The following is a 57,671-nucleotide window of genomic DNA, read 5'->3' on the forward strand; positions in this document are numbered from 1 at the left end:
ATAACCCAGCTTGAGCTTGGCATCCGGCACACGGTTGCTGTCGGGGAATCGCTCGACCACCTCGCCGTAGGCCTTGGCGGCCGCGGCGTAGTCCTGCTGGACGTAGTAGGTTTCGCCCTGCCAGAACAGCGCACTCGCCGCCCAGGTGCCTTTCGGGTTGGCGTCGATCACCTTCTGGAACGCATCGACAGCCTGCTCGTAATTGCCACTCTTGAGGACGTCGAAGGCCTCGTTGTAGAGGGCCTGCTGCTCGTCCTCGCTGGCCATGCCGCCCTGGTCACCGCCACTCGAATCGCCCCGATCGGAGGACGCATTCTCGGCGTTATCACCAGTCTCGGTGTCCACCGCGGCAACCGCCTCTTCAGGCACGTCCCGAGCGACCGGGTCCTCGGCACCCACGCCCGACGATGCGCCGGCCGAACCGGAGGCGCGTTGCGGCGACTGACGTGACTGGGCCACCTCGTCGAGGCGACGCTGCTGACGCTCCAGGGCGCGCTCCTGTTCCGAGAGCTGACCATTCATGCTCTGCACTTGACGCTCAAGGTCATGGACCCGCTGCAACAAGCGCTGGAGCAGGATGGCCTGCCCCGACTGGTTGCTCGGCTCCGCCCCCGAGTCCGCGACGGTGACATTGTTTGCCGGCATCGGCCTCGTGCGCGCGGTCGGGGCGCTGGGCGCGGCCTCGTTTTCCGTCTCGGCCGGTGGCTGCTCGTTAGAGTCGCCACCCCAATTCAGCCATCCCGGCGCCTGCTGCGCGGCCGCCGGCAGGGTGGTGCCGCCCAGCAGCAGGGCGGCCGCGAGAGAGCCCGCCAGCCGCGAGCGTCGATTCGAAGGCATTTCGTGCATGGTATTCGGCAATTTTCTGGTCATTTTCCTAGTCATTGAACGGCCCCCAGACCGGATCGCGCACCTTGCCCTGATCGTAACTCAGGGTTTGCGGCTCGCCACCAATGGCCGGTGAAATCTTGAGCACCGAGCCGCCGCCGGATTGCGCGGCATACACCACCATGGCCCCGTTGGGCGCATAACTGGGGCGCTCCTCGCCACCACCGCGGCTGAGCAGCTGCCGCTCACCGTCATCCAGCGATTGCTCGGCGACGTAGAAGCCCCCACCGTCACGCACCACCAGCGCCAGGCTTTCCCCATCCGGCGAGATGCGCGGTCCGGCGGCATAGGGGACATCGAAGGTCAGGCGGCGGGCCCGGTCGTCCGGACCGGACTTGCGGAACACCTGCGGCTGGCCGAACCGGTCCGAGGTGAACGCGAGGCTGCGGTTGTCCGGGAACCAGGTCGGCTCGGTCTCGATCGCCCCGGCGCGGGTCCACTGCGTGGTACGGCGGCTATCCACCTCGATGACGTAGATATCCGGGTTGCCGCCCTTGGAGAGGGTCACGGCGATCTTGTCACCGCGCGGCGACCAGGCGGGTGCCCCGTTGATGCCGCTGTAGTCGGTGAGCTGATAACGCTCGCCGGTGGACAGGTTCTGCACCCAGATGGCCGAGCGATTGCCCTCGAAGGAGACGTAGGCCAGCTTGCTGCCGTCCGGTGACCAGCTCGGCGACATGAGCGGGTACGGGGAATCAAGCACGGTGCGCGGGTTGGCACCATCGGAATCGGCGATCTGCAGGGTATAGGTGCGATTGTCGACCGAGCCGCGCTCGGTGACATAGGCAATCCGGGTAGAGAAGGCACCGCGGTCGCCGGTCAATTCCTCGTAGACGATGTCGCTGATGCGATGCGCCACCGACCGGTCCTCCGAGGCGCCGGCCGAGATCTGGCTGCCGGCAATCCGCTGGCCGGAGCTGACATCAATCAGGTAGAAACGGGTGCGCAGTCGGTCACCGTCGGTCTCGACCTGCCCCATAACGAGATAGCGCGCCTTGCCCGCACGCCAGTCACCGATACGCAACTGGTCCGGCGAGGCGGGGCGACCGGGCATGGCGTCCCGCGCGACGGGCGCAAACAGACCGGAGCGAGCGAGATCGTCACCGATGATGCGCGCGAGATCGTCTACGCCACCCGGCTGATCGAACGGCACCACCGCGATCGGCACACCACTCTCGGTGCCGCCGCTGATATCGATTTCCAACGCGGCCTGCGCCGGCATGACGAACGCGAGCATCCCGGCGAGGAATGTGGTCGCGAACCAACGATGCGAACGATGCAAAAGGGCCAGTACTGTCATGTGGGTCACCCCGGGTTGGCCGGTCATTCCGGCTTGAAGTTGAAACGGAGTTCTTCCTGGAAGATCGATTCGATTTCCGGCTTGGGCAAGGGCGAGGCGGCTTCGATGGCCTGCACCACGGAGCGTTCGAACAGGCGGTCCCCGTCGCAACGCTCGACGCTCACATTGCGCACGCGCCCGTCGGGATCCTGCTGGACGGTTACGGTGCAGGTCCAGCCGGGGCGAGCCCCGCGCGGGCGCTGCCAGTTGGCCCGCACCTTGGACTGGATGGCGGCCGCCCACCTGCTCAGGGCATCGCTCTCGGCGCGCGCCTGCTGCTCGGCGGCCAGTTGGTCGCGCAGGGCCTGTTCACGCGCCTCGCGTTCGGCCTGCTCGCGGGCGGCCTTTTCCGCCGCCTCCTGGCGAGCTTTTTCTTCAGCCTCGCGTCGCGCCTTTTCCTCGGCTTCCTGACGGGCCTTTTCCTCGGCCTCTCGACGCGCCTTTTCTTCGGCTTCCTGGCGGGCCTTCTCCTCGGCTTCACGACGCGCCTTTTCTTCCGCTTCCTTGCGGGCTTGCTCCTCTGCCTCCTGGCGCGCCTTTTCCTCCGCCTCGCGCCGGGCCTTTTCTTCGGCTTCCTTACGCGCCTGCTCCTCAGCCTCCTGGCGGGCCTTTTCGGCTGCCTCCTGACGTGCTTTCTCTTCGGCCTCGCGCTGCTTGGCCGCCTCCGCGGCCTCCTTGCGAGCCTCCTCGGCTTCCTTGCGCGCCTTCTCGCGCTCGGCCTCGACTTCCTGTTGCTCCTTTCGCAGCTCCTCGAGCCTCTCGGCCTCCTGGGCCGCCTCGCGCTCACGCGCTTCACGCAGCTCGGCAAGCTGCTGGGTGCGGGCCTCCTCGGCACGACGTGCGGCAGCCGCCTCTTCCGTAGCTCGTTCGGCCTCGGTCCGTTCACGTTCGCGGTTCTCGCGCTGCTCGCGCATACGTTCGGCCTGGCTTTCGATCGCCTCGGAGGAGACCGATTCGGCCTGGATATTCGGCATCGAGGGTTGCGCCGCCTCGCCGCTGGGCTTGATTGTTTCCGGCTGCCACAACTCGGAGAACACGATCGCCAGCAACAGCACCAGGTGCAGCAAGATGGCCAAGGTCACCGCAATCGGCATGCGCGCAAGCATCCGCCACATCGCTTACTGCTCCCCTTCGTTGCCGGCCCCGGCGTCAGACGGGGCGGAATCGGTCACCAGCCCCACCTTCGGCGCCCCGCCTTGCTGCGCGGCCACCATGGCGCGCATGACGTTCTCGTAGTTCGAGGCACGATCGCCTTTTACCAGGATAGGTGTTTCGGGATCGACCTGACGCGCGGCCGCCACCAGCTCGGTGACCGTTTCCAGACCAACCGGGGCGTCCGGGTTGTCGGCCTGGTTGACGAAATACTCGCCATCACGATTGACACTGATCACCAGCGGCGGCTCGTCGGTGTCCTCCAACGGACTGGCCGAGGCCTGCGGCGGCTCGATCTCGACGCCCTGTTGCAGCATCGGGGCGGTGACCATGAAGATCACCAGCAGCACCAGCATCACGTCGATGTAGGGGACGACGTTGATCTCGGCAACCATCCGCCGCGCCCGTCGCGTGCGACGCGCCATGGCTTACTTGCCCCCCAGCTGGCGCTGCAGCAACCCCAGGAATTCGTCGACAAAGTTCTCGTAGCGCCCGGCGAGCCAGTCGATTCGCTGGGTATAGCGGTTGTAGGCGATGACCGCCGGGATAGCGGCGAACAGGCCCATCGCGGTGGCGATCAGCGCCTCGGCGATCGGCGGGGCCACGGCCGCCAGCGTGGCGCTCTGCATGGTGCCGAGGTTCATGAAGGCGCTCATGATGCCCCAAACGGTGCCGAACAGACCGACGTACGGGCTGACCGACCCGACCGTAGCGAGAAACGGCACGCCCTCCTCGAGCTGGTCGATCTGACGGTTCTCGGCGACTCGCATGGCGCGCTCGACACCATCGATGATCTGCGTGTGCCCCCGGTCCTCGGCCTGCCGCAGGCGCTGGAACTCGCGGAATCCCGCCTCGAAGATCGCCTCATGACCCTCGCGCGGACGGGCCTCGCGGGAGATGCGGTCGTAGAACTCGTTGAGACTGCCGCCGGCCCAGAAGCTGCTTTCGAATGAACGCACGCCGCTGACCGCGCGCTTGTAGGCCCGCGCCTTGTGAAAGATCAAAGCCCAGGAGCCAACCGAGGCCAGCGCCAGGATGATCAGGACCAGTAGCACGGGCAGGCTCGCCCCGGTAATCAGCTCGACGACAGACGGATCGGCATTCACGCGAAAGACTCCAGGATCGACTCGGGTATGGGTTTGGGACGAAAGGTCCGCGCATCCACGCAGACAACGCGCACGGATACCCCACACAGGACCGTGGAATCGGCGGAATGTTCCACGCGCTGGGTGAAGTCAATGGCCGCCGCGCGCAGGCGCGCCACCTCACAGGTGACGTTCAGCGAGTCATTAAATCGCGCCGGTCGGCGATATTCAAGCGAGGCCCGGGCCACCACGAACACCACCTGGTGCTCATCACGCAGCTCGTCCTGCTCCCAGCCGCGCGAGCGCAACCACTCGGTGCGGGCGCGCTCGCAAAAGTTGAGATAACGGGCGTGGTAGACCACCCCACCGGCATCCGTGTCTTCGTAGTAGACGCGCACCGGCCAACGAAAAATATCGCGCGGCTTATCCATCGGAAGAGGCTCCCGCCAGCGGGTCGATCGACTCGTCCTGCCAGCGCTCGGGCGGACGGTAGCCGAAGTGCGCCCAGGTCTGCCGGGTGGCCATGCGCCCGCGCGGCGTGCGGATCAGGAACCCCTGCTGGATCAGGTAGGGCTCGAGCACGTCCTCGATGGTGTCACGCGACTCGCCGATCGCCGCAGCGAGGTTGTCTAGCCCGACCGGGCCGCCGTCGAATTTTTCGAGCAGGGTCTCGAGCAGACGGCGGTCCTGGTGATCGAAGCCGCGCTTGTCGACCTTGAGCATGTCGAGTGCCGCATTGGCAATGCCACGGTCGACCCGGCCACCGCCCTTGATGTCGGCGTAGTCGCGCACACGGCGCAGCAGGCGGTTGGCGATCCGCGGCGTGCCCCGCGAGCGGGCGGCGATCTCCCGCGCGCCCTCGCCATCCATCTCCAACTGGGTCAACCGCGCCGAGCGCTCGACGATGTGGACCAGGTGATCGACCTCGTAGAACTCCAGGCGCTGGATGATGCCGAAGCGGTCACGCAGCGGGTTGGTCAGCATGCCGGCCCGAGTGGTCGCCCCCACCAGGGTGAACGGCGGCAGGTCGAGCTTGATCGAGCGCGCCGCGGGCCCCTCGCCGATCATGATGTCGATCTGGTAGTCCTCCATCGCCGGGTAGAGGATCTCCTCGACCACCGAGGACAGGCGATGAATCTCGTCGATGAACAGCACGTCGCCCGGCTCGAGGTTGGTCAGCAGCGCGGCGAGATCACCCGGGCGTTCGAGCACCGGGCCGGAGGTCTGCTTGAGGCTCACGCCCATCTCGTTGGCGATGATGTGCGCGAGCGTGGTCTTGCCCAGCCCCGGCGGACCGAAGATCAGCACATGGTCGAGCGGCTCGCCGCGATTGCGCGCGGCGGGGACGAAGATCTCCATTTGCTCGACCACCGCCGGCTGACCGATGTAGTCGGCGAGCCGACGCGGGCGCAGCGCCCGCTCGAGGGCCTCCTCGTCGGGGCGGTGTTCGGAACTGACAAAGCGGGCGTCTTCCATGGGGGCACTCACGAGGCGGGCTTGACCGTCTGCCGCAGCGCCAGGCGGATCAGGGCTTCGGCGTTATCCGCGCCCTCCTTCTCGGCCCGGGCGATCATGCGGCCGGCCTCGGCCGGCTTGTAGCCGAGCGCCTCGAGCGCACTCAAGGCCTCGTCGCGCGGCGTGTCGACTGCCGGCTCGCCGCCGGCAACCGCCGGCGCCCCGCCACCCGGTTGCTTGTCGAGCCGGTCGCGCATCTCGATGATCAGTCGCTCGGCGGTCTTCTTGCCGATGCCCGGCACCTTGGTCAGCGCGGTGACGTCGTCGTTGAGCACGCAATCGCGGAACTGCGCCTCGGACATGCCCGAGAGCACCGCAACGGCCATGCGTGGGCCGATACCGGATACCTTGATCAGGGCGCGAAACAGGTCGCGCTCACGGATGGTGGCAAAGCCGTACAGCAGTTGCGCGTCCTCGCGCACCACCAGGTGGGTGTGCAGGATGACGTCGTCCTGCCCCTGGGTGGCAAAGAAGGTCGACATCGGTGCCTCGACCTCGTAGCCGATTCCCTGCACGTCCACCAGCAAAAACGGCGGCTTGCGGCTCAATACCCGCCCAGCAAGTCGTCCAATCATTTCTTTCCTCCGGCCTTGCCCGCCGTGCGGGCCATCAGGGTGGCGGCATCCATGTCGCGCCAGCCGCGTGAGTCGCTGCGGCGGCGATAGCGTCGTTGGGATGCCTCGCGCAGGATCTCGCGCGCCTCGCTGTTCGGTCCACTGCTGCCGACCGCCCCGAAGGCATTGCTGCGATAACAGTGGCACAACGCCACCGCCGCGGCGTCCGCGCCGTCGGTCGACGGCAATTCGGCCAACCCGACCAGCCGCTGGACCATGTGGGCCACCTGCTCTTTGTCCGCCTTGCCGCTGCCGACCACCGCCTGCTTGACGGTCGCCGGCATGTATTCCTCGACCGGCAGGCCATGACGCACCACGGCAGCCAGCGCCGCGCCGCGCGCCTGGGCGAGCTTGAGCGAGGAGGCATTGCCGCGATACATGAAGATCTGCTCGATGGCGCATTCGCTCGGCTGGTGGGTCTCGATCCATTCGGAGACCACATCGAAAACGCCGCCCATGCGGGCGGCAAAGTCACCGTGAGACTGCAGGGAATGGCTCGACAGCTCGAGGCAACGAGCTCGTCCGCCGGCGAACTCGATCACCGCCAGCCCGAGCACGCGCGAGCCGGGGTCGATGCCGAGCACCCGCCGCGTGGGGCGATTCCCTGCCGGCGACTCAGGCATAGGCCGCTTCCGGGATCTCACCGTTGTGATAGACCTCCTGCACGTCGTCGAGGTCTTCGAGCATGTCGATCAGCTTGACCACCTTCTCCGCGTTCTCGCCGTCGACCGGCGCGCTGGTCGAGGCCCGCATGGTGACCTCGCTCTCCTCCGGCGGCAGGCCGGCATCGATCATGGCCTGCTTGACGTCGCTGTAGGTCTCCGGCGTGGTGGTGACCTCGATCGACTTGTCGTCGAACACCTCGATGTCCTCGGCACCGGCCTCCATCGCGGCCTCCATGACCGGGTCCTCGTCGCTGCCCGGCGGGTAGTAGAGCACGCCGAGACGGGAGAACAGGAACGCGACCGAGCCGTCGGTGCCGAGATTGCCGCCGTTCTTGGAGAAGGCGTGACGCACGTCGGCCACCGTGCGGGTGTTGTTGTCCGTCATGCCCGTGACATACACCGCCACGCCACCCGGGCCGTAGCCCTCGAAGGTGACCTCGACGAAATCCTGCCCCTCGAGATCACCCGCGCCGCGCTTGGCGGCCCGCTCGATGGTGTCCTTGGGCATGTTCGCGCCCAGCGCCTTGTCCCAGGCCAGGCGCAAGCGCGGATTGGCCGCCGGGTCGGCATTGCCGCCGGCACGTGCGGCCACCGTGATCTCGCGGATGATCTTGGTCCAGAGCTTGCCGCGCTTCTTGTCCTGCGCGGCCTTGCGATGCTTGATGTTCGCCCACTTGCTGTGACCGGCCATTGCTCACCTTTTCGTTGCTCGCGCGCGACGCGCGCGATTGACTAAACCTAGCGAATCTCTCAATACACCGATAACGGTGGAAACGAGCCCAGAAACCAGCGGATGAACGAAACACTGACCCTGCTGGGCGCCGCAGACACCAGCACCCGACATCAGATCTCTGCCGGGCCTGCGCTGCCGCCTCACGCCACGCTTCCGCTATTCACTGTGTTCCGCTGGCATTGCTCGGCATGCACTGAGATTCCGCACCCTGTGGGTGACGTCGTAGCGGGAATTCTACCACCGCCAACAGTGATACCGGAGCCTCCACCCTACTCAGAGGAAACCGCGAGAATCGGAATCGTTTGGAACTCTCGCCACACCTAATGGCCACACTATGGACGGGCGCAACAATCACCCGTAAATCGGCAAAAATTCGGCCACTCTCCAATGATTAAAGGTGTCTTATGAAATTCGAAATGAAAACCATTGCGACACTCCTGAGCAGCACAGCGTTGGCGATGACAGTCGGCATGGGCTCGGTCCACGCCGAAGACACAAATCCAAAACATGGAGAACCGGGGGACGGCGCGACCGCGCCGGAACATCCGCAAGGTGAGGGGGTTGCCCCAAACACCGGCATGGGCGGGGCCCTTCGGGACGAGGAAGTGCAAGGTCACGACACGTCAGAGCCTGCCGGGGTTGGCGAACAACAATCTGATCAGCCTAAGGCCGGGGGCGGTGATGGCATGGACCATGATGGTGAGGACAAGGACGCCGGGGGCATGTGACCCCTCGCCGAGCTGAGTCAGACCGAGTGGTCTGACAGTCGCTCGAGAAAGCCCGGCCTCGTCGCCGGGCATTTTTTTGCATCACGCCTCGGCATCTGCTGATCGCCACCAGAACAACCACAACCCCAACGCCGCGACATACAAGAACGCCATCCCTGCTGCCAAGGCAACCAGCGAATCCGCCAGCCACGCCACCATCACCCCCGACACCAACCCGGCGAAGGCCATCTGCGTCGCCCCCTGCAGCGCCGAGGCCAGCCCACGCTGGGCCGGCCAGTAGTCGAGCGCGGTGATGTTGAGCGCCGGCATGGTGGTCGCCATGCCCATGACATAAAGCGTGATCGGCGTGACGGTCAGCCACACCCCGTGCGTGACGTCCGGCGGCTGCACCCAGGCCTGAATCAGGTTGTAGATCACCGCCAGCCCAGTCAGAAACAAGCCCAGCGCCATGGTGCCGGTCATGCTCAATCGCCCGGCGAGCCAGTTGGTCAGGCGACTGCCGAGGATCAGCCCGGCCACCAACGGCACGAAGAATTTCCAGAAATCAGTTTCATCCTGGCCGAGATGATCGATGAGGATCGCCGGCGCGGCGGCAACGTAGAGGAACATGCCGCCGAACAGCAGCGCGAACACCACGACCAGCTGCATGTAGCGCGGGTGGGAAAGCGCCCGCGCATAGCTCTTGAAGACGAACCGTGGGGCGAACGATTGACGGTCACGCTGCGCTACGGTCTCCGGCAACAACCACCAGATCGCGATCACCAGCAGCAGGGAGAAACTCAGCAGGAACCAGAACACCGAGCGCCAGCCGAACCATTCGTGCAGCCAGCCGCCGATGATCGGGGCTGCTGCCGGCGCCGCGGCAAATATCAGCATCACGTTCGCCATTACCCGCTGGGCATCGGCGCCGGCGAACAGGTCGCGCACCAGCGCCCGGCCGATCACCACGCCGGCACCGGCGGCCAGTCCCTGCCCCACCCGCGCTGCGATCAGCTGGCCGATACTCTGCGAGAGCGCGGCAAAGACGGTCATCAAGGCATAGGCCAGCAGGGCCAGCAGGATCACGCGCTTGCGGCCGAAGCTGTCGGAAGCCGGCCCGTAGAACAGCATCATCGAGCCAAAGGCGAGCAGGTACAGGGAAAGGGTCTGCTGGATCGCCGCCTGCCCCACACCGAACTCGTCGGCCATGGCGTGAAACGACGGCAGGTAGGCATCAACGGTGAATGGCGCGAGCATCAGCAGCCCGGCGATCACCAACACCAGGACGGCGGCGCGACGCCCCCGCGGGGAGTCATCCGCCTGGGCCGAGGTCTCGTCGGCCGGCGCGTTCACGCCGGTACGGGGTCGCGCACGCCGGAACGGTAGCGCAGGAAGCTCTTGAGTTGCTGGTGGCCGTGCTGGGTGAGGATCGACTCGGGGTGGAACTGGACGCCCTCGATGGCGTACTCGCGATGGCGGAACCCCATGACCTCGTCGACCGAACCGTCCTCGTGCTGCGTCCAGGCGGTGACCTCGAGCACCTCGGGGATGCTGTCGCGGGCGACCACCAGCGAGTGGTAGCGCGTCGCCTCGAAGGGGTTGGGCAGGCCGTCGAAGACGCCCTCGCCCGTGTGGTAGACCGGCGAGACCTTGCCGTGCATCACCTCGCGGGCCCGCACCACCTTACCGCCGAAGACCTGGCCGATCGCCTGGTGTCCCAGACAGACGCCCAGAATGGGCAGCTTGCCGGCGAAATGCCGAATCACCTCCAGCGAAATACCCGCCTGGTCCGGGTCACAGGGCCCCGGGGACACCACGATGTGGGTCGGCGCCCGGGCCTCGATCTCCTCGATGGTGACCTGGTCGTTGCGCGCCACCCAGACCTCTTCACCCAACTCGCCCAGGTACTGGACGAGGTTGTAGGTAAACGAGTCGTAGTTGTCGAGCATCAGCACCATTACGGTTGCCACTCCATAAATCCAAGAGGTCTGGCCACCCGGGATCGGTCACACCGGTGGGCGTTGAATGATCAGTATAGCCGACGCGAGGCCGGCATCGACGGGGCAACGCGCCCGCCAGTCGATCCCCTCACGTCAGTGATATTTCTCGACGGTGATGTGCCCCGGTTCCCGGCGGCGGTGACGACGCAGGCCGCGCGATTCGAGCACCTGCTGGACCGCTTCGATCATGTCCGAGTTGCCGCACAGCATGACGTGGGCATCCTCGGCGCGCAGATCCAGTCCGACATGGCGCTCGAGCGTGCCTGCGGCCAGCGCCGCGGGAATCCGTTCGCGCAGGGCGCCCGGTTGCACCTCGCGTGTGACCACCGGCACGAAGTCGAATTGATCGCCGTGACGCTCCTGTAGCCGGCGAATTGTCTCGCCGTAGGCCAGGTCCGTCGCGTGGCGCACCGAGTGGCACAGCACCACCCGCTCGGCACGTTCCCACGGGGTGTCGGTCTTGAGGATCGACAGGAAGGGGCCCAGCGCGGTGCCGGTAGCGAACAGCCACAGGTGGCGATGCGCAGGCGTGCGCTCCATGGTCATCGTGCCGGTGACCATGGAGCGCACGAACAGGGTGTCGCCGGCTTCCAACCGGGCCAGGCGCGGGGAAAGCGGCCCGTCGGGCACCACATTGAAATAGATCTCGTGCGGCGTCTCGCCCGGCGCGTTGACCAATGAGTAGGGTCGCGCGATACGCTCGCCGTCAATATCGAGCCCGACCCGGACGAACTGCCCCGCCTTGAACGCCGGCAGTGGCGCCTGGAAACGCAGGGAATACAGCCCGTCGTTCCAGCGGATTTTCTCCGCCACCGTCACCTGGATCCATTCGCCCATCGATTACCTCATCTCGATTCGTGCAGCGCTCCCATGCAATGGCGCCGCTGACTTCCTCAGCATGACACGATTGACAACCGCTTGGGGCAAACCCGCGCCGGGTCGAGCGATCAACCCGCCGCTCGCCGACGGGCATTGCGCCGCTGTCGGCGTTGGTAGAGCGTGATGATCAGCAGCGACGACAGGATCAGGCCGATACCGAGCTGCTTGACCGGCCCCGGCGTCTCGCCCAGCACCAGCCAGGCACTCAGCACACCGATGCCGGGCACCAGCAGCGCGCCGAAACCGGCGATCCAGGTCGGCAGATGGTGCAGGGAGTACACCCAGAGCAGCCAGCCGATCGCGCCCGCCAGCACCACGTTATAGAACAGGGCCCAGAGGAAATTCGGCGTCGGGTCGACGGCGAAGGGCTCGGCCCAGAGCGCGATCGCGAGCAGCAACAGCCCGCCGTAGAGCATCTGCCAGGCCGTCAGGCTGAGCAGGTCGGACTGGTAGCGGTGGTAGTAGCGCTTTTGCCAGATCGCGCCCAGCGCCCAGCCGAAGCCAGAGGCGAAGGCCAGCAGCACCGCGGCCAGCATCAGGCCCTCCTCCCATGGCGAGATCAGCAGCACCAGTCCCGGCAGGGCCAGACCGATGGCCAGCAACTGCACCCGCGTGATCCGTTCGTTGAGGGCGAAGTGCGCCATCAGGGTCAGCCACAGCGGCATCATGAAGACGATCACCGCGGTCTCGCCCGCACCACCACCGGACTGGAGCGCCCACATCATGAAACCCACAAAGCCGGCGGTCTGGAACAGGCCGATCGGCAGCGCGTAGAACAGGGGTGGCGGACGCAAGCGCTTGCCGGCGAGCGGCAGGATCGCGATCAGCAGCAGGGCCGGCAGCACGGTGCGCAGCGCGGCGAACCACGCCGCCGATACGTCCACCAGCACGGCCTTCATCACCACCCAGTTGTATCCCCAGAAAAAGCCCAGCAGGAGCAGGGCAAGCAGCGGCAGCAGCGCGATCGGCGCGTACTGGGGAATATCGCGGTCCTCGACGGGACCCGGGGTCGGCTCGGTCATGCACTCACCGGCGATTGCTCAAGGGGCGGCGATAGTAGCAGCCCCTCTCAGATGATGACCGATCCCGGCTCCCCGCATGCCTTCGAAGCATGATGGAACCCGAGCGCCTTGACTGCATCTCAACTAAGGTCGGGTTGGCCGTGCGAGGTTCATGGCCAACCGGCATTACCCGTCGGCTCCATGCCGACAACCGGCCGCAACGCTTGACGTGCCGTCTTGCCAGGCCGCGCAACCAAGGAGGTCGCATTATGTTGTCTTGGGCACTCGTTTTCCTCATCGTGGGCATCATCGCAGGTGTATTGGGCTTAAGCGGCATCGCGGGCGCCGCGACGCAGATTGCCTGGATCCTGTTCGTGGTTGGCCTGATCCTGGCCATCGTGTTCTTCCTGATGGGCCGGCGACCGCCCGTCTGACGCCCGGGTCGATGCACCACGAAAAAACCCCGGCCAAGCCGGGGTTTCGTTTATCCAGTCGCAAGGCAACCGCCGTCAGATCCGCCCGTAGACCTCGCCGCCCTTCTGGACGAACTCGATCGACTTCTCCTTCATGCCCTGCTTGAGGGCCTCCTCCTCATCGACTCCCAGCTGGTCGGCGTACTCGCGGACCTCCTGGGTGATCTTCATCGAGCAGAAGTGCGGGCCGCACATGGAGCAGAAGTGCGCCACCTGGTGCGCATCGGCCGGCAGGGTCGCGTCGTGGTACTCACGCGCCCGCTCCGGGTCGAGCGACAGGTGGTACTGGTCGAGCCAGCGGAACTCGAAGCGCGCCTTCGACAGCGCATTATCGCGAACCTGCGTGCCCGGGAAACCCTTGGCCAGATCCGAGGCATGGGCGGCGATCTTGTAGGTGATCACCCCTTCGCGCACGTCGTCCTTGTCCGGCAGGCCGAGGTGTTCCTTGGGCGTGACGTAGCAGAGCATCGCGGTGCCGTACCAGCCGATGTTGGCCGCACCGATGCCGCTGGTGATGTGGTCGTAGGCCGGGGCGATGTCGGTGACCAGCGGCCCGAGGGTGTAGAACGGAGCCTCGAAGCAGTCCTCGAGTTCCTTGTCCATGTTCTCCTTGACCATGTGCAGCGGCACGTGGCCCGGCCCCTCGATCATCACCTGCACGTCGTGCTTCCAGGCGATCTGGGTCAGCTCGCCCAGGGTCTTCAATTCGGCGAACTGCGCCTCGTCGTTGGCATCTGCCAGGCAACCCGGGCGCAGGCCGTCGCCCAGCGAGAAGGAGACGTCGTAGGCCTTCATGATCTCGCAGATCTCGTTGAAGTGCGTGTAGAGGAACGACTCCTCGTGGTGCGCCAGGCACCACTTGGCCATGATCGAGCCGCCGCGCGAGACGATGCCCGTGACGCGCTCGGCGGTCATCGGCACGTAGGCCAGGCGCACGCCGGCGTGGATGGTGAAGTAGTCGACGCCCTGCTCGGCCTGCTCGATCAGCGTGTCGCGGTAGATCTCCCAGGTCAGGTCCTCGGCCTTGCCGTCGACCTTCTCCAGCGCCTGGTAGAGCGGCACGGTGCCGATCGGCACCGGCGAGTTCCTGAGGATCCACTCGCGGGTCTCGTGGATGTGCTTGCCGGTCGACAGGTCCATGATGGTGTCGCCGCCCCAGCGGATGCCCCAGACCATCTTCTCGACCTCCTCGGCGATGCCGGAGGTGACCGCCGAGTTGCCGAGGTTGCCGTTGATCTTGGTGCGGAAATTCCGGCCGATGATCATCGGCTCGATTTCCGGATGGTTGATGTTCGCCGGGATGATGGCGCGACCGCGGGCGATCTCGTCGCGGACGAACTCGGGCGTGACCTCATCCGGGATCGACGCGCCGAAAGACTCGCCCTTGTGCTGGCGCAGCAGCGCCTTGTAGCGCGGATCGGCTCGCATCTCCTGGAGACGGTTGTTCTCGCGGATCGCGACGTATTCCATCTCCGGGGTGATGATGCCCTGACGGGCGTAGTGCATCTGGCTGACGTTGGCGCCGGCCTTGGCGCGGCGCGGCGGGCGGATGTGCGAGAAGCGCAGATTCTCGGTCTTCTCGTCGGTCAGGCGCTCCTGGCCGAAACGCGAGGTCGGGCCGTCGAGCTGCTCGGTGTCGCCGCGCTCCTCGATCCACTGCTGGCGCAGCGGCGCCAGGCCCTTGAGCAGATCGATCTCGACGTCCGGATCGGTGTACGGACCGGAGGTGTCGTAGACCGGGATCGGCGGGTTGGAGACGATACCGGAATCGTTCTGGGTCGCCGTCTGGCTGACCTCGCGGTATGGCACGCGGATATCGGGGCGCGAGCCGACCGAGTAGCGCTTATGACTGGCCGGGAACGGGGCGATGACCGTCTCGGAGAGTTTCGCCGTTTTCTGCAGGAAATCGCTGGGGATTGCGCTCATGGGTTGCCACCTGTGCATCGGTTGGGGCATGCACGACGAGCGCCGACTGGACACGAGGAGGGAATCTCGGTTGTGCCAGACAGACTTCCCTACGCCGATGCAAGCCGGATCAGGTTCCAAGGGTGTTTCTCAGCCGCCTGACCGACCATTCACGGCCGGGGCGGCACCCCTAGTCTGCGGATGGGTGGCCACCGAACATCGTCCGGGCAGCCACCGTTATGGTCGGGACGCTACCCCAGCGGCCAGCAAATAACAAGTTCCCGGCCGGCTTTCAGTGACTTAGCAGAACGGCTCGACAGCCCCATCAATCGCGGGAAGTTGCCGGGGCAGTGGAAAACCCGTAAATTACCGCGCACTCAATTTTCCCGAAAACCAGAGCCGAATTCATGCCCACCGACATCGAACTGGCCCGCTTCAACATGGTCGAGCAACAGATCCGCCCCTGGGACGTGCTCGACAAGCGCGTTCTGGAGGTGTTCTTCAACGTCCCGCGCGAGCGTTTCGTCCCGGATGCCGAGCGGGTTCACGCCTTTGCCGACGTGGCCGTGCCGATCGGCCACGGGCAGACCATGCTGGCGCCGGTGGTCGAGGGCCGGATCCTGCAGTACCTGCAGGTCCAGCCCGGTGAGCGCGTGCTCGAGATCGGCACCGGCACTGGCTTCTTCACGGCGTGCCTAGCCTCGCTGGGCAACAGCGTGCGCTCGGTGGACATCTTCCCGGACTTCACCGAGCGCGCCGGTGGCCTGCTCTCGGAGCTGGGTTTCGAGCGGGTCGTGCTCGAAACCGGCGATGCCCACGACGGTTGGGCCAACGATGAACGCTTCGACGTGATCGTCTTCACCGGCGCCCGCACCGAGATGCCGGAGGCGAGCCTGCGCCAGCTGAATATCGGCGGCCGGCTGCTCGCCATCACCGGCACGGGGCCGATCCAGACCGTCTCGATGGTGACCCGCGAATCCGAGACCCACTTCCGCACCGATTCCCTGTTCGAGACCCGCACGGGCTACCTGATCGGCGCCGAACCAAAACCGTCGTTCTCGCTTTAATTACCGACCGCAAGAGGCAAACGAGTGCTCTTGCCCAGCGCTTGATGCCCTCGACACGATTCGTGGTGAGCCCTGCGCTCACCCGCCACGACTCCGCCAGCCCCTGTGCCCGCTAGGGGGCTCCAACCGGGCCCTTTCTGCGCTAAGCTCTTCTCTTTGAACACGCACCCGTTGAAACCCAGCGGGCGGCGCGGCTACCGCTTGCCGGTGAAGTAACGGCTGGGGTATCGTGCGATTCCATTAGCAACCTAATCAATTCCCGACCAACCTTTCCGAGGTGTCCCGACCATGCCTGTCAGTCGCAACGCATTCACTCGCGGCGGGCACATCGCCCCGAACCGGCCGCTGCGCCGCGCCGTCCTGTCGGTCGCCATCGGCATGGGCCTGGCAGTCGGCAGCACCCCCGCGTGGTCGGCCGATCTGCTCGACATCTACTCGTTGGCCGAACAGAACGATCAGCAGCTGCGCGCCGCCGAACAGCAACGTCTTTCCGTCGAGCAAAACATCCCGATCGAACGGGCCGACCTGCTGCCGCAGATCGGTGCAGGAGCAGGGGTTCGGTTTGAGCGCACCGACACCACCATTGGCGAAATCCCCGGCGCGGACAGCAACGATGGCTTTGGTGGCAATCTCGGCCTGACGCTCCAGCAAACCATCTTCAACCGGACCGACCAACTCGAGGTTGGTCGCGCGGAGCTGGAGGTGAACCAGGCCGCGATCGACTATGAGCAAGCCCGTCAGGATCTGATCCTGCGCACCGGCCAGGCCTACTTCCGCGTCCTGAACGCTGATGCCCAGCTGCAATTGGCCCAGGCCAACCGCACGGCTCTCACGCGCCAACTCGAGCGTGCCCAGCGTCAATACGAGGTGGGCCTGGTGGCGGTGACCGATGTGGCGGACGCCCAGTCGGAATACGATCAGGCCAACGCGCAGATCATCGCCGCGCGTAACGAGCTCAACAATGCCGAAGCGGCCTTGGCCACCATCATCGGGCAGATGATCACCGATCTCGACGACATCCGAACCAATCTCGACGTGGCCGCGCCTCAACCGGCCGACCCCGAGCAGTGGATCGAGCTGGCCCTGGCGCAAAATCTCGAGCTACAGAGCGCGACCATCGGTACGCAAATCGCCCAACAGGCTGTCGACATCAACCGATCCGCCCGTGCCCCGACCGTTGGGCTTGAGGCGCAGTACGGTTACGACAACACCTACACCGGGGGTGGACTGACTCGGCAGGACCGGCGCGGGGGGCTCAACGGCAGTGTCGGCGTACAGGTCGAGCTGCCCATCTACACCGGCGGGCGCATCAATTCGCGCTCACGCAAGGCGGCATTCGACTACCAACGCAGCCAGTTCGACCTGGACGGCCAACGCCGCCAGGTCCGCCAGCAGACGTCCGACAGCTACCGCGGGGTGCAGACCTCGATCAGCGAGATCACCGCCTTCCGCCAGGCAGTCGAATCCGCACGGACCAGCCTGGTCGCCACCGAAGCGGGCTACGGCGTGGGCACGCGCACCATCGTCGATGTCCTCAATGCCGAGCTGCGCGTGTTCCAGGCCATGGCAGACTACCTCGACGCCCGCTACAACTATCTCACCAACATGCTGCAGCTAAAGGCCGACACTGGCCAGCTGACCGTCGCCGACCTGGAGGCCATCAATCGTCAGCTCACGGATCAGGAAACCAACGCCCTGATCGCCCCGCTGATGGGCCGGAGCGATGACGATGGCGCGAGCACGGCAGACACCGAAATGATGCAACGCGTGCTCGAGCGCGCCCGCCAAACGGTCGACGGCGAGGACTGATCCTCGTCTCGCCTGAGGTCGGGCGATCGACGTCAGCTTTTAGCGCTTAGTCCAACCACGAAGCGAGCCGCTCGACCAGCCGCTCGACCAGCCGCTCGGCCGCCCCGCGGTGTTCAGCGATCACGGCACGCGCCCGTGCCCCGGTCGCCGCCCAGCGCTCGGGCCGAGCGAAGCACTCGATCACCGCCGTCGCCAGCGCCTCGCTGTCGGCCACCTCGCAACAGGCATCTCGCTCACCGAGCACCGCAAAGACCTGGCGAAAATTCTGCACCGCCGTCCCATGCAACACCGCGCGACCCACGGCGGCCGGCTCGATCGGATTGTGCCCACCGACAGGCACCAGCGACCCGCCCATGAAGACGACCGGCACCTCGGGGAACAGTCCCGCGAGCAGTCCCGCCCGGTCAACGACCTCCACCGCCGGCCGGTCGCCCGGCGGCTGATCGGGCGCCCACGTTCCCACCGACAGGCCGGAGCGATCGACCAGTCGCGACACCTCGCCCGCCCGCTCGGGGTGGCGTGGCACCAGGATCAAGCGGGCCTCGGGGTAATGCGCGCGTACACGCTCGTGCGCGGCAAGCACCTGGGCTTCTTCGCCCGGGTGAGTGCTCGCCGCCAGCCAGGTCAGGTGATGCTCAGCCGGCACCGGCACGGCCTCTTCGCTCACCGGCAGGTCGAATTTGAGGTTGCCGCAATCCTCGGCATGCGGCGCGCCCAGCTTGAGAAAACGATCCCGGTCGGCTGCGGACTGAGCGCAGATCAGCTCGACCCCGCTCAGCACCTCACGGAGCAAACCACCACCCCAGCGGGCGTATCGGTCGTAGGACCGGTCGGACAGGCGGGCATTGGCGATGACCAGCGGCACGCCGGCACGCCCCGCCTCGCGCACCAGGTTCGGCCAAAGCTCCGTCTCCATCACCACCATCAGCCGCGGGCGCAAGTGCGCCAGCACGCGACGTTGCGCGAAGGCCAGATCGAAGGGGGCATAGAAATGCGGCAGGCCGAGTGCGCGTGCCGCCTCGGCGCCGGTCTCGGTGGTGGTGCTGATCACGATCGGAAGATTGGGCCAGCGTGCCTGCAGCGCGCTAACCAGCATGGCCGCAGCCCGTACCTCGCCCAGGGAAACCGCATGCAACCACAAGCCGCCCCGGGGCAACCCATCCCGCAGACGCCCGAACTGTTCCAGCAAGCGTCGCTGCCCGGGCGGGGCATGGCGATAACGTCGCCACGCGTCCCACAAAAGCCACGGGGCGATGAGGCCCAATGCGACCTGGTATTGCCAGCGCGTCACGCCACACTCCCCTGCCAAGGGGACAGATCACTAAAGGGGCTTACGAACGGGCAGACAACTCGCTTCAAGTGCATGGGCCCATTATCGCTTAGAATGCCGCTCCATGAGTGAACCACTCCCACCTCGCATTCGCGCGACGCGCTTGCTGCTGTCGCTGATTCCGCGGCTGATCGCCGCCTTGCCGCAGCGTGCCCGACTTGCCTTCGGCCGTGGGCTTGGCTGGTTGATGGCGCGTGTGCTCAAGAAACGACGGCACGTCATGCGGGCAAACCTGTCCGTGGCCTTCCCCGAATGGACCGCCGCGGCGCGGGAGCACACCATCGATGAACACTTCGCCCGACTCGGGGCCGGCATCTGCGAGGGATTCTGGGGCTGGTTTGGCAACCTCGACCGCGTGCCCGAGTACCGCATTATCGGCCTGGAACACCTCGAGGCCGCCCGGGCGGCCGGGCAGGGGGTGATTCTCAACGCCGCGCACGTGACCGACATGGAACTGGGCGTGTACTTCGTCTCCCGTCATGCACCGGTGCATGCCGTCTATCGCCCCAACAACAACCCGGCGATCGACGCGCTGATCGACCAGGGGCGCGAGAAGCACCTGGCCAGCCTGATCCACCGCGAGGACACCCGCGCCATGGTCCGCGCCCTGCGCGCCGGTGACGTACTCTGGACCGCGCCGGACCAGAACTACCACGGCAAGACCAGCGCCTTCATTCCTTTCTTCGGCCTGCCGGCGGCCACCAACACCGCCATGCCGATACTCGCCCGCATGGGCCGAGCCGTGATCCTGCCCTACCACGTCCGCCGCTTCGGCAACCGCTACGAGCTCGAGATCGAACCGCCGATCGAAGGCATCCCCAGCGGCGACGAAGTGGCCGACACTCAGCTACTCGTCGAACGACTGGAGGCCGAAATCCGCCGCCACCCGGCGATGTACCTCTGGGGGCATCGGCGGTTCAAGACCCTGCCCGAGGGCTACACCTCACCCTACTAGTGCACACCGACGGCTTGACGGTTTGAATGAGCAAATCAGCCTCACACCTTAGCCAAGTGGAGCTGGAACGGCTTTCATTAGCGCCGCTCGCCTTGGGTGCCCTCCGGCTCGTCCTGTCGGATGCGGGGGGACACGTCGTCGCTTCGGGCTCCGCCGGAGCGCTCTAACTCCCGCGTTTCGAATTTCTTTGCCTCGATCAGCAGGGCATAGTAGGCGCTCCCCACGGACTGGATCAGACCGCGACGCCCCGACAAAAAGCCCCGTCGAAGCACGTAACTTTTCAAAAAGCGCAGGGGGAAAATGGTGAACAACTTGAGTGGCGATGGCTCCTTCCCGCGCGCAAGATCCTGATCGGCACGATAGGTGGAGTACCGGTTGATCTTTTCGACACGTAACGCGACCGATTCAACACCGTAGTGCTCAATCCAGCCCGACAGGTCGACCACCCGGTCGCCTGCCATATCAAGCTGCACCGACTCATGCACACGATCGCGCGCGAGAAAGCGCCCTCTTTCGCGACGAAACAATCGCACGCGTCGAATCGGACGCGTCGCCTTGGAAGCGAGTTTTCCGATGAACCAGTCGCGAATCCGCACCCGCCCGCCAACAACCGACGGATCGTCCAGTCGCACCAGTCGGGCAATGGCGTCGCGCAAGACGTCGTCAATCACCTCATCGCCATCAAGATTGAGCACCCATGGCTGGGTGCACAGCTCTAGGGCTGCCTGCTTCTGCTCACCAAAGCCCCGAAAGTCGCGATGATAGATGCGGGCACCATGTCGTTCCGCGATCTCCAAGGTGTCGTCACGGGAGCCAGAATCGAGCACGACGATCTCGGCGAAGCCCGCGAGCGGTTGGAGTACCCGCTCAAACCAGCGGCCGCAGTCCTTGGTGATGAAGAAAACGCTGACCGGCAGCTTGCCTTCAGTCTCAGACACGAAATCGTCCCCGCGAGTAGGTAAGCCAAAATTCGAAACGGTTCATCTGCCCCACCATCGACAGCCGCGGCAACTCAAGGCGGCCGACGCGATTACGTGGCGCAATCGCCTTGCGCGTTGTCACTGCCGATTGGAACCCGGCCTCGCGGACCATGTCGACGTGCTCCTGCTGGTACTTGCCGAACGGGTAAGCAAAGCTCTTGCACGACCGGCCAGTCACTGCCTCCACGGCCTTACGCGACCCGGCAATCTCCTCTCGGGCCGTCTCTGATTCGGTCGATGGCAGGTGGCAGTGGTGCACCGTGTGTGCACCGAACTCCCAACCGTCCGCCTGCAACTCATGGATCATCGCCGGGGTCAGTCGCTCGACACCCTCGATTTCAGGGGCAATGTAGACCGTTGCTGGCGCACCATGCCGACGCAGAACGGGCCAGGCGTAGTGATAATTGTCTGCGTAGCCATCGTCGAACGTGATCGCCACCATCCCACGCGGGTCCTCCGCGGACAGCAATTGCGAGACGGTCACGAACCGCGCGCCGTGGCGCGCCATCCAGTCCACTTGCCAGGCAAAACGGTCCACGTCCATCACGATTCCCGCTGACGCGGCGGTCGGCCGAATGCTGTGATACATCAGGAGACGTGGCCAGGCTTTCGGCCGGGGCGGCCGCCACAAGTTGTAGCGCGCCAACAGTCCGAGGATCGCCACCGCAACGAGGAACACAGCCAACCAGCGCAGGGGTTCGGACACGGCAACTCCAGATCTAGGTTCGGGCGGCCCCACAGGCCGAACGGAGGAAAGCCAATGATACCTAAGACCCGGCAGCCGAAAGAATGGCGGCTCTACCGGCGTGGCTACATCAAAGCCGTATGGCTTCGGCGCAAATGGCGGGACCACTCAATCACTTGATTGAGTGGCTAGGTGAGGATCAAATGCGATCGCTCTCGGACGGGACGGTCGCTTGAGCTACGACATGCCCCGAAATCTGATGGCGGGATTCCGCACGGCCAGGTTTACCGGGGCTCGTCCAAGAGGTCCCGGACGTACCCCTCGTAGATCTGCTTTTTGATCGATTCAGACAGAGGCAGGAAGCCCCGTAGCGATGTTGGGTTTATCTGGCTCAAATCGGTAATCGGCATACGGCGCATTCGACCCGCGGCCTGATGGCGATCGAGGTATTTCGCCACCATGTCTCCGCCGGCATCGAACGCCACTCCTTTGGGGCTCAACGCAAACACGGGCTTCGAGGCGGCCATAGCATCCGTCAACATGCTCAAACTGTCTTCGGTGCAGAAGACAACATCGCTCGCCCCCAAGTAAGCAGGAATGACAGGCCGAGGGCGACTCTGCCACCACGTGGCCTCTGCCACGCACTCCGAGCCCAACATCTCGCGGAGCAGCGCCTCGGCCGGCTGTCCGGTACGGCGCGAACTCGTGATAAGCCAACGTCCACCGTGTTGTCTGGACAACCGGCTCATCCCTTCAGCCAGCGCCTGCCAATCGCCCGTCTCAAAGCGGTGGTTGCGGCTGCATCCACCGATGAGCATGGCCCAAAGCGGTCGATCCGTTACGGCAAGATCCTGGCTCAAAACCTTTCCGGCCTCCTGAGCCACCTGCGGCGTGACTGGGGTGGGAAGATACGGGAGCTCGAACACATTAGCTCCCACCGCCTCCTCTTCAGACAGAAGGACACGGCTGAAATGATCGGAGCGCAACGGTGGAGGGCCAAGAAACAGGTTCGGACAACCGAACTCGGCCGCAACCAGGGCGTTGAACACAGCGGTCGTGCCACCACTAGAAATGACGAGCGACGGAGGCGACTCTGGCAATCTGTCGCATCGAAATAGTCGGAGTGCCGCCGAGAGCCCCAGGCGACCGGGGAACCAATCCATCATGCGATAGACGAGCGGGCGAAACGACCCGCGATATCGAGGGCGGACAGTCACCCACTCCACATCCCAACCGCGAGCCTCTTGCACGGCCTCAGCGACGGCTCGAGACTGGTTGTAGTGCCCTGGACTTCCGTCGCTGACGATCCAGACCGCATTCATCGCGAGTCACCCTCCGAACCACTGCAAAACCGGTAATAGGCCGAATCGACCAGCCGCCAATTCTACCGACCTGATCACAAGAGAGCAGGCTTTGAACGCACTGCCCCATCAGCCCGGAGACCGAGGCCCTTTTCGTATCGCATCGATCGCCACGCTTGCCGTGTGACCGCCCGGCGGTCATGACCGGTCCCGCGAATCGTTACGTTAGGCGGAAGATGCTCCGCGAGAACGCGCGTCAGGGCGAGAAGCCAAAAGATGAGCCAACACCAGGGTGTAGATGAACGTCACGACCGTCAGCTCTAGCACGATGTTGGTCATCCCGAACAGCATGAGTGCCGCCGTCATGAACAGGATGATTTCCCGTCCTGCGCCGGCTCCCAGCAATACGAGGGGCAATGCCAACACCGCCAGCAAGAGAAGCATCTTGGGCACGCCTCCGGTGACCAAGTGCTGCAAGAACATGTTGTGTACGTGACCGTGCCGATCATCAAAGTACGCGCCCATGCCCAGGACCCCGCCGATCTTGAGCATCTCCTGCGTACTACCAACGCCAGTTACGGGGTGCGCCAGAAAAACCTCCCATCCAGTCCGCCAATACACCACTCGAAATCCCATTGAGGTTGCGTATCGGTCTTTCAAGACCGTGGCGTTTTCGGCCTGCGGTCCATTGCTTGTCGTCTCCTCGTTGACAAAGCCCATCCCCAGGAACTCGTCCCGGAAGGTCCGCCACTCCTCCTTGCTGCTCGGCGCAGACTCGAAAGCCTGCGTGACGCGCGACGAAAGCTGGGGCCCGGCGACGAGCGAAAGGAAGAGCACGGCGCCAATTCCACCCAGCATCAACACGCGCCAATTCACGGCGTGACGGTAGTAGAACAGCATGACCAGAAAAATCATCAGCAATGCCATGAGCACCGCGCGACTGCCCGAAAGTGCCACGGGGATCAGCGCCAGGAACATCCACAGTAGCGGCCACCCTCTCCCACGCACACACCCCTCGTGCACGACGAACAGCCCATACATGGCGACCAACGTAGCGAAAACCAACGCGTTCTCGCTTCCCGCGGCCCGGCCGTGCCCCAGCATTAGCACCTGAATCAGAGCAACCGCCGTAGCAACAATCAGTGCCAGACGAAATCCCATCCGCAAAGGAACGCTGAAGTTGTCCGCCCGCGCCCAGCCCACCAGCCAAGGCAGTAACAGCATCAGCAAGCCGGTCCGAAGTGGGTCGAGAACCAGTGCGCCCTCGCCCAACGAATCCGTCAGCGTCGACCAGAAAAGGTAGGCGAGCCAGGCCACCCAAATGACCAGCACAGGGCGCGACCAGTCAGCGCCACCCTTGACCACGGCGTAGCCAAGCAGAACGATAAAAAACGCGTCCTGGTAGGCTTTCTCACCGATATTGGTCAGAAACAGCAGAGACGGCACGGCAACGATGTACCAGAATGGCACCTTGGCCAGGAACTGTCGGAGCCACCGAGCTCCTCGGACTTCGGCCAACGTCATTGAGTGCCTCTCCTTCCGGACATGTGCTTATCAGACCCTGACATCGTGGTCGGCCAACGCGAGATAAAGCTTCAGCGTCTCGCTCTGCATTCGCTCGAGACTGTACGGGATGGCCTTCCCGTCGAGATGTGGAGCGCCTCTCGGTCCCGACCAGTCGACCAGAATCCGTGTGGCCGAACGGACATCTCCGGGCACAACCCGCCCTTTGGGATAAACCTGCGCGAGTTGCTCTCCGACACCACCGTGGTCGTAGCCAAGCACCGGCCTGCCCAGGGCCAACGCCTCGGTAACGGTGCGACCAAAAGATTCGGGCTTTTTCGTGAGCGACATAATAACGTGGCTGATGGCCATGATCTCGCGTAAATCGCTGCGCGGCCCGAGCCAAGTAATATCGCCGGTTAAACCTTTCTCGTCGATCGCCGCCTGTACCCGTTTCCAGTAATCCTGACGACGCGGGTGCACGCCACCGACGAGCAGGGCATGGATGGGCACACCGCGAGCCTTCAGCTCAGCGACGATCTCGACCAGCTCCATCTGCCCCTTGATCTGGGTAATGCGCCCCGGCAGGGTCAGCAGCCATCGATCCTTGGTCTGTGGATTTTCCTCGAAAAAGCGCTCGCGCCAGGCCTCATCCGGTCGGAAGGCCGGGTGGTAGTGGGCAGGATCGACACCACGGTAGATGCGCACGATCCGCGCGGGATCCACGTCTCGGTAGTTGCTGCGGATGTAGTCGACGATGCTGTCGGAAACGGCGATCACCCGCTCACCCTTGGTCATCACCGCGCTGTAGCGCCCCGGCGAGTAGGCGCCGTGAACGGTAGTCACCAGGCGCGGCCGCGTGGCCGGGTTCATCGTCTTCCAGGCGAGGTAGCCGATCCAGGCGGGCAGGCGCGAGCGCAGGTGCAGAATGTCGACGTGCTCGTCACGCAGCAGCCGACGCACGGCGCGGATGTAGCGCAGGGTGAGCAGCGACTTGCGTCCGACCGGCAGGGTGACATGCTCGGCGCCCAGCGCCTCGAGCTCCTCGACCAGCCGACCGCCCTCGGAAATCACGATGGCGCGGTGGCCGGCGCGCACCAGGGCCTCGGCAATCTCGAGCGTGCCGCGCTCCACACCGCCACCGTCGAGGGCGGGCAGCATCTGCACCACGGTCAGGCGGCGCGCCACACGCTCGGCTCCCTGCTCGTCTTCTCTCACCCTGTCCTCCCAATGCTCCCCGACGGTCTGCCGGAGACGCTATCATGCCCGCATGCCGACGCATCCCGACATCGTCAACGAAATCTGGGCCGTGACCACCGGCGAGGCCGGCATGGCCAACCAGGCCCGCGGGCTGGCCGAGGCGGTCGCCGAGTGTACCGGCTGGCCGGTGGCGCAGAAGACCATCGGCATGCCACGCCCGTGGCGCTGGTTGCCGATGCACTGGGTGCCCCGACCGCTGGGCAAGCTCAGCCCCGACTCGGACCCTGTCGTCCCGCCCTGGCCTCGCGTGCTCATCACCTGCGGACGGCGCAGCGCGGCGGCCTCGATCGCCATCCGCAAGGCCAGTGCCGGGGGCTGCTTCACGGTCCACGTACAGGACCCGCTGATCCCGCCGCGCCACTTCGACCTGGTCGTGCCACCACGCCACGACGGCCTGACCGGACCGAATGTCCTGCCGACGCGCGGGGCGATTCATCACGTCACCCCGGCAAAGCTCGATCAGGCCGCCGGCCAATTCGGCGCCCCGTTCGAGTCGCTGCCAAGGCCGTGGATCGGGGTGTTGCTGGGCGGCTCGAACCGGACCATGACACTCACGCCGGAGAAGACGCGAGAAATCGGCGAACAGCTTGCCAGCGCGGCGCGCAAAAGCGGCGGTTCGCTCCTGATCACGCCGTCACGGCGTACCGGCGAGGCCAACACCCGCGTGCTGGCCGAGACGATTCAAGGGGTGCCGCATCAACTCTGGCAAGGCGAGGGACCGAACCCCTACTTCGGCATCCTGGCGCTGGCCGATTATCTGGTGGTCAGCGGCGATTCGGCCTCGATGGTATCCGAGGCCGCCTCCACCGGTCATCCGCTGTACGTGATCGATTTCGGCCGCTATTCGAAACGCCTGACGCGATTCCATCGAGAACTGCGCGAGGAAGGCGTGACACGCGCCTTCGACGGCACGCTCGAGCAATGGGACTACGCGCCGGTGGACGACACGCAACAGGTGGCAACGGCCATCTGCGAAAGGGTCACGGGCAGGCGCTGACTCCGCCGCGACGCCCCTTCAGTCGACCAGCTTGTAAACCGCGCTGCAGTAGATGCAGCGTGCCTCGTCGCCCTGGTGCTCGAGGTGGATGTAGACCCGCGGGTGCGAGTTCCACAAGGCATCCTCCTCGGGCGGGCAGTAGATCGGCAGGTCCGCCTGGGTCACCTCGACGAGGCAATCGGCATTGGGGGTATCGAAATCCTTGGGGTGCGACGCGGTATCCGGGTTCATGCTTTCGCCTCCACGTAGTCCAGCCAGTTGTCCGCCAGCGGCGGGTAGCGGCCCTCGACCAGATCGAAATAGGTGCTCTGTAGCCGCTCGGTGATCGGGCCGCGCACGCCGCTGCCGATGGGCCGATCGTCGACCTCGCGGATGGGCGTGACCTCGGCGGCCGTGCCGGTAAAGAAGGCCTCGTCGGCAATGTAGACCTCGTCACGGGTAATGCGCTTTTCCACCACCGGGATGCCGAACTGGTTCGCCAGCGCGATGATCGTCCGGCGGGTGATGCCGTCGAGCGCGGCGGTCAGGTCCGGCGTGAAGAGCGTGCCGTCACGCACGATGAAGATGTTCTCGCCCGAGCCTTCGGCGACGAAACCCTGGGTGTCGAGCAGCATCGCCTCGTCATAGCCGGCGGCGGTGGCCTCGCGCAGCGCCAGCATGGAGTTCATGTACGCCCCGTTGGCCTTGGCCTTGCACATGGTCACGTTGACATGGTGGCGCGAGTAGCTCGAGGTGCGGATGCGGATGCCCTTCTCGATGTTCTCCGCGCCGAGGTAGGCGCCCCAGTGCCAGGCCGCGACCATGACGTGCACCTTGAGGTTGTCGGCACGCAGGCCCATGCCCTCGGAGCCGTAGAACGCCATCGGCCGGATGTAGGCACTCTCGAGGTTATTCTCGCGCACGACCTGACGCTGCACCTCGTTGAGATGGCTTTCGGTGTAGGGCAGTTTCATGCCGAGGATCTTGGCCGAGTTGTGCAGCCGGCGGGTGTGATCCTCGAGGCGGAAGATCGCAGTGCCCTGATCGGTCTTGTAGGCCCGCACGCCCTCGAACACGCCCATGCCGTAATGCAGTGTGTGGGTGAGCACGTGGGTCTTGGCCTCACGCCATTCGACCATCTCGCCATCCAGCCAGATCAGGCCATCGCGATCTTCCATCGACATTGCTTTATGCCTCGCAGAGCAGTGAAACGGTGCCGCGCGGCACGTTGAGCGATCAACGACACACCGGCGCGCAAACCCGCGAGTTTACCATCCCCAGCGGGATTCCGGCAGGGGCGTCAGTGGGCCAACTCCACTCGATCACGCCCGCGCTCCTTGGCGTGATAGAGGGCAGCATCGCCACGCGCAAGCAGGGTGTTGGCGCTATCGCCCTCGCGAAATTGCGCCACCCCGAGACTCACGGTGCCGCCGGGGCCGAGCTCGGAGGCGGAGTTGCCGCGATAGGCCTCGCGGATCCGCTCGGCGACCACTGTCGCCTGGGCCAGCGCCTGCCCCGGCAGGAGGATGACGAACTCCTCGCCCCCGTAGCGAAAGCACGCGTCACCATCGCGCACATTCGCCCGCATCACGCGCGCCAGGCAGCGCAACGCATCGTCACCGGCCAGGTGACCGTAGCGGTCGTTGTAATCCTTGAACCGGTCGGTATCGAGCACAATCAAGCTCAGCGGATCGCCCGTGCGCAGGCTCGCCACGATGGCACGATCGAGACGTCGGTCGAGCGCGCGGCGGTTGTAGAGCCCGGTCAGGCCATCCTGCTCGCTGAGAAAACGGTATCGATCCCGCTCCTGCGCCAGCACGGCCTCCTCTCGCTGCTTGTGCCGGATGCGATTCCCCAGGGCAAACGCCAGCAACAGGGCCTCGGCCAACGAGCCGACCGGCAGGGCGACCATCAGCCAGGTGGCATACGGCAGCCAGCCCAGCAGCATGGCCAGATACAGCAAAACGGCCAGCGCGAACACCGACCAGCCGAGCAGCAGATAGCCGGCCGGGTCGAAACCACGGCGCATGGCCCGCACGGCGGCCCAGACAATCGCGACCACCGTGGCGACGGCATAGACGGCCACGATGGCAAAAGAGACGACCCCCGCGAGCCAGATCGAGGCGGGCATGGACAGCAGCGCCACCGCCATGACGCCAACCAGCGCGCGATCGGCAAGTCGATCGTCACGCTGGGTGCGCAGAAATCGCCGCACGAACCAGATTCCCGACAACGCCACCAGGGCGACGGCCAACTGCGCCCTTGCCGCGGGCGGCACCGACTGGACGACATCGGGGAGCAGCGGGGTGAGGATGTTGTAGCGCAGGCCGATGTAGAGCACGGTGGTCGCCAGGAACACGGCATAGCCGAGATAGGTGCGCTCGCGCACCGCCAGCATTAGGAACAGGCTGTAGGCAGCCATGCCCAGCATCGCGCCGAGATAGACGCCGAACAATGTGTAGCGCACCAGGGTGCGAACCCGCTCCTCTTCCAGCGTGCCAAGCGTCAGGCGCAGTGCCGTCGGGCCATCGGCACGCAGCTCGATCAATACCTCGCGCTCACCTGAAAACCGGGGTAACAACCGCCCCGGGTGCCCCGGCATGTCCAGCAATCCCGCCACCTCGGTCGTCTCGCGCACCTCCAGCCAGCCGCCCCCGGGTGCGCTGGGATCGCGTAGGAAAACCCGCAGGTCACGGAAATACGGCCAGCGAATCGAGAGCCACCGCGAATTGCCCAACGACTCATCATCGAGACTGACCCGCAGCCAGAGTCGCCCCTGGTACGGCCCGAGGTTCAAGGCTTCCGTCTCGGCGGCACGGTAATCGAGGGCCATCGCCTCGCCAGGTGAGAGCCGCTCCTGGGTGGTGGCCCATTCGGCTTGCGAGAGGAGGTCACGCTCGGCCTGCGCGGCCGGGGTGAACAGCAGAAAGACGATCAGCAACCACCAGGTCACCGCCGGGGGCAACACGCTGCCAACCCACCTGACGCGGGTATCCGCTTCAACCCGCTCCGCGGTAGTGCCAGCCACCATGCGTCATCCCCGGAATTGGACGAGCCGTCACTGCCGACACGATCCTGTGCCCTGGCAGTCCTTTATATGGCTCACTGTATTCCGAGTATGGCGGCCGGGCAATATCCGACGAACGACGATCAGCCGTCGCTACGACGAGGTTCGGTCGTCTCGATGCCGGCTTGATCGAGTTGACGGCGCAGTGCCGTGACATCCTTGCCGGGCAGCGGGCCGAGAATCACGCGGTGATAGCGCCGCCCGCTCACGTCGACCGGATCGATGCGGCTTTCGACCCCGAGCATGGCCAGCTCCGCCTTGCGCGCCTCGGCATCGCGCGCCTTGCTGAATGAACCGGCCTGGAGCACGTAGCGCGCCTCCGATTTCAGCTCGGACGGCTCGGTTGGCGGCTCGTCGCGCGCCCCCGGGGCTTCCTCGGTGGGGCGAGGGGGCTGGTTACCCTCCTCCGGCAGCAGGGTATAGAACTGGAACTCGGGCGAGACCGGCTGCTTCTCCTGCGGCTTTTCCACGCTGCGGGTATCGGTCTGGGCACTCGACGCGTCGCTCGACTGACTGTTGTTCTCGGCCGTCAGCCGAGCGAGCAGCACCACCATCCCGACCAGCAGGACCAATGCGATCAGCAGTGCCCATTTGGCACCACGATTGCCTCCCGAGGATCGAGGTCGATTCACCTTTTTGCGCCCATTGCTGGCCATCGTGACGATTACATCTCGTCCGGGGCATTGACGCCGAGCAGCGTCAGGCCATTGGCCAGCACCTGCCGAGTCGCCAGCACCAGGTTGAGCCGGGCGTTGCGCAACGGCGCGTCGTCACCCAGCAGGAAGGCGTGTGCGTTGTAGTAGCTGTGGAAATCCTGGGCGAGATCGCGCAGGTAGTGCACCAGCTGATGTGGCTCGTGCGCCAAGGCGGCCCGCTCGACCAGTGCCGGGTACTGCGACAGGCGCTTGAACAGGGCCTGCTCGTGCGACTCGGTCAGTCGCGCGTAGGCCTCGCGACCGGTTTGCGGCTCGTGGGTAAAACCGCGCAGCGGAAGCTGGCGCAACACCGAGGCCACCCGGGCGTGGGCGTACTGGATGTAGTAGAGCGGGTTCTCGTTGCTCTGGCTTTTGGCCAGATCGAGATCGAAATCCAGATGCTGGTTGGCCGCCCGCATCACGTAGAAAAAGCGGGCGGCATCGTTGCCCACTTCCTCGCGTAGCTCCCGCAGGGTGACGAAGCTGCCCGAACGGGTCGACATCGGCACCCGTTCGCCGCCCCGGTAGAGGATGGCGAACTGCACCAGCGAGACGGTCAGCTGATCGGCCGGCTTGCCCAGCGCGGTCAGCGCGGCGCGCACGCGGGGCACGTAACCATGGTGATCAGCGCCCCAGATATCCACCACCTGATCGAATCCACGATCGAACTTGTCGAGGTGATAGGCGATATCGGAGGCAAAGTAGGTCGTCTGGCCGTTGTCGCGCCGCACCACGCGGTCCTTGTCGTCACCGAAGTCGGTGGAGCGAAACCACAGCGCCCCGTCGCGCTCGTAGAGGTGACCCTGCGCCTCCAGCCGTTCGATGGCGCGCTCGACCAGGCCGCGGTCGGCGAGGCTCTGCTCGGAATACCAGTTGTCGTAGGTGACCCCGAATTCCGCCAGATCGGCACGGATGTCCGACAGGATCGAATCGAGGGCGGCGCGGAACACCAGCTGGTAGTCGGTCTCGCCCAGCAGCTCACGCATGCGCCGAATCAGCGCATCGATATGACGCTCCTTGTCGCCGTCCGGCGCATCCTCCGGCAGATCGGCGAACACCTTGTCAGAGCCCACCACCAGTCGCCGGCCGTGCTCGTCCGCCAGCGCGGCGGCGATATCGAGGATGTAGCCCTCGGAGCGATAGCCGTTGGAGGGGAACGCGATGCTCTCGCCCTGCCCTTCCAGATACCGCAGCCAGACACTGACCGCGAGGATGTGCATCTGTCGGCCGGCATCGTTGACGTAGTACTCGCGCTGGACGTCGGCACCGACCGCCTCGAGCAGGCTCGCCACCACCGAGCCGTAGGCCGCGCCACGACCATGACCGACGTGCAGCGGACCGGTGGGGTTAGCCGAGACGAATTCCACCTGCACGCGCTGACCACCGGCGGCATTCGAGCAACCGAAGCGCTCGCCTTCCTCGAGGATGCGGTCGATCAGGGCGAAGGCCGCGCCCGCCTCGACGAAGAAGTTCATGAAGCCCGGGCCGGCAATCTCGACGCGCTCGACCCCCTGCTCATCAGCGAAGGCCTCCACGATGCGTTCGGCAATCGCCCGCGGCGGGCGCTTCATCGGCTTGGCCAGCTGCATGGCCAGGTTGCTGGCGAAATCCCCGTGGGCCGGGTCTTTCGGCACCGTCAGCACCGGTTTGACCGACACGTCGGCGGGCAGGTCGCCCTCGGCGACGAGTTGCTGGCAGATGGCCTGGAGACGTTGTTCGATTACGGCCTTCACGGACGGGATAACCCCTTAGCGCTGGAAACATGACATGGGTACCGCGAGCGGCACCGGGAAAGAACGCGACAGTTTAGCGGCAAGCGCGGCCCCAACCAACCGCGGCAGTCGGACATGCCCGCGGGCACCTGCTAAAGTTCCTGCCGACGTTTTGAGCCTTTACTGAGAGAAACCACCGACATGGCAGCCTTGCACGAGGACGACTTTCCCGAACCGGTCGGCGCGGACGAAAAGCGCGTCGAGACCATCGCCGGCGCGGTCAAGACCATCCTGGCCGAACTGGGCGAAGATACCGCCCGCGAAGGGCTGGTCGACACCCCCAAGCGCGTCGCCAAGGCCCTGCTCTACCTCAACCAGGGACTGAATCAACGCCTGGAATCGGCCATCGGCAACGCCCTGTTCGAGTCGGACAACGACGAGATGGTGGTGGTGCGCAATATCGAGTTCTACAGCCTCTGCGAACACCACATGCTGCCGATCATCGGTCACGTCGACATCGGCTACATCCCGCAGGGCAAGGTGCTCGGGCTGTCCAAGCTCGCCCGCATCGTCGATCTCTACGCGCGTCGCCTGCAGATCCAGGAAAACATGACCCAGCAGATCGCCGAGGCCGTGGAGAGCGCCACCGGGGCCGCCGGCGTCGCCGTGCAGGTGCGCGCGGCACACATGTGCATGGCGATGCGCGGGGTCGAGAAGGTCGAGTCCGAGACCATCACCTCGCGGATGACCGGGCAGTTCCGCAACAGCGCGGCCACCCGAAACGAGTTCCTGCAGCTGGTGGCACGGTGACGCCATGACATCACGCGCCCAGACCATCCTGATCACCGGGGTGACGCGCCGGGTCGGCGCCCACCTGGCCGAGCACCTGTTGGCCGCCGGCCACCGGGTCATCGGCACCTATCGCCGCGAGACCGACGCCCTACGCGCGCTGATCGAGCAAGGGCTGATCGCCCTGCCGCTGGACCTGCTCAAGCGGGAACGGCTCGCCGAGTTCGCCCAGCAGGCCGCCGGCCGAATCGACCGCCTGGATCTGATCGTGCACAACGCCTCGATCTGGCACCGCGACGAGGACGTCGCCGCGAATCCTGAACTGGCCACGGCGATGTACACCGTACACGTGACCAGCCCGATCGAGCTGACCGAACACCTGCAGCGCGCCCTGCCCGCCCGCGAACGGGATGACGGCCACGCCGACCGGCAGGCAGTCTTCATCACCGATGCACACATCGACGAGGGCGAACCCGACCACATCCACTACATTGCCTCGAAGGCAGCGATCGAAAGCTCGATCCGTTCGCTGGCCCTGCGCTATGCCCCGCACACGCGCGTGAACGCCATCGCCCCCGGCCTGCTGATGTTCCATCCGGAGGACGACGCCGGGTACCGCCGCCACCGCCTCAGGCGGCGATTGTTGCCCTTCGAGCCCGGCCCGGGCGTGGTCAGCCAGACGATCGACTACCTGATGGCCTGTCCGCTGATCAACCAGGCCGTGATCCGGTTGGATACCGGCCGGCACTGGGAAAACTGACGGCGGGAAGCTGGGCGAAATCGTCGATTCCGCCTTTGCCCGCGTCAGGCTCGGCCGCGAATCTGGTCCTTGCCCCCATTGAGCCATCGCGGCTAAAGCCGCTCCTACGCACCCTCTTCCGGCTTCGAGCTTTCAGCTTCTCTCAAGCCCACAACCGCCGCCGCACCAGGGCCACGGCGAGGTAGTAGGCGACCACGGCGAATCCGGCCAGTACGGCCAGGTGGGCGACCAGATGCTCGACCGGTTCACCGACGATCACGGGACGGATGATCTCGATCGCGTGCGTCAACGGCAGGACCAGCACCGCGGTCTGCATCCAGGCGGGCAACGTCTCGATCGGGAAGAACACCCCGGAGAGCATGAACATCGGGGTGACCACCAGCACGAAGTAGTAGTTGAAGAAGTCGTAGTTGTCGGCGATTGCCGTCATCACGATGGCCGGCCCGGCAAAGGCCAGCCCGAGCAGGAACACTACGGGCAGCGCCCACAGCGCCATCCAGCCGCCCGGCACCGCACCCAGCAGGGCGGCGGCGATCAGGATCGCCACAGCGCTCAACAGCCCCTTGAAGGCCGCCCAGATGGTTTCGCCGAGGATGATGTCGTCGATATCCAACGGCGTGGCCATGATGGCATCGAAGGTCTTCTGCGGCACCATCCGCGTGTAGACGGAGTACATGCCCTCGAAGCTGACCGAGATCATCGCCGAGGACGCGACAATCCCCGAGGCGAGGAAAACGAGATACGGCAGCCCGCCGATGTCGCCCACCAACGCCCCCAGACCGATGCCCAGGCCCAGCAGGTAGATCACCGGCTCACCGAAGTTGAGGACGATCGCCGGCCCGATCAGCTTTCGCCAGACCAGAAAGTTGCGGGCGAACACGGAAAACGCCGCCATCCTGGCCCGCGGCAACTGCCAGATGGAACGCTTCATAGACATCGGCACCTCGATAAAGCGTCATGAGCCGCGCGAGTGCAATGAGCCGCGCAGCGAGCGACGAGACATATCACTCCGATAGGCGAGGAGCGAGCGAGCACGCGACGCAGCAATCGCGTGGCGCAGTAGCTTTGTCGAGGTGCCGTCATTCGCGCAACTCCCGCCCGGTCAGGTGCAGAAACACGTCCTCGAGCCCGGCGCGACGGTGGATGACCGTCAGACCATCGGGCTGACCAAGAAAATCGAGGATCGGGCCCGGCACCCCGGTGTAGACGTAGACGGCGGTACCGTGACGCTCGACGCGCAAGGCCATCGAGGTCAACGTGGCGAACACGCCATCGCTGACTGAGCCACGCAATTCGATCACGTCCGGCTCGACATGGCGCCGAATCAGCTGACCCGGGCTGCCCTGGTCGAGAATGCGACCGTGGTCCATCACCACCAGCTCGTCGCAGAGCCGTTCAGCCTCTTCCATGTAATGGGTCGTCAGCACCAAGGTTACGCCGCGGGCACGCAATTCGGCCAGCCGCCCCCAGATGACATGGCGCACCTGCGGATCGAGCCCCGAGGTGGGCTCATCGAGGATGACGACCTCCGGGTCATTAACCAGCGCCCGGGCGATGGTCAGGCGGCGCTGCATGCCTCCACTCAACTGGTCGACGCGGGCATCGGCCTTATGCGTCAGGTTGGCAAACTCGAGCAGCGCATCGACCCGCGTGGCCACCTGTGACCGAGACAGGCCGAAAAAGCGGGCGTACATGAACAGGTTTTCGCGAACCGTGAAGTCCGGGTCGAGGTTGTCCCCCTGGGGAACCAACCCCACGCGGGCGCGGATGGCGCGCGCCTCGGCCGGCAGGGTGTGCCCGAGCACCGAGAGCTCGCCGGCATCGAAATCGGCCAGCCCCATCAGCATCTTCAGGATGGTGGTCTTGCCGGCGCCATTGGGGCCCAGGAAACCGAAACAGCGCCCGGCCGGGATGTCGAAGTCGACCGCGTCGACGGCGCGCAACGCACCGAAGCACTTAACCAGGCCGCGTGCTTGAACGACCGGCGAGGCGGCCGTTTGGCGGCGGGTAGATGGCGGATCAGGCAGGGTCACGCGCAGGTCCTCGGATATCGACGGGCCGGGATGATGGTCGACGGCAACGAGGTTTGCAAGGAAAGGCCCAAGCGACTCAGGCGTCGTCTTTTCGTTCTTCCTCAAGCCGCACGGCCACCCCGGCAATCAGGGCAAACTCACCGCTTTCATCACGGATCGGGGTGAGCGTGGTGTGCCAATGTCCTCGGCCAGCCGGCAGATCGAGCGTCTCGTGATACCGGATCGCCCGACCTGCCTGGAGGCAGGCACGGTACTGACGTTGCACGTGGGCAGCGGCATCGGGCGGCAGGATCTCGTCGGGCGTGGCGCCGGCCAACTGCTCGCGCGACAGGCCGGTCGCGTGCTCGTGGGCCGGGTTGCTGGTGATGAAGCGAAAGACGCCACCGGACTCGACCCCCACCACGAAGATCGCCTCCTCGACCCCCTCGACAACCGAACGATACAACCGCTCGCTTTCGGCCAACCGGGCTTCGAGCGCGACCGTCTCACGCGAGTCGATCAGCGCCCCGACGATCCGTTCCGGGCGCCCCTCGACATCGCGCAACAGCCGGGCATGGTCCGTCACCCACAGGGGGGAGCCGTCCGGTCGCAACAGCCGGTAACGACTGCGCTTGCGATCACCTTGCCAGCGGGTGAAGTCGCCCTCCTGCAGGGCGCGCTCGCGATCGTCGGGATGCAGCGTCTGCTCCCACCAGTCCGGCCCATCGATCAAGGCATCCGGGGTGTAACCGAGGATCTCGCCAATATTGGCGCTGACGTAGTCAAGCCGGTCGGGACGATCGGCGCGGAAGGTATAGATGACCGCCGGGCTCGCCGCGAGGAAGGCATCGAGACGATCCCGCTCGGCCTGCGCCACGGCGGCGGCCCGACGTTCTCGATCGACATCGTGGAAGAACCACCACAGACGGGCCGGGCGACCGGACTCGTCGGCAATCGGCACCACCTGCACCCGGAACCAGCCCGACCCGCCCTGCAATGCCGGCAGCCGCAGTGCCCCGTTCCAGCGCTCCCCGCGAGCGATCGCCCGCTCGAATGCCTCGAGCTGCAACCCTTCCAGTCCGCGCGCCGGCCAACCGCGCCCGTCGATAGGTTCGGCGACCCCGAAGGTGCGCCGGAAGGCATCGTTGGCCAACAGCGACCGCCCCTGCATGTCGGTCAGCTCAAGCGGCTGGGGGCTAAGTTCGAACAGCGCGTCGCGCTCGGCCTCGGCACGATCGATGACCACCATCCAGCGGGTGCGCTGCCAGCGCGACAGCAACCAGAGCCCCAGGGACGTCAGCAGGAAGGCGACCACCACCGCGGCAACCAGTGCCGCCATCCGCCCCCGCATGGCCGCATACAGATCCGTGACCGATTCGACGGCCACTAGCTGGGCCGGTGTCTGGCTTTCCTGGGTGAGAATCGGCACCGGCCTCGAAACCGCCAGCCACTCACGCCCGTCGGCGGAAAAACGCCAGCGCGCCGATGGTTCGCCCTCCAACTGCCGAAGTGCTGCTGCCAGCCCGACGTCATCGACCTTGGGGCCGTCGAGGTAGTAGTCGCCACGACCAACCGGGGCGATATGACGCTTTTCGCGCATGTCCGCCCAGATGTTCTCGGCGGCAATCTCGGCGGGCAGCAACAGCGTGGCCCGAGCACCCAGGCTGTCGTTGAGGTAGCTGTCGACCGGCGTGACGCCCGTGCCCACCTCCACGGTGCCGATCACCTGGCTCGACCCACCGGATGAGCCGCCTGGGTTGGGCGCCCAGACCGGCTCGACCGCCCGAAAGCCGGAAAACACGCGCCCGACCTCGAAGCCCATCGCGCCCCGCCCGTTGCGATACACCTCGGCGAGCAATGGGCGGAGGGAGGCCAATTCATCGCCGAAGCGTTCCGGGGCATGCAGCCGCAGGAAGCTGATTGCCTCGGGACCAAGATGAAACTGCATCACCCGGTCCTGACCGTGGATCAGCTCGGTGGCGATGGGGGTGACAGCCCGGGCGAGCTCACGCCGCAACTGGGCCGCGCCATCCTCTCCGCCACCGCCGCCTTCGAGCTCGACCATGGCGCGTGCCTGCGACAGGGTCTCGCGCACCCGCTCGTCGAGTGCCAGGATCCGAGCGATCCGCGCCAGCTCGGCCTCGCGGCTCGACAGGGCATAGTCGGCGGTACCCAATAACCGGTCGGCGCGGGCGTCGACCTCGGACTCGAATTCACGCTGCACCACCAGCGAGCCGAGCACACCGAGCAGCAACCAACCCACCAGCACCAACAGCCAGACAGCACGCAGTCCCGGTCGCCGGTTGTCCGCCGGCAGCCGGGGTACGGGGTCATCCTTGTACGCGTTCCCTCCCATGAGACCGATTATCACGCATTTACACGCTCACGCCTACGGTCGGATGCAAGTCGGAGGCACAAAAAAACCCCGCCAATCAGCGGGGTTATCGTTTCAAGCAGTACCGGGCGATTGCCCGGTCAAGCAAAGATCAGCGGATCTTCTGCTTGAGGCTGCCGGACTCGTAACGCTTGTACATTTCTTCCAGGGAGATCGGACGGATCTTGGAAGCCATGCCGGCCGAGCCGAATGCCTCGAAGCGAGCCTTGCAGATCGCCTGCATGCCGGCAGTCGCTTCCTTGAGGAATTTGCGCGGGTCGAAGTTGGACTTGTTCTCTTCGAGGTGCTTGCGAACGGCACCGGTGGACGCCATGCGCAGGTCGGTGTCGATGTTGACCTTGCGAACGCCGTGCTTGATGCCTTCGACGATCTCTTCAACCGGCACGCCGTAGGTCTGGCCCATGTCGCCGCCGTAGTTGTTGATGATCTCGAGCCACTCTTCCGGTACGGAGGAGGAGCCGTGCATGACCAGGTGCGTGTCCGGGATCCGCTGGTGGATCTCCTTGACGCGGTCGATGCGCAGGATCTGGCCGGTCGGCTTCTGGGTGAACTTGTAGGCGCCGTGGCTGGTGCCGATGGCAATCGCCAGCGCGTCACAGTCGGTGTGCTTGACGAATTGAGCCGCTTCTTCCGGGTCGGTCAGCAGCATGTCCATGTCCAGCTTGCCTTCCGCACCGTGGCCGTCTTCCTCGCCCATCTCGCCGGTTTCCAGCGAGCCGAGGCAGCCCAACTCACCTTCAACGGAAACACCGCCGGCGTGCGCCATCTCGGTGACCTTGGCGGTGACGTTGGCGTTGTACTCGTAGTCGGACGGGGTCTTCATGTCCGGCAGCAGGGAGCCGTCCATCATGACCGAAGAGAAGCCCGACTGGATCGCGCGCAGGCAGACGCCCGGATCCGAACCGTGGTCCTGGTGCATGACGATCGGGATGTGCGGGTACATCTCGGTGGCCGCCTCGACGAGGTGGCGCAGGAACGGCTCGCCGGCGTATTTGCGCGCACCGGCAGAGCCCTGCAGGATCACCGGGCTGTCGACTTCGTCGGCGGCCTGCATGATCGCGTGGATCTGCTCCATGTTGTTGACGTTGAACGCCGGCATGCCGTAGCTGTGTTCAGCGGCATGATCCAGCAGCTGGCGAAGCGAAATGAGCGCCATAGTGCCTCTCCTCAAGTTGAAACGTAGTTGCGAAATCGTGGCGGTGACCGGATCGGACCGATTCGGTCACCGAAAATTCAATCAGCGCGACAGCATACCCAGCGCACCCGGATATCCCAAATCGCGCCAGGACCTGACCGCCGCCCGTCAGTCGACGGAGATCACGTCCCCGACTCGAACGATCTTCATGGCGTTCGTGCCACCCATCTGACCCATCAGGTCGCCCTTGGTGATGATCACCAGATCGCCCTCGTCGAGCTTCTCCATCTGCTGGAGGCTCTCGATCACCATCCGGTTGACCTCGGCATGATCGGTTGACGGTACCGGGAAGTGCACCGCCTGCACGCCACGGTAGAGACCCACGCGGCGCGCGGTCTCCTCCGAACGGGTGAAGGTGTAGATCGGGATGTCGGTATCGACCCGCGACATCCACAGCGGCGTCGCCCCCGACTCGGACAGCGCGACGATGGCTGCGACCGAGAGGTGGTTTGCCGTGTAGATCGCCGAGTAGGCGATCGCCTGGTCGATCCGCTCGAAGGGCACGTCCAAGGGCGGCGCGCTCTTCTTGGCCTCGATCTGGTACTCCGCCCGGTGGCAGACACGCGCCATGGTCTCGACCACCCGCACCGGGTACTTGCCGGCAGCCGTCTCGGCCGAAAGCATGACCGCGTCGGTGCCGTCGAGCACCGCGTTGGCCACGTCGAACACCTCGGCCCGGGTCGGGATCGGGTTGTCGATCATGGTCTCCATCATCTGGGTCGCGGTGATGACGGGCCGGTTGAGCTCCTTGGCCATCTTGATGAAGGCCTTCTGCACCGCGGGCAGCTCGGCGTCGCCGATCTCCACGCCCAAGTCACCGCGCGCGATCATGATCGCGTCACTGGCCTGAATGATCTCGCGGATGCAGTCGACCGCCTCGGCACGCTCGATCTTGGAGACGATGTGCGCGCGGCAGCCGGCTTCCTGCAACAGGCGACGGGCCTCGTGGATGTCCTCGCCCGAACGCGGGAACGAAACCGCGATGTAGTCGACACCGATCTGGGCGGCCGTCTTGATGTCGGCGCGATCCTTGTCGGTGATCGCCGGAGCGGACAGGCCACCGCCCTGACGGTTGATGCCCTTGTTGTTCGACAGCATGCCGCCGACGGCCACCGTGGTGCGCACCTGGTTGCCCTGGACCTCGTCGACCTTGAGGACGATGCGGCCGTCGTCGAGCAGCAGGATGTCACCCGGGCGCGAGTCGGAAACCAGCGCCTTGTAGGTGATACCGACCTTGGTCTGGTCGCCGCCATCCGGATCGAGGTCCGCATCGAGGGTGAACGACTTGCCCTCTTCGAGCTCTACCTTGCCGTCCTTGAAGCGGTCGATGCGGATCTTCGGGCCCTGCAGGTCACCCAGGATCGCGACGTAGCGACCCTCGGCGGCCGCGGCCTCGCGCACCATGTCGGCGCGCCGCTGGTGGTCGGCGGCCTTGCCGTGCGAGAAATTCATCCGCACAACATCGATGCCCGCCCGCACCAGGGCGGTGATGGTGGCCAGGTCGTCACTGGCCGGGCCCAGCGTCGCGACGATCTTGGTGCGTCGCTGCGCCGGAAGATGATCAGTGGAACCGTGCATGTTTGCCATCAGCCTTTCGCCCGCTCTTCGAGCATGGCAACCGCCGGCAGGGTCTTGCCTTCCAGGAACTCGAGGAACGCGCCACCGGCGGTCGAGATGTAGCTCACCTTGTCGTAGATGTCGTACTTCTGGATCGCCGCGATGGTGTCACCGCCACCGGCCAGGGTGAAGGCCTTGGTGTCAGCGATCGCCTGGGAGATGCGCTTGGTACCGTCGCCGAACTGGTCGAACTCGAACACGCCGACCGGGCCGTTCCAGACGACGGTGCCGGCGTTCTCGATCACTTTAGCCAGGGCCTCGGCGCTCTCCGGCCCGATGTCGAAGATCATGTCGTCATCGGCAACGTCCTCGACGCGCTTGAGGACTGCCGGCTCGTTCTCGTCGAACTGCTTGCCGACGACCACGTCGGTCGGCAGCGGGATGTTGGCACCATTGCTCTTAAGCTTGTCCATCAAGGCCTTGGCGGTCGGGACCAGGTCGTCCTCGCAGAGCGACTTGCCCACGCCGTGACCGGCGGCCTTGACGAAGGTGTTGGCGATGCCGCCGCCGACGATCAGCTGGTCGACCTTGGCCGCCAGCGACTCGAGCACGGTCAGCTTGGTGGAGACCTTGGAACCGCCGACGATGGCGACCATCGGGCGGGCCGGGTTGGCCAGCGCCTTGGTCAACGCCTCGAGCTCCTCGGTGAGCAGGGTGCCGGCGCAAGCGGTCGGCGCGAACTTGGCCACGCCGTGGGTGGAGGCCTGCGCGCGGTGAGCGGTGCCAAAGGCGTCCATGACGAAGACGTCGCACAACGCGGCGTACTGCTTCGAGAGCGCCTCGTCGTTCTTCTTCTCGCCCTTGTTGAAGCGGACGTTCTCGAGCATGACGACTTCACCGGCGCCCACCTCGACGTTCGCGCCGAGGTAGTCGCGTACCAGGCGCACCTCGCGGCCGAGCTTCTCGCCCAGGTCCTTGGCGACCGGGGCGAGCGAATCACCCTCGGAGAATTCACCCTCGGTCGGGCGACCCAGGTGCGAGGTGACCATCACGTGGGCGCCCTGGTCGAGCGCGGCCTTGATGGTCCCCAGCGAGGCGCTGATGCGCGCATCGGAGGTGACCTTGCCGTCCTTGACCGGCACGTTCAGGTCGGCGCGGATCAACACGCGCTTGCCGGCAAGATCGAGATCAGTCATGCGGATGACGTTCGCCATGGAAAACTCCTCAATGAGACAGATAAAAAGCGGTAAGGAATGGGAGGCGACTCGGTGACGCCCAGTCCTTACGGCTCTCGCGCGGTGCGAAAGACAGGTGGAAAAACGGGTGGGAAAACCCACCCGTTCCGGTCAGTCGATTTACTTCCCGACGTGCTGCACGACGCGCAGCATGTTGCAGGTGTAACCGAACTCGTTGTCGTACCAGGCGACAACCTTGACGAAGGTGTCGTCCAGGGCGATGCCGGCCTTGGCATCGAACACGGACGGCTCCGGGTGACCACGGAAGTCGGTGGAAACGACCGCTTCCTCGGTGTAACCCAGCACGCCCTTGAGTTCGCCCTGGGAGGCTTCCTTCATGGCGGCCTTGATGTCGTCCATGGAGGCGCCCTTCTCCAGCTCGGCGGTCAGGTCGACAACAGAGACGTCGGAGGTCGGGACGCGGAACGCCATGCCGGTCAGCTTGCCGTTCAGGGCCGGCAGGACCTTGCCCACGGCCTTGGCGGCACCGGTGGAGGACGGGATGATGTTCTCCAGGATGCCGCGGCCGCCGCGCCAGTCCTTCTGGGACGGGCCATCAACGGTTTTCTGGGTGGCAGTGGCGGCGTGAACGGTGCTCATCAGGCCACGCTTGATGCCGAACTTATCGTTCAGGACCTTGGCCACCGGCGCCAGGCAGTTGGTGGTGCAGGAGGCAGCGGAAACGATCTGCTGGCCGGCGTAGTCGTTGTGGTTTACGCCGTAGACGAACATCGGGGTGGCGTCCTTGGACGGGGCCGACTGAACGACCTTCTTGGCACCAGCGTCGATGTGCTTCTGGCAGGTCTCCTCGGTGAGGAACAGGCCGGTGGACTCGACCACGACGTCAACGTCCAGGTCGCCCCACTTGAGCTGGGACGGGTCCTTCTCGGCGGTCAGGCGGATCTTCTTGCCGTTGACGACCAGGTTGTTGCCTTCGACCGACACGTCACCGTCGAAACGGCCGTGCACAGAGTCGTACTTGAGCATGTACGCCAGGTACTCCGGCTCGAGCAGGTCGTTGATGCCAACGATTTCCAGCTCCGGGAACTCCTGGGTCGCCGCACGGAACACCATGCGACCGATACGACCGAAGCCGTTGATACCGACACGAATAGCCATGGGTTTTCTCCTAATCGATACGTGGATACAAATCAGTCAGGGCGCATGCGATTGACGACACATGCGCCCGAAAACGGTTGATGCGAGCCCGGATCAGCCCAGCTTGCGGGCTTCCTCGGCGACGCGATCGGCGGTGAAGCCGAAGTACTCGAACAGGTCACCGGCCGGGGCGGACTCGCCGAAGGTGTCCAGGCCGAAGACCTTGCCCTGGCTGCCGACGTACTTGTACCAACCCTGGGTGACACCGGCCTCGACGGCCATGCGGGCGGTCACGCCGCTCGGCAGCACCGACTCGCGGTAGGCGTCGTCCTGGGCGTCGAAGGCCTCGACGCACGGCATGGAGACGACGCGCACCTTCTTGTCGGTCAGCTTCTCGGCGGCATCCATCGCCAAGCCGACCTCGGAGCCGGTAGCAATCAGGATCAGGTCCGGCGTGCCGTCGCAGTCCTTCAGCACGTAACCGCCCTTATCGATGTTGGCGATCTGCTCGGCGCTGCGGGTCTGGTGCGGCAGGCCCTGACGCGAGAAGACCAGCGAGGTCGGCGCGTCACGACGGACGACCGCCTGCTTCCAGGCCACCGCGGTCTCGACCGCGTCACAGGGGCGCCAGGTCTGCATGCGCGGGATCAGGCGCATGGTGGCAATCTGCTCGACCGGCTGGTGGGTCGGACCGTCTTCACCCAGACCGATGGAATCGTGGGTGTAGACGAAGATCGAGCCGATCTTCATCAGGCCGGCCATGCGCAGCGCGTTGCGGGCGTACTCGGAGAACATCAGGAAGGTGCCAGCGTACGGCAGCAGGCCGCCGTGCAGCACCATGCCGTTCATGATGGCGCTCATGCCGAACTCGCGCACGCCGTAGTGGATGTAGTTGGCATCCGACTCGGTGGCGGTCAGCGCGGTGCAGCCCTTCCAGGTGGTCAGGTTGGACGGCGCCAGGTCGGCCGAACCGCCGACCAGTTCCGGCAGCATGTCGGCCAGACCGGTGATCACGGCCTGGGAGGCCTTGCGCGAGGCGACGCTCTCGCCCTTGGCGTCGATCTCCTTGATCAGCGCATCCATCTTCTGGTTGAAGTCGGCCGGCAGCTCGCCGTTCAGGCGACGCTTGAGCTCGGCGGCTTCGGCCGGGAAGGCCTTCTCGTAGGCGGCAAAGGTCTCGTTCCACTCGGCCTCGGCCTTCGCACCCTTTTCGGTGGCGTCCCAGCCGGCGTAGACCTCGTCCGGAATGACGAACGGCTCGTGGCTCCAGCCAATGTTCTCGCGGGTGGCCTTGACCTCGGCATCGCCCAACGCGGCGCCGTGGCAGTCGTGAGTGCCGCAGAGGTTCGGCGCGCCAAAGCCGATCACGGTCTTGGTGCAGATCATGGTCGGCTTGTCGTTGACCGAACGCGCCTCGCGGATGGCCGCGTCGATGGCGTCGGCATCGTGACCGTCGACGTCACGAACAACGTGCCAGCCGTAGGCCTCGAAACGCTTGGGCGTGTCGTCAGTGAACCAGCCCTCGACGTGACCGTCGATGGAGATGCCGTTGTCGTCGTAGAAGGCGACCAGCTTGCCCAGACCCAGGGTGCCTGCCAGCGAGCAGGCCTCGTGGGAGATGCCTTCCATCAGGCAGCCGTCACCCAAAAAGCAGTAGGTGTAGTGGTCGACGACCTTATGGCCCGGCTTGTTGAACTGGCCGGCGAGCATCTTCTCGGCGATCGCCATGCCGACGGCATTGGTGAGACCCTGGCCGAGCGGACCGGTGGTGGTCTCGACGCCCGGGGTATACCCGTATTCCGGGTGGCCCGGGGTCTTGGAGTGCAGCTGACGGAAGTTCTTCAGCTCTTCCATCGGCAGTTCGTAGCCGGTCAGGTGGAGCAGAGAGTAGATCAGCATCGAGCCGTGGCCGTTGGAGAGCACGAAACGGTCGCGGTTCGGCCATTCCGGGTTCTTCGGGTTGTGGTGCATGTAGTCGTTCCACAGCACCTCGGCGATGTCCGCCATGCCCATGGGGGCACCCGGGTGACCCGAATTCGCCTTCTGAACGGCGTCCATGCTCAACGCGCGAATCGCGTTGGCAAGCTCTCTACGTGTCGACATAAAACACTCCAAAGGGTTGAAAAAGAAGCGGTTCTTGGCGCCGTGTGCATTGCGCACGCAGACGACGGCGCCTAGCCTTGGGGCAGGCGCGGAAGTTGCGCGACATTGTCCCCAAAACCCTCACACAAGGCAACCACCCTGTTTTTCAATTACTTAGGAACGACAGCCATCACCTTCTCGGCAGGCCGAAAAGGCCGACCAGGCCAGTCAGATCAGGCCTGGCGCCATTTGATCGAGCACCCCATGGAGGGCACCTGCTCCTCGGGGCCGCGACCGGTCTCGGCCACCTGCTTCATCGCCTCGAACAGCTCGCGCGGCGCATCCGGCTCGGCCTCCTTGCGCGAGGCGTCCAGACGACCGCGGTACTGCAACTCGAGATCGGCGTTGTAACCGAAAAAGTCCGGCGTGCAGACCGCGCCATAGGCCTTGGCCACCGCCTGCGATTCGTCAATCAGGTAGGGAAAGGAGAACTTGTGCGCCTCGGCGACCCGCTTCATGTTCTCCGGCGAGTCCTCCGGGTAGTCGCTGGGGTCGTTGGACATGATCGCCACCGTGTTAACCCCCTGCCCCTTGAGCTCGCGCGCATCGCGCACGATACGATCGAGCACCGCCTTGACGTAGGGGCAGTGGTTACAGATGAACATCACCAGCGTGCCTTTCTCACCCTGCACGTCACTCAGGCGCCAGATACGCCCCTCGACGTCCGGCAGGGCAAAATCAACAGCTGGGCGTCCAAAATCACAGACCGGGGTTTCGGTGCGAGCCATGGGCAAACCTCCTTAAATGGTCACGGGGGGAAGCAACAAGCGATAGCGGGTTTCGCGAGCCCGCCAGTCTCGCACGACAGACCCACCGGCCGGCAAGCCGCTGTCGGTGTCCCGCGGTTGCCCCGAGGGTCTGCTCGCCGCCCCGAGGGCAACTGTGATATTTTTCCTTCCGATTTGAATGACCGCCACGTCGCCGGTGGCGAGGCTGCAGAGCTGCTCTGCAGCACAGGACAAAACGACTTCAGGCACCGCAAGCAAACCGGCGAAAGACCGGTCGCGCCCAGATATAAAGACAACCGAGCCATCGCCAAGGATCAGGAGAGCCCCGCCCATGCACGCGTCGACGCGCCCCGCCAACGCCACCAGCCCCGCCACCCAACGACACGAGCAGGCCCCGCGCCTGCTCGCTCTGCTCGCCGGGGCAGCCGCGCTGCTGGCCTCGGCACTCCCCGCCACCGCCGAGGACAGCCTGAAGATGGCGATCGCCCCGTTCCTGCCGGAGACGGAACTGAACGAGGCCTACGCCCCGGTGGCCGACTACCTGAGTCGCCGCCTGGGCGAGACCGTGGAACTCCAGCTGTTCCCCAACTACCTCTCGTTCTGGGAGGCAACCCGCGGCGGATCGGACTTCGACATCGCGCTCGACGCCGCCCCGGTGACCGATTTCCGCGTCCAGCGCCAGAACTGGCAGGTGATCGCGCGGTTTGACGGCGAGGTGACCCAATCGCTGGTCACTCGCGAGGACGACCTGATCCTCTCGCCCAAGGAGCTGGTGAACAAGCGCGTCGCGGTTCAACCGTCCCCGTCCGTTGGCGCACTGGTGCTCTACCAGCTCTTCCCCAACCCGGTTCAGCAGCCGGTGCTCGTCTTCGAGCGTACCAACCGCGATGTCGCCACCGCGGTAATCGAAGGCAAGGCCAAGGCGGGCGTCATCCCCACGCCGCTGGTCGGCGGCTACCCGGGCCTGTACCCGGTGATCACCACCGAACCCCTGCCGTTCCTGGGCTTCTCGGTCTCGCCGGAACTCAACAAGCGCACCCGCGACGCCCTGCAACAGGCGCTGCTGTCGTTCGCCGAGACCGAGGAGGGTCAGCGCATCCTCGAGGAACAGCAGCTGACCGACATCGTGCCGGCAAACAACCGCTACTACTCGGGCAACGCCGAACTGCTGGTCGGCACCTACGGCTACTGAACGCCCGGCTACCGGACCCGGGCCACTGAACCCGGGCTGCTGAACCTCGGGGCAAGCTGTGCCATGATTGCGCCCGCCGGGCGGCATCACCCTGCCCGGCCGCCACGATTCGACCGCCCCAACTGCACGCATAAGAGGCCTGCACGCCATGAGCGCAAACGCCGCCAAGCGCCACCTGTTCACCTCCGAGTCCGTCTCCAAGGGCCATCCGGACAAGATCGCCGACCAGATCAGCGACGCGATTCTCGACGCGATCCTGGAACAAGACCCGTCGGCCCGCGTCGCCTGCGAGGCGCTGGTGAAGACCGGCTTCGTCGTGCTCGCCGGCGAGGTGACCACCTCGGCGTGGGTGGACGTCGACGAGCTGGTGCGCGAGGTGATCGTCGACATCGGCTACACCAGCTCGGAACTGGGTTTCGACGGCCACACCTGCGGCGTGCTCAACGCGATCGGCAAGCAGTCCTCCGACATCGCCCAGGGCGTCGACCGCGAGGATGCCGCCAACCAGGGTGCCGGCGACCAGGGCCTGATGTTCGGTTACGCCACCAACGAGACCGATGTGCTCATGCCCGCGCCCATCACCTACGCCCACCGACTGGTCCAGCGCCAGTCCGAGGTGCGCGAGGCCGGCGCCCTGCCGTGGCTGCGGCCCGACGCGAAATCGCAGGTGACCTTCCGCTACGAGGACGGCGTCCCGGTGGGCATCGACGCGGTCGTGCTCTCCACGCAGCACAACCCGGACATCGCCCAGTCGGATCTGCACGAGGCGGTGATGGAAGAGATCGTCAAGCCGACGCTGCCGGCCGAGTGGCTCGATCGGCACACCAAGTACCACATCAACCCCACCGGCCAGTTCATTATCGGCGGCCCGGTGGGCGACTGCGGCCTGACCGGACGCAAGATCATCGTCGACACCTACGGCGGCATGGCCCGCCATGGGGGCGGCGCCTTCTCGGGCAAGGATCCCTCCAAGGTCGATCGTTCGGCCGCCTACGCCGGGCGCTACGTGGCCAAGAACATCGTGGCCGCCGGCCTGGCCGACCGTTGCGAGATCCAGATCTCCTACGCCATCGGCGTGGCCGAGCCGACCTCGATCTCGGTCGATACCTTCGGCACCGGCCACATCCCCGACGAACGCATCACCGATCTCGTGCGCGAACACTTCGATCTGCGCCCCTACGGCATCCTGCAGATGCTCGACCTGATCCGACCGATCTACCGCAAGACCGCCGTCGGCGGCCACTTCGGTCGCGAGGAACCGGAGTTCAGCTGGGAGCGCACCGATCGAGCCATGGCATTGCGCGCCGACGCAAACCTATAAACGCAAAACAAGCACATAATCGGTATGGAATGGATCACAACGTTCGCTAACAATTACATGACGCACATCATTGCGACAGGAGCAATTCTCCAAATCGTCGGCACCGTGGTACTCACGCTTTTCTCGTTTAACGGCTTAAAAATTGAACGAGATGAAACGGTTCGAGTGAATGACAAGCCAGTTACACATGTATCGATGAATACGAGCTGGTTGCGTTTCGCGAGAATAGCTCTCGTAATCCTTCTTTTCGGGATAACGATTTCCGGCCTGGCTGGCATCATAGGGGCCAGCACGGCCTGAGCCCCGCTGAGCCCTGTGCCTTTGGAACGCCAAGTTCGGGCAACCCACATTCGAAGTTGATATAATCCCTCCCGCCCGACCGAGGAGCGCTGCAATCCACCGCCAGGTGGGTCAGGCTCGGCCGGGGCGCGGCGGTCGGGGCATTCGCCTCGGCCACCCGATCAACGGCGCTCTTGAGAACCCGGCCCGCCGGGTTCGCTTTCAAGCCTCGACTTGAACAAGAGCCGCACGACACGCCCTCTCGTTCAGGTCGATACCCATCGAAAGAATCGACGAGGACGCTGACCGTGAATGCCGTAACCAAGCCGCAAGCCTTCAACGACTACAAGGTCGCCGACATCAATCTCGCCGATTGGGGTCGCCGCGAGATCCGCATCGCCGAGCGCGAGATGCCGGCCCTGATCAAGATCCGCGAGAAATACCGCGCCGAGCAACCCCTCGCCGGCGCGCGCATCGCCGGCTGCATCCACATGACCATCCAGACCGCGGTGCTGATCGAGACGCTCACCGCGCTCGGCGCCGAGGTGCGCTGGTCGTCGTGCAACATCTTCTCCACCCAGGACCACGCTGCGGCCGCCATCGCCGCGGCCGGCATCCCGGTGTTCGCCTGGAAGGGCGAGACCGAGGAGGAGTACTGGTGGTGCGTCGAGCAGACCATCCACGGCCCGGGCGATGCCAACGAGGCCTGGACGCCCAATCTGCTCCTGGACGACGGCGGTGACCTCACCGGCCTGATGCACGAGAAGTACCCGAACCTGCTCGAGGGCATCCATGGCGTCTCCGAGGAGACCACCACCGGCGTGCACCGTCTGCTCGAGATGCTGGCCGAGGGCTCGCTCAAGATCCCGGCGATCAACGTCAACGACGCGGTCACCAAGTCGAAGAACGACAACAAGTACGGCTGCCGCCATTCGCTCTCGGACGCGATCAAGCGCGCTACCGACCACCTGCTGTCGGGCAAGCAGGCGCTGGTGGTCGGCTATGGCGACGTGGGCAAGGGCTCGGCCGCCTCGCTGCGTCAGGAAGGCATGATCGTCAAGATCACCGAGATCGACCCGATCTGCGCCATGCAGGCGGCGATGGACGGCTTCGAGGTGGTTTCGCCGTACGTCGACGGTATCAACACCGGCAACGACGAGGGCATCGACCAACGCCTGTTGGGCAAGATCGACCTGATCGTCACCACCACCGGCAACGTCAACGTCTGCGACGCGCCGATGCTGCGTGCGCTCAAGAACACGGCGGTGGTCTGCAACATCGGCCACTTCGACAACGAGATCGACACCGCCTACATGCGTGAAAACTGGGCCTGGGAAGAGATCAAGCCGCAGGTGCACAAGGTCTACCGCGAGGCGACCGCCGGCGGCGACTTCGACCCCGACAGCGAGAACTACCTGATCCTGCTCTCCGAGGGCCGCCTGGTGAACCTGGGCAACGCCACCGGCCACCCGAGCCGCATCATGGACGGCTCGTTCGCCAACCAGGTACTGGCACAGATTCACCTGTTCCAGGATCGCTTCGCCGACCTACCGGCCGAGAAGAGGGCCGAGGCGCTGCGCGTCGAGGTGCTGCCCAAGCAGCTCGACGAGGAAGTTGCCCGCTACATGGTCGAAGGCTTCGGCGGCGTGCTCACCCGCATGACCGACGCGCAGGCCAAGTACCTCGGCGTTCCGGCCGAAGGCCCGTTCAAGCCGGACGCCTATCGTTACTGATCCGGCGCTACCGACAGTCCCCGGGGCGGCACGGCATCCCGTGTCGCCTGCCCTACATTTCCCGGAGGAAGCATGCCGATCCCGGTTTCCTGTGAATTCTTTCCGCCCAAGTCCGTCGAGGGCGAGGCCAAGCTGCGCGAGGTCTACCAGGAACTCGCCCGCGAGATCCACCCCGAGTACTTCTCGGTCACCTTCGGCGCCGGCGGCTCCACCCAGACCCGGACCTTCGAGACGGTCCGCGAGATCCAGCGCGACTCGGGCATCCCGGCCGCCCCGCACCTGTCCTGCATCGGCTCCTCGCGCGAGGGGATTGCCGCGATCCTCGACGACTATCGCGAGCAGGACATCCGGCGGATCGTCGCCCTGCGTGGCGACCTGCCCAGCGGCATGCAGGACCCCGGCGATTTTCGTTATGCCAACGAGCTGGTCGCCTTCATTCGCGAGCACAGTGGCGACTGGTTCCATGTCGAGGTGGCCGCCTACCCGGAGATCCACCCGCAGGCCCCCAACGCCGAGGCGGACCTGGCCAACTTCAAGCGCAAGGTCGATGCCGGCGCGGACGCGGCGATCACGCAGTACTTCTACTCTATCGAGGCCTACCGGCGCTTTCTCGACGACTGCGAACGGCTGAACATCGACGTGCCGATCGTCCCCGGCGTGATGCCGATCACCAACTACCAGCAGCTCGCGCGCTTCTCCGACATGTGCGGCGCGGACATCCCGCGCTGGCTGCGCAAACGACTGGAGGGGTTCGGTGATGACCTCGAGGGGTTGCGCGCCTTGGGCCATGACGTGGTGACCGACCTTTGTCGCCAACTGGTCGACGCCGGCGCACCCGGCATCCACTTCTACGCCATGAACCGCTCGCAGCCGGTGATCCGGCTCTGTCGCGACGCCGGACTGGTTGGCGACTGAGGACCGACGCCGGCTTCGTGACATCGGATTGAGCCGGACCGACGACCGACGCCCCATCGCGGGCAAGGCTTAATCGGGCGCGGCGACTGGCTTAATCGGGCGCGGCGACTGGACTGATCGAATAATCGGCCGCGCAACAATGCCCTGACCCCACAGCCGCCGACGGACGATATACTCCCGCGCATGACCATCAAGCTGTCCGACAAGCACATCTGGATCGAACCGACCGACGCCGCCCTCGCCGGGGCCGCGGCCGATGCCGGTGCCACCGCGCTGGTCTTGCCCGAGGGTCAGGACACCGCTGGCCTGCCCCGCGTCGGCGCCGGCGGCGACTTCGAGGACGGTCGTGACTTCGAGCGCTACCGCATCGAGCGGGAGGCCGACGAGGAAACCGTTCGCCATGATCGGCTCGCGGTGGTCGAACCGGCCGAGTGGACCATTATCCCGGCGGAGAACCTGATCGCGCGCGGCGCACAGGTAATCCAGGTGGTCGATGACGCCGAGCAGGCCAAGCTGGCGCTGACCATCATGGAGCAGGGAGTGGCGGGCATCTGGCTGCGGCATGCCGATGCCGAGACCATCGGGGCAATGGGCCGCATGCTCGCCGAACTCGCCCCCTCACCAGTCGAGCTGACGGACGCGCGGATCACCCGCATCAGCCCGGTGGGCATGGGCGATCGCAGCTGCCTCGACCTGATCGGCGAACTCGCCCCGGGCGAAGGGCTGCTGGTGGGCAGCTTCAACCACGCCCGCTTTCTGATCCACAGCGAAAACGTCAACAATCCGCACTGTGCCGCCCGCCCTTTCCGGGTAAATGCCGGCGCGATCCACGGCTACGTGGTCACCCCCGGCGACCGGGTGCGGTATCTGGCCGAGATGGCCAGTGGCGATCCGGCGCTGGTGGTGGGCGCGAAGGGGCAGACCCGCACGCTGGCCGTCGGTCGCAACAAGATCGAGCGTCGCCCAATGGTGCAGATCGAGGCGGTCGACGATGACGGCAACCGCGTCTCCGCCATCCTGCAGCACGCCGAGACCATCCGCCTGGTCACCCCCGAGGGCCGGGCGGTAAGCGTGCTCGATCTCAACATCGGCGACCGGGTGCGCGTCTCGCTGGCCGAGCATGGCGGGCGGCACTTCGGCCGTCGCGTCGACGAAACCATCAACGAACGCTGAACCCACGACTGACTCCCGGAGCACGGCATGACCCGCAATCAGGATTGGCAACGCCGCGACCTCAACGTCCTCTGGCACCCCTGCACGCAGATGAAGGACCACGAGTCCATCCCGCTGGTGCCCGTCGAGCGGGGCGAGGGGCCGTGGCTGTACGACTTCGATGGCCGACGCTACCTCGACATCATCAGCTCCTGGTGGGTCAACATCTTCGGTCACGCCAACCCCTACATCAACGAACGCATCAAGGCTCAACTCGACAAGCTCGAACACGTCATCCTCGCCGGCTTCTCCCACGGCCCGGTGGTCGAGCTTTCCGAACGGCTGGTGGAGATCACGCCGAGCGGCCTCGACCGAGCCTTCTACGCCGACAATGGCTCCTCGGGCGTCGAGGTGGCACTGAAGATGAGCTATCACTACTGGCGCAACTGCGGTCGCGCCGAAAAGAGCGAGTTCGTCACGGTGGCCAACAGCTACCACGGCGAGACCCTCGGCACGCTGTCGGTCGGCGACGTGGGGCTCTACAAGGACACCTACGGCCCGCTGCTGCGCACCACGGCCACCGCGCCCTCGCCGGCCTGCCGCCAGGACCGGGGCGACTGCCGCGAGCGCGCCGCCGAGGCACTCGACGGCATGCGACGGATCCTCGAGGAACAGGCCGACCGCACCGCCGCGGTGATCGTCGAGCCGCTGGTCCAGTGCGCGGCGGGGATGCTCATGCACCACCCGGACTACATCCGCGGCCTGCGGATGCTCTGCGACGAGTTCGACGTCCACCTGATCGCCGACGAGATCGCGGTCGGCTTCGGGCGCACGGGCACGCTGTTCGCCTGTGAGCAGGCCGACATCACCCCGGACTTCATGTGCCTGTCCAAGGGACTGACCGCCGGCTACCTGCCGCTGGCCGCGGTACTCACCAGCGACACGGTCTACCAGGCGTTCTATGACGACTACAACAGTATGCGGGCCTTCCTGCACAGTCACAGCTTCACGGGCAACCCGCTGGCCTGCGCGGCGGCACTCGCCACCCTCGACCTGTTCGAGCGCGATGACGTCATCAACGCCAACCAGCAAGCGCAGGCGATCATGGATCGCCACTTGGCCGAGCTGGCCCAGGAGCCCCACATCACCAACGTACGTCGCACCGGGATGATCGCCGCCATGGACCTGATCGATCCGGCGACGGGCGAGCCATTCCCGTCCGGGGATCGCCGTGGAGTGCGCGCGTACCAGTACGCGCTCGAGCACGAGCTGCTGCTGCGTCCGCTAGGCAACACGCTGTACTGGATGCCCCCCTACGTCCTCGACGAAGACGACTATCGGCACGTGTTCGAAGTCACGCGCGATGCCGCGCGTGCGGCGCTGGGCTAGCGCCGATGCGCACCCGACGCGTCTTCGTCGACCACGAGCTGGAAACCGGGCGTGAAATCGACCTGCCGGCCGACACCGTCAATTACCTGAGAAACGTGCTACGCCTGAAAGACGGGCAGCCGCTGGAGCTGTTCAACGGCCGCGGCTGTCGCGCCCACGGCCGGCTGGCACTGGCCCGTCGCGAGGCCCGCGTGCGGGTCGAATCGAGCGAGCCCAGCCCCGAGGAGTCGGTGGTTCCGATCATCCTGATGGCCGCGCTGGCCAAGGGCGAGAAGATGGAGTTGGTGATCCAGAAGGCGGTCGAGCTGGGCGTGACCACCATCGCGCCGGTGGAAACCGAGCGCAGCGTGCTGGAACTCAAGGGCAACCGCGCCGAAAAGCGACTGACCCGCTGGCGCCAGATCATGATCAACGCCTGCGAACAGTGCGGGCGCGACACCTTGCCCACCATCGAGCCGATTCGATCACTGGATCAGGCACTGATGGCGACCAGCGCACCGATACGGCTGGTGCTCGACCCACGCGCCCAGCAGCCGCTCACGGCCCTGCGCGACCAGCCGCGCCCCAATGGGGTCGCCCTGCTGGTCGGCCCGGAAGGTGGGCTGACCAGTGACGAGGTGGCATTGGCCGGGGAACACGGTTTTCGGGCACTGACCATCGGACCACGCATCCTGCGCGCCGAGACGGCCGCGATCACCGGGGTGGCGGTGCTGCAGTACCAGTGGGGCGATCTGGGCTAGAGCCGCCAACGAGCGGAGGGCCCTTGCTGAACCTCACGCCTTGACCCCTCAATCGAACCTCAGTCGTCGACCTTGTCGGGGCGGAAGCCAGAGCTGATCGGATAGCGGCGGTCTCGACCAAAGGCGCGGCGACTGATGCGCACACCCGGCGGCGCCTGCCGACGCTTGTATTCGTTGACCAGGATCATCCCGACCACCCGACGAACCACGGCCTCGTCCAGCCCCATGGCGACGATATCCTCGATACTGCTGTCGTGTTCGACGAAGGCCTCGATGATGCGATCGAGATCCGCGTAGGCCGGCAGCGAATCCGAGTCACGCTGGTCGGCACGCAGCTCCGCCGAGGGCTCGCGCGTGATGACACGCTCGGGCACGGCGTCGAGCTCGGGGCGCACGGTTCCGCCCAACGAGTTGCGGTAACGGGCGAGCTGATAGACCACCGTCTTGGGGACATCCTTGATCGGGGCGAAGCCACCAGCCATGTCGCCATAGAGGGTCGCGTAGCCGACGGCTAGTTCCGATTTGTTGCCGGTCGTCAGCAGCAGCCGGCCGAACTTGTTCGACAAGGCCATCAGAATCACCCCGCGAGCACGCGCCTGCAGGTTCTCCTCGGTCACGTCCTCAGCCAGGCCGGCGAACAGCGGTGAGAGCGTTTCCTGGAACGAGCCGAAGACCGGCTCGATCGACAAGGTCTCGCAACGCACGCCCAACGCGTCACACTGGAGCTGGGCATCCTCGAGACTCATGGGCGAGGTGTACTGTGACGGCATGCGCACGGCCAGCACGTTGTCCGCCCCGAGCGCATCCACGGCGAGCGCGAGCACCAGGGAGGAGTCGATACCCCCCGACAGCCCCAGCACCACGCCGGAAAACCCATTCTTGCGCACGTAATCGGCAATGCCGGTGGTCAGGGCGCGATAGATCTCGGCCTCACCCTGTTGCCAGTCATGGCTGGGGCCGTGGGCCAGCACTTCGCCCGTGGTCGAGATCTCCGTCCAGCCGATGCTCTCGACAAAGCCGGGCAGGTGCATGTGATTGCCGGTGCGACAGGAGACGAATGACCGCCCGTCGAACACCAGTTCGTCCTGACCGCCGACAAGATTGACGTAGATGATCGCGCAGCCGCTGGAATGGACGCGCTCGGCGATCTGCGCCTCGCGCTCGCGGGTCTTCTGGCGATGAAACGGCGAGGCGTTGAGAACACAGATCACACGGGCACCAGCGGCCGCCGTCTCCTCGATTGGCCCCTGGCGCCAAGCATCCTCGCAGATGACCACTCCCACCGGAACGCCGTCGATCTCGGCCACCAGGGAAGAGGTCCCCTTGCGGAAGTAGCGCTTCTCGTCGAACACGCCATAGTTGGGCAGGGCGCGCTTGGCGTAGCGGGCCACGATCTGTCCGCGATCGATCAGTACCGCCTGATTCTGCAAGTAGCCCTCGGCGTCCCGCCCCGGGGTGCCGATCAGCACGGCCGTGTCGCCCACTTCGCCGGCAATGCGCACCAGTTGAGCCTCGCAGGAGTCGACAAAATCCTCACGCAGCAGCAAGTCTTCGGGCGGGTAACCGGAAATGGTCAGCTCGGGGAAGACGACGAGCCGTGCATCGATCTCCTTGCGGGCGCGGGCGACCAGTTCGATCACACGCGAGGCATTGGCTCGACAGTCCCCGACCCGGGTATTGATCTGGGCCAGCGCGATCCTAAGCCCGCCGATCTCGCGTTCTTCGATTCGGTTCAGATTGTCGGTCACGATGCGTTCATGCCCTCGGGCTGGTTATCGAGCACACGGGCGGCAGTGACGCCCAGTTCGGCCGGGCTGTCCACCACGTGCACGCCGGCGGCGCGCAACGCGGCACACTTCGCCGCGGCGGTCCCCTTGCCCCCGGCGATCACCGCGCCGGCATGCCCCATGCGCTTGCCGGCCGGCGCCGTGGCGCCGGCAATGTAGGCCACCACCGGCTTGGGATACCCTTGACGGATGAACTCGGCGGCCGCTTCCTCGGCGCCGCCACCAATCTCGCCCACCATCAGCACCAACTCGGTCTGCGGATCATCCGCAAAACGCGACAGGCAGTCGATGAAATCCAGCCCGCCGACGGGGTCGCCACCAATACCCACGCAGGTGCTCTGGCCCAGTCCGGCGGCCGTGGTCTGCGCGACCGCCTCGTAGGTCAATGTGCCGGAGCGAGAAACGATGCCGACGCGCCCCTTGGTGTGGATCGATCCCGGCATGATGCCGATCTTGCAGCTGTCCGGCGTGATCAGCCCCGGACAGTTCGGTCCGATCAGGCAGGCATCCGGGTAATCCTGCGCCAGCACCGCCTTGACCCTGAGCATGTCGATCACCGGGATGCCCTCGGTAATGCAGGCGATCACCTCAATACCGGCGGCAGCCGCTTCGAGGATCGAGTCCGCGGCGAACGGCGCGGGGACGTAGATCATGCTCGCGGTCGCGCCCGTCTCGCGCACCGCGTCGGCGACCGTATCGAATACCGGCAGGCCAAGATGCGTCTGTCCGCCCTTGCCGGGCGTCACCCCACCGACCAGACGCGTACCGTAGGCGATCGCCTGCTCGGAGTGAAAGGTGCCCTGTTTGCCGGTAAACCCCTGGCAGATCACCCGGGTGGATTCGTCGACCAGAATGCTCATCGGCGAGCCTCCCGCTTGGTGTTGGCGAGTGCTACCGCCCGGTTGGCGGCAGCGGCAAGGTCGTCTTCGGCCGTCAATGCCAGGCCCGATTCGGCCAGC

At 65.4% G+C, this 57,671-nt stretch carries 54 protein-coding genes and 2 riboswitches (2 of these 56 cut by a window edge); of the genes, 16 read left to right on the forward strand and 38 right to left on the reverse strand.

Annotated features, from left to right (window positions below; all coding sequences use genetic code 11):
- The 10 genes in view from ybgF to VWP12_RS01520 are tightly spaced (at most 28 nt apart) and all read right to left on the reverse strand, a layout consistent with a single transcriptional unit that may run on beyond the window.
- Positions 1–846, reverse strand: partial view of a tol-pal system protein YbgF gene (ybgF, locus tag VWP12_RS01475; protein ID WP_410474295.1) — the 5' portion only. 123 nt of this gene lie to the left of the window's left edge; 846 of the gene's 969 nt are visible here — the first part of the coding sequence; its start codon is at positions 844–846; its stop codon lies off the left edge, out of view.
- A gap of 28 nt (positions 847–874) precedes the next feature.
- Positions 875–2,185: a Tol-Pal system beta propeller repeat protein TolB gene (gene tolB, locus VWP12_RS01480; protein WP_410474296.1), complete on the reverse strand. Its 1,311-nt coding sequence runs from the start codon at positions 2,183–2,185 to the stop codon at positions 875–877.
- Positions 2,186–2,208: 23 nt separating this feature from the next.
- A complete protein-coding gene (gene tolA, locus VWP12_RS01485) occupies positions 2,209–3,339 on the reverse strand; it encodes a cell envelope integrity protein TolA (RefSeq protein WP_410474297.1) in 1,131 nt (376 codons plus the stop codon).
- A gap of 3 nt (positions 3,340–3,342) precedes the next feature.
- Positions 3,343–3,801 (reverse strand): protein TolR, encoded by a 459-nt coding sequence (gene tolR, locus VWP12_RS01490; protein WP_410474298.1) that lies wholly within the window; start codon positions 3,799–3,801, stop codon positions 3,343–3,345.
- 3 nt (positions 3,802–3,804) lie between these two features.
- Entirely contained in the window at positions 3,805–4,482 is a 678-nt protein-coding gene (gene tolQ / locus VWP12_RS01495; RefSeq protein WP_410474299.1) for a protein TolQ, read from the reverse strand.
- Positions 4,479–4,892 carry a tol-pal system-associated acyl-CoA thioesterase gene (ybgC, locus tag VWP12_RS01500; RefSeq protein ID WP_410474300.1) on the reverse strand — a complete coding sequence of 138 codons (414 nt, stop codon included), beginning with the start codon at positions 4,890–4,892 and terminating at the stop codon, positions 4,479–4,481. The genes tolQ and ybgC overlap by 4 nt, the downstream gene beginning before the upstream one ends.
- Positions 4,885–5,937 carry a Holliday junction branch migration DNA helicase RuvB gene (gene ruvB / locus VWP12_RS01505; RefSeq protein WP_410474301.1) on the reverse strand — a complete coding sequence of 351 codons (1,053 nt, stop codon included), beginning with the start codon at positions 5,935–5,937 and terminating at the stop codon, positions 4,885–4,887. Before ruvB ends, ybgC begins: the two co-directional genes overlap by 8 nt.
- A gap of 8 nt (positions 5,938–5,945) precedes the next feature.
- The gene (gene ruvA, locus VWP12_RS01510; protein ID WP_410474302.1) at positions 5,946–6,551 is read right to left on the reverse strand and encodes a Holliday junction branch migration protein RuvA; all 606 of its coding nucleotides are present in this window, start codon (positions 6,549–6,551) and stop codon (positions 5,946–5,948) included.
- Positions 6,548–7,213: a crossover junction endodeoxyribonuclease RuvC gene (gene ruvC, locus VWP12_RS01515; protein ID WP_410474303.1), complete on the reverse strand. Its 666-nt coding sequence runs from the start codon at positions 7,211–7,213 to the stop codon at positions 6,548–6,550. The genes ruvA and ruvC overlap by 4 nt, the downstream gene beginning before the upstream one ends.
- A complete protein-coding gene (locus VWP12_RS01520) occupies positions 7,206–7,946 on the reverse strand; it encodes a YebC/PmpR family DNA-binding transcriptional regulator (RefSeq protein WP_410474304.1) in 741 nt (246 codons plus the stop codon). The genes ruvC and VWP12_RS01520 overlap by 8 nt, the downstream gene beginning before the upstream one ends.
- A gap of 446 nt (positions 7,947–8,392) precedes the next feature.
- Here VWP12_RS01520 and VWP12_RS01525 point away from each other — a divergent pair, with 446 nt between their 5' ends.
- Positions 8,393–8,716: a hypothetical protein gene (locus VWP12_RS01525; protein WP_410474305.1), complete on the forward strand. Its 324-nt coding sequence runs from the start codon at positions 8,393–8,395 to the stop codon at positions 8,714–8,716.
- Between the two features lie 81 nt (positions 8,717–8,797).
- On the opposite strand, the gene VWP12_RS01530 is transcribed toward VWP12_RS01525, so the two are convergent.
- The 4 genes from VWP12_RS01530 to VWP12_RS01545 all read right to left on the reverse strand — a co-directional run bounded on the left by VWP12_RS01530 (position 8,798) and on the right by VWP12_RS01545 (position 12,596).
- Positions 8,798–10,048: a multidrug effflux MFS transporter gene (locus VWP12_RS01530; RefSeq protein WP_410474306.1), complete on the reverse strand. Its 1,251-nt coding sequence runs from the start codon at positions 10,046–10,048 to the stop codon at positions 8,798–8,800.
- On the reverse strand, positions 10,045–10,653 hold the full coding sequence (locus tag VWP12_RS01535; RefSeq protein ID WP_410474926.1) for an anthranilate synthase component II: 609 nt from the start codon (positions 10,651–10,653) through the stop codon (positions 10,045–10,047). Before VWP12_RS01535 ends, VWP12_RS01530 begins: the two co-directional genes overlap by 4 nt.
- Before the next feature lie 135 nt (positions 10,654–10,788).
- Entirely contained in the window at positions 10,789–11,532 is a 744-nt protein-coding gene (locus VWP12_RS01540; protein WP_410474307.1) for a ferredoxin--NADP reductase, read from the reverse strand.
- 110 nt (positions 11,533–11,642) lie between these two features.
- Positions 11,643–12,596 (reverse strand): DMT family transporter, encoded by a 954-nt coding sequence (locus tag VWP12_RS01545; RefSeq protein ID WP_410474308.1) that lies wholly within the window; start codon positions 12,594–12,596, stop codon positions 11,643–11,645.
- 248 nt (positions 12,597–12,844) lie between these two features.
- Here VWP12_RS01545 and VWP12_RS01550 point away from each other — a divergent pair, with 248 nt between their 5' ends.
- A complete protein-coding gene (locus VWP12_RS01550; protein ID WP_082663799.1) occupies positions 12,845–13,009 on the forward strand; it encodes a DUF1328 domain-containing protein in 165 nt (54 codons plus the stop codon).
- Between the two features lie 75 nt (positions 13,010–13,084).
- On the opposite strand, the gene thiC is transcribed toward VWP12_RS01550, so the two are convergent.
- The gene (gene thiC / locus VWP12_RS01555) at positions 13,085–14,974 is read right to left on the reverse strand and encodes a phosphomethylpyrimidine synthase ThiC (protein WP_410474309.1); all 1,890 of its coding nucleotides are present in this window, start codon (positions 14,972–14,974) and stop codon (positions 13,085–13,087) included.
- A gap of 69 nt (positions 14,975–15,043) precedes the next feature.
- Positions 15,044–15,155, reverse strand: a riboswitch (TPP riboswitch).
- 205 nt (positions 15,156–15,360) lie between these two features.
- On the opposite strand from thiC, the gene VWP12_RS01560 reads away from it, so the two are divergent.
- Complete coding sequence (locus tag VWP12_RS01560) at positions 15,361–16,020, forward strand: protein-L-isoaspartate O-methyltransferase family protein (RefSeq protein ID WP_410474310.1); 660 nt, start codon at positions 15,361–15,363, stop codon at positions 16,018–16,020.
- 288 nt (positions 16,021–16,308) lie between these two features.
- Positions 16,309–17,829: a TolC family outer membrane protein gene (locus tag VWP12_RS01565; protein ID WP_410474311.1), complete on the forward strand. Its 1,521-nt coding sequence runs from the start codon at positions 16,309–16,311 to the stop codon at positions 17,827–17,829.
- 46 nt (positions 17,830–17,875) lie between these two features.
- Here the strand turns inward: VWP12_RS01565 and VWP12_RS01570 are convergent, their stop codons facing one another.
- Positions 17,876–19,120, reverse strand: a complete 1,245-nt coding sequence (locus tag VWP12_RS01570) for a 3-deoxy-D-manno-octulosonic acid transferase (RefSeq protein ID WP_410474312.1) — start codon at positions 19,118–19,120, stop codon at positions 17,876–17,878.
- 103 nt (positions 19,121–19,223) lie between these two features.
- On the opposite strand from VWP12_RS01570, the gene VWP12_RS01575 reads away from it, so the two are divergent.
- Positions 19,224–20,114: a lysophospholipid acyltransferase family protein gene (locus VWP12_RS01575; RefSeq protein ID WP_410474313.1), complete on the forward strand. Its 891-nt coding sequence runs from the start codon at positions 19,224–19,226 to the stop codon at positions 20,112–20,114.
- A gap of 77 nt (positions 20,115–20,191) precedes the next feature.
- Here the strand turns inward: VWP12_RS01575 and VWP12_RS01580 are convergent, their stop codons facing one another.
- The 5 genes from VWP12_RS01580 to VWP12_RS01600 form a co-directional block, all read right to left on the reverse strand.
- Positions 20,192–21,052, reverse strand: coding sequence for a glycosyltransferase family 2 protein (locus tag VWP12_RS01580; RefSeq protein ID WP_410474314.1), 861 nt, complete (start codon positions 21,050–21,052; stop codon positions 20,192–20,194).
- Positions 21,045–21,800: a polysaccharide deacetylase family protein gene (locus VWP12_RS01585; protein WP_410474315.1), complete on the reverse strand. Its 756-nt coding sequence runs from the start codon at positions 21,798–21,800 to the stop codon at positions 21,045–21,047. The genes VWP12_RS01580 and VWP12_RS01585 overlap by 8 nt, the downstream gene beginning before the upstream one ends.
- A gap of 263 nt (positions 21,801–22,063) precedes the next feature.
- Entirely contained in the window at positions 22,064–23,101 is a 1,038-nt protein-coding gene (locus tag VWP12_RS01590) for a mitochondrial fission ELM1 family protein (RefSeq protein WP_410474316.1), read from the reverse strand.
- Between the two features lie 204 nt (positions 23,102–23,305).
- The gene (locus tag VWP12_RS01595) at positions 23,306–24,604 is read right to left on the reverse strand and encodes an O-antigen ligase family protein (RefSeq protein WP_410474317.1); all 1,299 of its coding nucleotides are present in this window, start codon (positions 24,602–24,604) and stop codon (positions 23,306–23,308) included.
- Between the two features lie 30 nt (positions 24,605–24,634).
- Entirely contained in the window at positions 24,635–25,801 is a 1,167-nt protein-coding gene (locus VWP12_RS01600) for a glycosyltransferase family 4 protein (protein ID WP_410474318.1), read from the reverse strand.
- A gap of 52 nt (positions 25,802–25,853) precedes the next feature.
- Here VWP12_RS01600 and VWP12_RS01605 point away from each other — a divergent pair, with 52 nt between their 5' ends.
- Positions 25,854–26,840 (forward strand): mitochondrial fission ELM1 family protein, encoded by a 987-nt coding sequence (locus tag VWP12_RS01605; RefSeq protein ID WP_410474319.1) that lies wholly within the window; start codon positions 25,854–25,856, stop codon positions 26,838–26,840.
- A gap of 18 nt (positions 26,841–26,858) precedes the next feature.
- On the opposite strand, the gene VWP12_RS01610 is transcribed toward VWP12_RS01605, so the two are convergent.
- From VWP12_RS01610 to argS, 5 genes are all read right to left on the reverse strand, one after another.
- Positions 26,859–27,071 (reverse strand): zinc-finger domain-containing protein, encoded by a 213-nt coding sequence (locus tag VWP12_RS01610; RefSeq protein WP_410474320.1) that lies wholly within the window; start codon positions 27,069–27,071, stop codon positions 26,859–26,861.
- Positions 27,068–28,003 (reverse strand): branched-chain amino acid transaminase, encoded by a 936-nt coding sequence (locus VWP12_RS01615; protein ID WP_410474321.1) that lies wholly within the window; start codon positions 28,001–28,003, stop codon positions 27,068–27,070. Before VWP12_RS01615 ends, VWP12_RS01610 begins: the two co-directional genes overlap by 4 nt.
- Before the next feature lie 116 nt (positions 28,004–28,119).
- Positions 28,120–29,850, reverse strand: coding sequence for a diguanylate cyclase (locus VWP12_RS01620; protein WP_410474322.1), 1,731 nt, complete (start codon positions 29,848–29,850; stop codon positions 28,120–28,122).
- A 119-nt stretch (positions 29,851–29,969) separates the two neighbouring features.
- Positions 29,970–30,518, reverse strand: coding sequence for an SPOR domain-containing protein (locus VWP12_RS01625; RefSeq protein WP_410474323.1), 549 nt, complete (start codon positions 30,516–30,518; stop codon positions 29,970–29,972).
- Between the two features lie 32 nt (positions 30,519–30,550).
- Positions 30,551–32,314: an arginine--tRNA ligase gene (argS, locus tag VWP12_RS01630; RefSeq protein WP_410474324.1), complete on the reverse strand. Its 1,764-nt coding sequence runs from the start codon at positions 32,312–32,314 to the stop codon at positions 30,551–30,553.
- 180 nt (positions 32,315–32,494) lie between these two features.
- Between argS and folE the strand changes: the two genes are divergently transcribed.
- On the forward strand, positions 32,495–33,103 hold the full coding sequence (gene folE / locus VWP12_RS01635; protein ID WP_410474325.1) for a GTP cyclohydrolase I FolE: 609 nt from the start codon (positions 32,495–32,497) through the stop codon (positions 33,101–33,103).
- A 4-nt stretch (positions 33,104–33,107) separates the two neighbouring features.
- Positions 33,108–33,842, forward strand: coding sequence for an SDR family NAD(P)-dependent oxidoreductase (locus VWP12_RS01640; protein ID WP_410474326.1), 735 nt, complete (start codon positions 33,108–33,110; stop codon positions 33,840–33,842).
- A gap of 142 nt (positions 33,843–33,984) precedes the next feature.
- Here VWP12_RS01640 and VWP12_RS01645 read toward each other — a convergent pair whose 3' ends face one another.
- The 9 genes from VWP12_RS01645 to VWP12_RS01685 all read right to left on the reverse strand — a co-directional run bounded on the left by VWP12_RS01645 (position 33,985) and on the right by VWP12_RS01685 (position 46,204).
- On the reverse strand, positions 33,985–34,779 hold the full coding sequence (locus tag VWP12_RS01645; RefSeq protein ID WP_410474327.1) for an ABC transporter permease: 795 nt from the start codon (positions 34,777–34,779) through the stop codon (positions 33,985–33,987).
- A gap of 142 nt (positions 34,780–34,921) precedes the next feature.
- On the reverse strand, positions 34,922–35,875 hold the full coding sequence (locus VWP12_RS01650; protein WP_410474328.1) for an ATP-binding cassette domain-containing protein: 954 nt from the start codon (positions 35,873–35,875) through the stop codon (positions 34,922–34,924).
- 76 nt (positions 35,876–35,951) lie between these two features.
- Positions 35,952–38,210: a PAS domain-containing protein gene (locus VWP12_RS01655; RefSeq protein WP_410474329.1), complete on the reverse strand. Its 2,259-nt coding sequence runs from the start codon at positions 38,208–38,210 to the stop codon at positions 35,952–35,954.
- Between the two features lie 130 nt (positions 38,211–38,340).
- Positions 38,341–39,405 carry a class II fructose-bisphosphate aldolase gene (fba, locus tag VWP12_RS01660; protein ID WP_322521303.1) on the reverse strand — a complete coding sequence of 355 codons (1,065 nt, stop codon included), beginning with the start codon at positions 39,403–39,405 and terminating at the stop codon, positions 38,341–38,343.
- Positions 39,406–39,552: 147 nt separating this feature from the next.
- Positions 39,553–41,022 (reverse strand): pyruvate kinase, encoded by a 1,470-nt coding sequence (gene pyk / locus VWP12_RS01665; RefSeq protein WP_410474330.1) that lies wholly within the window; start codon positions 41,020–41,022, stop codon positions 39,553–39,555.
- An 8-nt stretch (positions 41,023–41,030) separates the two neighbouring features.
- Positions 41,031–42,215, reverse strand: a complete 1,185-nt coding sequence (locus VWP12_RS01670) for a phosphoglycerate kinase (RefSeq protein ID WP_410474331.1) — start codon at positions 42,213–42,215, stop codon at positions 41,031–41,033.
- 141 nt (positions 42,216–42,356) lie between these two features.
- A complete protein-coding gene (gap, locus tag VWP12_RS01675) occupies positions 42,357–43,355 on the reverse strand; it encodes a type I glyceraldehyde-3-phosphate dehydrogenase (RefSeq protein ID WP_125199671.1) in 999 nt (332 codons plus the stop codon).
- A gap of 93 nt (positions 43,356–43,448) precedes the next feature.
- Positions 43,449–45,437: a transketolase gene (gene tkt, locus VWP12_RS01680; protein WP_410474332.1), complete on the reverse strand. Its 1,989-nt coding sequence runs from the start codon at positions 45,435–45,437 to the stop codon at positions 43,449–43,451.
- Between the two features lie 212 nt (positions 45,438–45,649).
- Positions 45,650–46,204 carry a thioredoxin family protein gene (locus tag VWP12_RS01685; protein WP_410474333.1) on the reverse strand — a complete coding sequence of 185 codons (555 nt, stop codon included), beginning with the start codon at positions 46,202–46,204 and terminating at the stop codon, positions 45,650–45,652.
- A 331-nt stretch (positions 46,205–46,535) separates the two neighbouring features.
- Between VWP12_RS01685 and VWP12_RS01690 the strand changes: the two genes are divergently transcribed.
- From VWP12_RS01690 to VWP12_RS01725, 8 genes are all read left to right on the forward strand, one after another.
- Entirely contained in the window at positions 46,536–47,396 is an 861-nt protein-coding gene (locus VWP12_RS01690) for a phosphate/phosphite/phosphonate ABC transporter substrate-binding protein (protein ID WP_410474334.1), read from the forward strand.
- Between the two features lie 148 nt (positions 47,397–47,544).
- A complete protein-coding gene (gene metK, locus VWP12_RS01695; RefSeq protein WP_410474335.1) occupies positions 47,545–48,717 on the forward strand; it encodes a methionine adenosyltransferase in 1,173 nt (390 codons plus the stop codon).
- Positions 48,718–48,741: 24 nt separating this feature from the next.
- A complete protein-coding gene (locus VWP12_RS01700) occupies positions 48,742–49,017 on the forward strand; it encodes a hypothetical protein (protein WP_410474336.1) in 276 nt (91 codons plus the stop codon).
- Between the two features lie 75 nt (positions 49,018–49,092).
- A riboswitch (S-adenosyl-L-homocysteine riboswitch) is annotated at positions 49,093–49,197 on the forward strand.
- A 107-nt stretch (positions 49,198–49,304) separates the two neighbouring features.
- On the forward strand, positions 49,305–50,729 hold the full coding sequence (gene ahcY / locus VWP12_RS01705; protein WP_410474337.1) for an adenosylhomocysteinase: 1,425 nt from the start codon (positions 49,305–49,307) through the stop codon (positions 50,727–50,729).
- 72 nt (positions 50,730–50,801) lie between these two features.
- On the forward strand, positions 50,802–51,644 hold the full coding sequence (gene metF, locus VWP12_RS01710) for a methylenetetrahydrofolate reductase [NAD(P)H] (protein ID WP_410474338.1): 843 nt from the start codon (positions 50,802–50,804) through the stop codon (positions 51,642–51,644).
- Between the two features lie 183 nt (positions 51,645–51,827).
- On the forward strand, positions 51,828–52,817 hold the full coding sequence (locus VWP12_RS01715) for a 3-dehydroquinate synthase II (protein ID WP_410474339.1): 990 nt from the start codon (positions 51,828–51,830) through the stop codon (positions 52,815–52,817).
- 27 nt (positions 52,818–52,844) lie between these two features.
- Positions 52,845–54,185 (forward strand): adenosylmethionine--8-amino-7-oxononanoate transaminase, encoded by a 1,341-nt coding sequence (locus tag VWP12_RS01720; RefSeq protein ID WP_410474340.1) that lies wholly within the window; start codon positions 52,845–52,847, stop codon positions 54,183–54,185.
- 5 nt (positions 54,186–54,190) lie between these two features.
- A complete protein-coding gene (locus VWP12_RS01725) occupies positions 54,191–54,925 on the forward strand; it encodes a 16S rRNA (uracil(1498)-N(3))-methyltransferase (protein WP_410474341.1) in 735 nt (244 codons plus the stop codon).
- Positions 54,926–54,984: 59 nt separating this feature from the next.
- Here the strand turns inward: VWP12_RS01725 and VWP12_RS01730 are convergent, their stop codons facing one another.
- The 3 genes in view from VWP12_RS01730 to sucC are tightly spaced (each overlapping or abutting the next) and all read right to left on the reverse strand, a layout consistent with a single transcriptional unit that may run on beyond the window.
- Entirely contained in the window at positions 54,985–56,673 is a 1,689-nt protein-coding gene (locus tag VWP12_RS01730; protein ID WP_410474342.1) for an NAD+ synthase, read from the reverse strand.
- Entirely contained in the window at positions 56,670–57,572 is a 903-nt protein-coding gene (sucD, locus tag VWP12_RS01735; protein ID WP_410474343.1) for a succinate--CoA ligase subunit alpha, read from the reverse strand. The genes VWP12_RS01730 and sucD overlap by 4 nt, the downstream gene beginning before the upstream one ends.
- Positions 57,569–57,671, reverse strand: the 3' end of a protein-coding gene (sucC, locus tag VWP12_RS01740; RefSeq protein ID WP_410474344.1) for an ADP-forming succinate--CoA ligase subunit beta. 1,085 nt of this gene lie beyond the right edge of the window; only the last 103 of its 1,188 coding nucleotides appear in the window; its start codon lies off the right edge, out of view — the gene reads right to left on this strand; it ends in the stop codon at positions 57,569–57,571. Before sucC ends, sucD begins: the two co-directional genes overlap by 4 nt.

This window comes from Guyparkeria sp. TX1, assembly GCF_046523965.1.
In the GTDB taxonomy this organism is placed as follows: domain Bacteria; phylum Pseudomonadota; class Gammaproteobacteria; order Halothiobacillales; family Halothiobacillaceae; genus Guyparkeria.

Coding starts and splice junctions, on each gene's coding strand:
- tolB (WP_410474296.1), bottom strand. CDS start 2,185: ATGACAGTACTGGCCCTTTTGCATCGTTCGCATCGTTGGTTCGCGACC.
- tolA (WP_410474297.1), bottom strand. CDS start 3,339: ATGTGGCGGATGCTTGCGCGCATGCCGATTGCGGTGACCTTGGCCATC.
- tolR (WP_410474298.1), bottom strand. CDS start 3,801: ATGGCGCGTCGCACGCGACGGGCGCGGCGGATGGTTGCCGAGATCAAC.
- ybgC (WP_410474300.1), bottom strand. CDS start 4,892: ATGGATAAGCCGCGCGATATTTTTCGTTGGCCGGTGCGCGTCTACTAC.
- ruvB (WP_410474301.1), bottom strand. CDS start 5,937: ATGGAAGACGCCCGCTTTGTCAGTTCCGAACACCGCCCCGACGAGGAG.
- ruvA (WP_410474302.1), bottom strand. CDS start 6,551: ATGATTGGACGACTTGCTGGGCGGGTATTGAGCCGCAAGCCGCCGTTT.
- ruvC (WP_410474303.1), bottom strand. CDS start 7,213: ATGCCTGAGTCGCCGGCAGGGAATCGCCCCACGCGGCGGGTGCTCGGC.
- VWP12_RS01520 (WP_410474304.1), bottom strand. CDS start 7,946: ATGGCCGGTCACAGCAAGTGGGCGAACATCAAGCATCGCAAGGCCGCG.
- VWP12_RS01525 (WP_410474305.1), top strand. CDS start 8,393: ATGAAATTCGAAATGAAAACCATTGCGACACTCCTGAGCAGCACAGCG.
- VWP12_RS01535 (WP_410474926.1), bottom strand. CDS start 10,653: ATGGTGCTGATGCTCGACAACTACGACTCGTTTACCTACAACCTCGTC.
- VWP12_RS01540 (WP_410474307.1), bottom strand. CDS start 11,532: ATGGGCGAATGGATCCAGGTGACGGTGGCGGAGAAAATCCGCTGGAAC.
- VWP12_RS01545 (WP_410474308.1), bottom strand. CDS start 12,596: ATGACCGAGCCGACCCCGGGTCCCGTCGAGGACCGCGATATTCCCCAG.
- VWP12_RS01550 (WP_082663799.1), top strand. CDS start 12,845: ATGTTGTCTTGGGCACTCGTTTTCCTCATCGTGGGCATCATCGCAGGT.
- thiC (WP_410474309.1), bottom strand. CDS start 14,974: ATGAGCGCAATCCCCAGCGATTTCCTGCAGAAAACGGCGAAACTCTCC.
- VWP12_RS01560 (WP_410474310.1), top strand. CDS start 15,361: ATGCCCACCGACATCGAACTGGCCCGCTTCAACATGGTCGAGCAACAG.
- VWP12_RS01565 (WP_410474311.1), top strand. CDS start 16,309: ATGCCTGTCAGTCGCAACGCATTCACTCGCGGCGGGCACATCGCCCCG.
- VWP12_RS01575 (WP_410474313.1), top strand. CDS start 19,224: ATGAGTGAACCACTCCCACCTCGCATTCGCGCGACGCGCTTGCTGCTG.
- VWP12_RS01590 (WP_410474316.1), bottom strand. CDS start 23,101: ATGAATGCGGTCTGGATCGTCAGCGACGGAAGTCCAGGGCACTACAAC.
- VWP12_RS01595 (WP_410474317.1), bottom strand. CDS start 24,604: ATGACGTTGGCCGAAGTCCGAGGAGCTCGGTGGCTCCGACAGTTCCTG.
- VWP12_RS01605 (WP_410474319.1), top strand. CDS start 25,854: ATGCCGACGCATCCCGACATCGTCAACGAAATCTGGGCCGTGACCACC.
- VWP12_RS01610 (WP_410474320.1), bottom strand. CDS start 27,071: ATGAACCCGGATACCGCGTCGCACCCCAAGGATTTCGATACCCCCAAT.
- VWP12_RS01615 (WP_410474321.1), bottom strand. CDS start 28,003: ATGTCGATGGAAGATCGCGATGGCCTGATCTGGCTGGATGGCGAGATG.
- VWP12_RS01620 (WP_410474322.1), bottom strand. CDS start 29,850: ATGGTGGCTGGCACTACCGCGGAGCGGGTTGAAGCGGATACCCGCGTC.
- folE (WP_410474325.1), top strand. CDS start 32,495: ATGGCAGCCTTGCACGAGGACGACTTTCCCGAACCGGTCGGCGCGGAC.
- VWP12_RS01640 (WP_410474326.1), top strand. CDS start 33,108: ATGACATCACGCGCCCAGACCATCCTGATCACCGGGGTGACGCGCCGG.
- VWP12_RS01645 (WP_410474327.1), bottom strand. CDS start 34,779: ATGTCTATGAAGCGTTCCATCTGGCAGTTGCCGCGGGCCAGGATGGCG.
- VWP12_RS01655 (WP_410474329.1), bottom strand. CDS start 38,210: ATGGGAGGGAACGCGTACAAGGATGACCCCGTACCCCGGCTGCCGGCG.
- fba (WP_322521303.1), bottom strand. CDS start 39,405: ATGGCGCTCATTTCGCTTCGCCAGCTGCTGGATCATGCCGCTGAACAC.
- pyk (WP_410474330.1), bottom strand. CDS start 41,022: ATGCACGGTTCCACTGATCATCTTCCGGCGCAGCGACGCACCAAGATC.
- VWP12_RS01670 (WP_410474331.1), bottom strand. CDS start 42,215: ATGGCGAACGTCATCCGCATGACTGATCTCGATCTTGCCGGCAAGCGC.
- gap (WP_125199671.1), bottom strand. CDS start 43,355: ATGGCTATTCGTGTCGGTATCAACGGCTTCGGTCGTATCGGTCGCATG.
- tkt (WP_410474332.1), bottom strand. CDS start 45,437: ATGTCGACACGTAGAGAGCTTGCCAACGCGATTCGCGCGTTGAGCATG.
- VWP12_RS01685 (WP_410474333.1), bottom strand. CDS start 46,204: ATGGCTCGCACCGAAACCCCGGTCTGTGATTTTGGACGCCCAGCTGTT.
- VWP12_RS01690 (WP_410474334.1), top strand. CDS start 46,536: ATGCACGCGTCGACGCGCCCCGCCAACGCCACCAGCCCCGCCACCCAA.
- metK (WP_410474335.1), top strand. CDS start 47,545: ATGAGCGCAAACGCCGCCAAGCGCCACCTGTTCACCTCCGAGTCCGTC.
- VWP12_RS01700 (WP_410474336.1), top strand. CDS start 48,742: ATGGAATGGATCACAACGTTCGCTAACAATTACATGACGCACATCATT.
- metF (WP_410474338.1), top strand. CDS start 50,802: ATGCCGATCCCGGTTTCCTGTGAATTCTTTCCGCCCAAGTCCGTCGAG.
- VWP12_RS01715 (WP_410474339.1), top strand. CDS start 51,828: ATGACCATCAAGCTGTCCGACAAGCACATCTGGATCGAACCGACCGAC.
- VWP12_RS01720 (WP_410474340.1), top strand. CDS start 52,845: ATGACCCGCAATCAGGATTGGCAACGCCGCGACCTCAACGTCCTCTGG.
- VWP12_RS01725 (WP_410474341.1), top strand. CDS start 54,191: ATGCGCACCCGACGCGTCTTCGTCGACCACGAGCTGGAAACCGGGCGT.
- sucD (WP_410474343.1), bottom strand. CDS start 57,572: ATGAGCATTCTGGTCGACGAATCCACCCGGGTGATCTGCCAGGGGTTT.